This window comes from Longibacter sp. (genome assembly GCF_051155795.1).
In the GTDB taxonomy this organism is placed as follows: domain Bacteria; phylum Bacteroidota; class Rhodothermia; order Rhodothermales; family Salinibacteraceae; genus Longibacter.
In genome coordinates this window covers 1-50,807 of sequence record NZ_DAXETW010000082.1, presented here as the reverse complement: position 1 = coordinate 50,807, position 50,807 = coordinate 1, and the positions used below count along the sequence as shown (strand labels likewise).

Below are 50,807 nucleotides of genomic sequence, written 5' to 3'. Positions count from 1 at the left end.
TGTTCGCCTCGCATATCCATCTCGCCTTTAATGAGGCCCGAGACTGGGTGCCGTCGGGGCGGGCAACGGTTAGCGGCAACCCTACCCGCGCTTCCCTTCTCCGCGCCGATGCGACCGAGGCCCGAGATACGCTGGACATTCCGGCAGATGCTCGCGTCCTGCTCGTATTTGGCGGATCGCTGGGAAGCGAGGCTCTCAACACGGCGCTGGAAGGGAGCCTCAGCGCGCTGCTCGAGGACCCGGACGTCCACGTGATCTGGCAGACCGGGTCGCGCTACTACAGCGCCATCAGCGAGCGCATCGCCGACCACCCGCGCCTTCGACTACTGAAATACATCGAACGGATGGATCTGGCGTACGCCGCCGCCGACCTCGCCCTCTGCCGCTCCGGTGCGATCACGTGCAGTGAGCTGATGGTGACCGGCACGCCGGCCGTCCTCGTCCCCTCGCCGAATGTAGTTGCCGATCATCAGACGAAAAACGCCCGGGCCATGGAGCGCGTCGGAGCCGCACGGGTCCTGCGAGAGCCGGATCTCGAGGCCCACGTCGCCGACGTTGTCCGCGAGCTGCTGGGCGACGCCGGCGTCCGCCGGGACATGGCCGACGCCGCCCGGAGGGAGGCCCGCCCTGAAGCCGCCGACCGCATCGCCGCCGATGTCCTCGCCCTCGCCGACACCCACCGAAGCCTCACCTGAAGATGGAAACCGAACGCAGACGACAACCGGCTCTGGGGCGGATCCGCCGGGTCCACATGGTGGGCATCGGTGGGATCGGAATGAGCTCGATCGCCGAAGTGCTGCTCAATCGTGGCTATCGTGTGTCGGGGTCCGACCTCACCCGGAGCGACGTGACGCGGCACCTGGAAGAGCTCGGTGCCGTCGTCCACGAAGGCCATGCCGCCGAACAGGTGGGGGATGCCGACGTCGTCGTGTACTCCTCGGCCATCGACCCGTCGGACAACGCGGAAACCCTCGAAGCGGAGCAGCGCCGCATCTCCCTGATCCCCCGCGCCGAGATGCTGGGCGAGTTGATGCGGATGAAGTTCGGCGTCGGCGTTGCCGGGACGCACGGAAAAACCACGACGACCTCCATGATCGGGCTCGTCACGAAGGACGGCGGGTTCGACCCGACGGTCATCGTGGGAGGGAAAGTGACAGCGTTCGGGTCCAACGCCGTCACCGGGGAAGGAGACATCATCGTGATTGAAGCCGACGAGTATGACCGGACGTTCCTGAGGCTTACACCGTCGCTCGCGGTAATTACCAACATAGAGGAGGATCACCTTGACATTTACGACGGGCTGGAAGACATCCAGGACGCGTTTACCCAGTATGCGAACAGCGTCCCCTTCTTCGGAGCCGCCATCCTGTGCCTTGATGATCCCAACGTGCAGGCTATCGTCGGGCGCATTGAGCGCCGGGTGCTGACCTACGGGACGACGCGACAGGCGGAGGTGCGCGCGATCAACATCCGGCGTGACGGCCTGAAGACGCACTTCGACGTGCAGTTTCGTGGCGATGCACTCGGGACCGTCACGTTGAACGTGCCCGGAATGCACAACGTCCGCAATGCGCTCGCGGCCGTGGCCGTCGGCGTTGAACTCGACGTTCCATTCGATCACATCCGCGATGGACTGGCATCCTACGACGGTGTCCGGCGTCGCTTCCAGCAGATCGGCGATGTGGCGGGGCGCGTCGTTCTCGACGACTACGCGCACCACCCGACGGAAATTGAGGCCACGCTCGACGCCGCCAGCCAGGGCTTCTCCGACCGGCGCATCGTGGCCGTTTTTCAGCCGCACCTGTACAGCCGCACCCGCGACTTTCAAGACGACTTCGCCCGTGCTTTCTTCAACGCCGACGTGCTCGTCGTGACGGACGTCTACAAGGCACGCGAGGCGCCGATCGAAGGGGTCAGCGGCGAAGAGATTGCCCGGCGGGCCCAGAACTACGGCCACCGCAGCGTCCATTACGTACCCGAGAAAGAGCACCTTCCCGACGAGCTCGCGGAGATCACCGCGGACGGGGACCTGGTGCTGATGATGGGCGCCGGCGACATTTGGCGGTACAGTCGCGAATTCGTAGACCGACTGACCGACCTCGAACCGGCCCTTTCGAACAGCGACGCATCCGCCTGAACGACCGTTCGCCATGAACCTCGACACCGCACGTAAAATTGCCAAGCTCGCTGTTCGCCTCGGGGGCATTGCCCTCGTCGCGGGTGGCGTGTTCGTGCTCGGCCTTCTGGGCTGGCAGTGGCAGGCCAATGTGCCGGTATCCGTCGTTCAGGTGCAGGGCGCTCAGCACGTTCACCCGGACACCCTGCGGCGGCTGGCGCGCGTCGATACCGGCGTCGTCATGGACGACCTCAACCTCGGACTGATCGCCGACCGTGTGCAGCGCCACCCCTGGGTTCGTCGCGTGGACATCCGGGAGCGCCGATCCGCTCGGACGCTCGTACTGGGCGTGACGGAGCGTACCCCGGCGGCTATCGTGATCCAGGAGAACCGCCCCGCCTACTACCTCGACGCCGGCGGATACGCGATGCCGCTCGTCGACAGCACCGCCTTCGATGTCCCGCTCGTACGCGGCGTGTCTGCCGATTACCATCCGATCAAGGGCGTAGCCGGGGAGGGGCTCACCGCCTTCCTACAGTCGCTCGACGGGCACGCCGCGGCGCCCCTCATTACCGAAATTGATGTATTCGCGAACGACCGAATTCGTGTGTATACTCGACCCACGGACATCCATCCATCTGTTACGGCCGATCTCGGGCGTGAACAGTTTGGTCTTCGGCTGAAACGGCTCGTGGCCTTCCACCATCAGGTGCTGCAGGCCGGACCCGATCCGCCCGTGGGATACGTGGATCTCCGCTTCGACAACCAGATCGTGACCCGTGAGGCCGCCGACGGGCGTACCGCCGTCGAAAGCTGACGCAGAGCGCGGTCTGCCGCGCCCCCGCCATCCTCCAGATTTCCACCGCTCGCCCCGAACCGCTCCCTGTTTCGACAGGCCCGGCTTTTCTGACACATGCTCGCGCTCCGCTCGGGCCGGCGGCCTTCGTCGCCTTGTCCGGCCGTCCGCGCAGCACCCCGAATCGACACCCGCACCCGCCATGAACGAAAATATCGTCGTAGGAGTCGACATCGGCACGACAAAGGTATGTGCCGTCGTTGCTGCCGAGGATGAACTCGACCGCGTAAACATCCTGGGCGTCGGCGTTGCCCCGTCCGATGGACTCAACCGCGGCGTCGTCGTCAACATCGACCGCACCGTGAACGCCGTTCGATCAGCCATCGAAGAGGCCGAGCGGGCTGCTGGCGTGGAAGTGCGCAGCGTCATTGTCGGGATCGCCGGCGACCACGTCCAGAGCTTCCAGAGCCGGGGCGTTGTGACCATTCGGTCCGGCGAGATCACGCAGAACGACGTGCAGCGTCTCCTCGAAGACACCATGCACGTGGCGATGCCCGCCGACCGCGAGATTCTGCACGTCATCCCGCAGGAGTTCATCGTGGACGGGCAGGACGGCGTGGCCGACCCCGTCGGCATGAGCGGCGTCCGCCTTGAGGCGAACGTCCACATCATCACGGGCCTCGTGTCGGCGGCGAAGAACATCTACCGCTGCATCGAGAAGTCCGGCTTCGAAGTGGCCGACATCGTGCTCGAGCCGCTTGCGTCTTCGTTCTCGTGCCTGCACGACGACGAGAAGGAGGTGGGCGTGGCGCTGATCGATATCGGCGGCGGGACGACCGACATCGCCGTGTTTGAAGACAACACGATCCGCCATACTGCCGTCATCGCCGTGGCCGGCAACAAGGTCACGGACGACATTCGCAAGGGACTGGGCGTGATGCGCGACCAGGCCGAACAGCTGAAGCGACAGTTCGGCACCGCTCTCGTCGACTTTGCCGATGAAACCGAGCAGATCGAGATTCCCGGGATCGGCGGGCGGCCCGAGAAGACGATCGGGCGCGACACGCTCGCGCAGGTCATTCAGCCACGGCTGGAGGAAATCCTGGAAATTGCGGCCATCGAAATCAAGCGCTCCGGCTACGCGCGTCACCTCGGCGTGGGCTGCGTGCTCACCGGTGGCGGGGCGCTCATTCCCGGAACGGCCGACCTGGCCGCTGAAGTGCTGGGGATGGAGGCCCGGATCGGCCGTCCGATGGGGCTGTCCGGCGGCCTCGTCGAGGAGGTGTCGGACCCGAAGTACTCGACCGGCGTCGGGCTCGTGCTCTACGGCATGCGCCCGGAGGTCATCGGCGGATCCACCCTCAGCGAGGACATCGATCAGCATCGAAATGGAGAACGCGTATCGGGAGAAACGCTCGTCAACCGCATCGCTACACGGATGAAATCATGGTTTGACGAACTGTAACTGCTATGGTACGTTGCGATTCGCCAGGGTATCCCGTTTCTTTAGATGATAACTCGTTGCGTCATAACATTTTAGCGGCTTTGACCCCGCCCGGGTGCTCCGAACGGCGGTGATTCATTCCACGCAACCGTCACGGCGGCTTTCGCCGGAATCTGCAGCATCGTACCCTCACACACTACTTCACGAAACCCACGACCACCCGACGACCCGATCCTGCATGACCTCGGGGCTGCTCACCTCGACCGGATCTACGGGTCGCTCTGACTTTCGAACCACACAGACTGGAGGGAACTTATGGAAAACGAATTTAGCTCGCGGTTTTCGTTTGACGATGCCGCAAACGAGGAAGCCAAAATCTGCGTCGTCGGCGTTGGCGGAGGGGGAGGCAATGCGATCAACAACATGGTCGACCAGGGCATTCACGGCAGTGTCGAGTTTGTCGCCGTGAACACCGATGCCCAGGCGCTGGCCGAGAACCAGGCCCCGCAGAAGATCCAGGCGGGCCGGACCCTGACCAAGGGGCTCGGCGCCGGCGCGCGGCCCAGCGTTGGCGCGGAGGCGATCGAGGAAAACTCCAACGAACTGGAGCAAGCCCTCGACGGCTACGATATGGTCTTCATCACCGCCGGGATGGGCGGCGGCACCGGAACGGGTGGCGCCCCGGTCGTCGCATCCATCGCGCGCAAGATGGGGATCCTGACCGTGGCGATCGTGACGCGCCCCTTCGATTGTGAGGGCGCCCGCCGCCAGAAGACGGCCGAGGAGGGCATCGAGCTGCTCCGGAAGAACGTCGATACGCTCATCGTCATTCCGAACGAGCGCCTGCTCGACATCGCGGATGAAAATACGAGCCTGATCGAGGCCTTCGAGAAAGCCGACGAGGTCCTCTACAACGCCACGCGCGGGATCAGTGACCTGATTACCGTCCACGGCCTGATCAACCTCGACTTCGCTGACGTGAAGACGACCATGAAGAACGGCGGCGAGGCCCTGATGGGCTCCGCGGAGGCGAAGGGCGACAATCGTGCCGAGAAGGCGGCCATACAGGCGATCTCGAGCCCGCTGCTCGACGGCCTGTCGATTGCCGGCGCCCGGAACGTGCTGGTCAACATCACCAGTGGCTCGTCCCTCGGCATTCGCGAGGCGACGACGGCGACCAGCGTCATTCAGCGCGAGGCGGGAGAAAATGTCGAGGTCATCTTTGGCACGGTGATCGACGACGACATGGACGACCTGTTGCGCGTCACCGTCATCGCGACGGGCTTCGACTCTCCGGAGGACGAGGCGGAGGACGACGACTCAGGGATGCGGCGGACGGTACCGCTGGACGGCAACGGCCCGAACTACCGCTACAAGGGGGAGGACAACCTGCGCCACCTTGACACGCCGGCGTATGAGCGTCGGAGTACGCCCCTGCGCGGCCGGAAGAAGAAGGAAAATCAGGAGACGCAGGACGGGGGCGGAGAGCCGGTGGATCGCGAGTCCGACAGCGGCAGTAGCTCGCCTCCTCGGAGCAGGTCCCAGTCCGGTGACGGCAGTTCGTCCCGCTCCAACATCAAGCGCCTGCGTGGGGACGACCTCAACGAGGACCGTCCGAACCGGGACCAGCAGCGTTCCCGTTCGTCGGACGACGACACGCCGGCGTTTCTTCGCAAAATGATGGACTGATCGGACGCTACCGTCGGAGGCCGGATCGCAAACGACGTATTGCACGGCATGACATAGGGGTGTCACCCCATGTGCGTATAATGAGTGGTGTGCATGGCGTCGTGCCGGAGCAGGCGTACGACCTCCGATTCGATACACAAGAGGGCCCTCCAGCCCCACCACGGGCGGCCGTGACGCGGCAGTACGAGCGTCGGTCGACCCTTCCGCGCAGCGCTTGAGCACCGCTGTGCCTGTGGTTCTGCGGGATGTCCGCTTCACGGTAATCGTGGTGCGGGCTCCCACGTCAAAAGCCACGCCTCTCTCTACCTTCGGGTCGAGCGGGGCGTGGCTTTTTGTGTGTCGAATGCGCTTCGCGCCCGGCGCCGTCAGGACGTCGCGGTCCGGGCGGGGGAATACACGGGTTCGGCGGGCGAGAGGGTGAGGGCGGGATGCTCGGTCGACCACGCGTGCCGGATCGTGCGGATCCATGTGCGAGCGATGGCGGGCGAGAGCGTCGGTGCAGCGTGGAGGATGGCGAGGCTGCCCCCGGCTCGCGCCATTCGCTGGAGATCCTGTAGGTCGCTGAGCGACAGAGTGCCCCCGGGCCGAAACGGAAGGTCGACGAATCCCGCGCTCCGACCGGGGAGGGACGCGATGAAGTCCGTCACGGCTGTTGTGCAGATCGGGGTCGAGCGGGTCCAGTTCGGTGAACCCGCATTGTCGGGCTTCCGGAGACCGATGTGAAGGTGGTCCCATCCCATCGTGCCGAGCATGCGTACATCGCGAAGGAGACACGCGGGATCGACCCGGATCAGCGTCTCCACGCGACGACAAACCAGCCGAATGACCGTGTCCGCCTCCCCCGTGGAGTGGGTTCGGGGAAGCGTGATACCTGTCACGCCCGCTTCGATTGCAGATTCGACGTCGAGGGCCGTGCCGGCGTGCAGTCGGCGCAGTTGCACGAAGAGACGGGTGTCAAGGCTGTCGACCCAGTCTGTAAGGCCCGTGGGTTCGCCCTTAGGACCGAGCGAGGCACGCCTGCAGATGACGCCGTCCGCGCCTGCGTCGGCAACGATCTGCGCGACGCGTAGCGACGGAGCATGCGTCAGGATGAGAAGAGACCGGTGACGAGCGTTCATTAAACAGGGCGTCGGGCGAGGAGAGGGCCACCACAGTCCCAATAGACGGTGGGCCGTGGCAGCGTGCGTGCTCCCGTTCGGACCGTGCGAGCACGTCAACGAGACGAAGACGACGTCGCCGCTGAACGCCTGCGTTCGTGCGCCGGTGGCGCATGCGGGGCGCCGGCGTGGATGAACGTCCTCCAGACACGCACCGAGGCCGTTTGCCGAAAGATGTGGGAAGTGGCCCTTCCGAGGGACTTCCCGCCACCGGACCATCGGCTTGACGAGACCGGACTGCTTCCGAGGCGCCGCGTGGATCTTCCGGGCTACATCGACGGAGCGCTCCGGGTCGTCGACCGCGGCCGCCGCCCGCAGTAGCGCAAGGGAAACAGACCCGGTCGGACCCTTCGACATCAACCATTCGTGCTATGCCCATACGTGCACCCGGACGCTGATCCCCAGACTTACCGTGATTCCAAAAGAGCTGTTCAAGAAGATCCGGCGTCTGGAGATTCGCACGAAGGGCGTCGTCGACAATGTCTTCGGCGGCGAGTACCACTCTGCGTTCAAAGGGAGGGGTATCGAGTTCGCTGAGGTCCGTCCCTACCAGGTCGGGGACGACATCCGCAACATCGACTGGAATGTGTCGGCACGGATGGACGACACCTACGTGAAGGTGTACGAGGAGGAGCGCGAGCAGACGGTCATGTTGATGGTCGATATCTCGGGCTCCGAAGATTTCGGGTCGCAGGAAAAACTGAAACGAGACGTCGCTGCGGAGGTGTGCGCCGTGATGGCGTTCAGCGCCGTTCAAAACAATGACAAGGTAGGACTGCTCCTTTTCACGGACGAGGTCGAGAAGTTTGTGCCGCCCAAGAAGGGGCGTCGGCACGTCCTACGGCTGATTCGCGACCTGTACGCAAAGGAGCCGGCGTCTCGCGATACGGACATTGGCGAAGCCCTCCGATACGTCACGCACATCGTCCGTCGCCGGTCGATTCTGATCGTGATCAGCGACTTCCTCGACAAAGGATATGACTCGATGCTGCGAGCCGTTGCCCGCCGTCACGATACGGTCGCGGTCGAACTCGCCGATCCGCGTGAAACGGAACTGCCGGATGTAGGTCTGGTTGACCTGACGGATGCGGAGACCGGGGAGACGGTGACCGTGGACGCCGGAAGCGAGAAGGTCCGACGGGCGTTCCAAGAAGCCGCCGAATCACGGCGTCGTCAGACCGCCGACCTGTTTCGCCGCGCAGGTGTCGGGCACGTCCGCATCGATACCGGTCCCGACTTCATCGAGCCGCTCGTCGCCTTCTTCCGCCGTCGAAACGAGCGCGCGTAGGTCCGCTTCCCGTGGCGCCCCGTTTCGTTTCCCCTCCTATCCCTGATTTCTGTGGGTTTCGTCGCACGCCTCGTTCTCGGATTCGTCCTGCTGGGTGCGGCCATCGGTGCCTCCGACGCAGAGGCCCAGCAGATTCCGGCACGACTGGACGCCTACGTGACGGCAGATAGCGTCGCTGTCGGTCAGCGCTTTACGCTTGTGGTGACGGCGGAGCACGGGTTTGCCGTCAACGTCCGCTTTCCCGAGAACGACGCCGGACCGATGATCTTCGGCGACGTGCAGGTCGTCGCGCCGCGCGAGACCGGGGAACGATATCTCGGGGCGGAGGCACCGGGCACACGCATCGACAGCGCCCGATACACTGTCACGACGTTCGCACTCGACACCGCGCGCGTCCCGACCCTTCCCGTACAGGTCATTACGGCCTCCGGCGACACGATGACCGGTGGAACGCCAGCGGTCGAGGTGCCGGTATATGCGACCGTGGCATCGGATGATACACGGCTGCGCGGTCTTGCCCCATTGGCGACCTTTCCGGAACCTTGGTGGCCCTGGATCCTGCTCGGCGTTGCGCTCGCGTGCCTGGTTGGGGTGCTGCTGTACCTCTGGCGGACACGCCGCGAGGAGGAGGCGCCCCCCGACGGTCCCGAGGAACCGGAGCCCGACACCACAGCCCACGAACAGATCCTGGCTGAACTGCAGGGCCTTGAGCGCGTCGATCTATCGGACCCGGACAAAGCGAAGCCGTTCTACGTCCGGCTCTCGAATAGCCTCCGCCGCTACCTGGGATCGCGTCTCGACATGGCCACGATGGAGCGCACCACCCGCGAGGTGGTGGCAAATCTCGAGCGTCGCACGGACGTTCCGCCCGTTGTCACGAGCCGTGTGCGCGCTGTTCTGGAGCTCGCCGATCTCGTAAAATTCTCCGGCGCCCGGACGAGCGCAGAAGACGGCGACATGGCGCTCCGCGAAACCCGAAACGTCGTGGAGGTCGTGGAATCACGTCACGTGGAGACCGTCTCGTCTTCGCCCGCAGCGGCTCCATCGGCCGGGTCGGAGCGCGAAGAACGGAACGCAACACCGCCCGCCACCGCCGATCACGATCTATCCGACTGACCCCGGCTCGTCTATGCACAGCAACACACTCATCGATCACCTCCGCGGCGCCGACCGCGTGGCCGTACTGACGGGGGCTGGGATCTCCGCCGAGAGCGGCATCCCAACCTTCCGCGACCCGGGCGGCATCTGGGAAAAGTTTGAGCCGCAGGAACTGGCCAATGTGGAGGCGTTTCTGGACAACCCCGAACTCGTGCAGGGTTGGTATCGCCACCGGCGGCAGGTCGTCGAAGACGCGGAGCCCAACGAGGGTCACCGGGCGCTCGTGCGCCTCGAACAACGCGTGGATCTTGTGACGACGATCACCCAGAACGTGGACGACCTGCATAACCGGGCAGGCAGCTCGGAGGTCGTCGAGCTCCACGGCAACATCACCCGAAACTACTGCACCGACTGTGAGCAAGAGATCGACGCTGCCCGCATCGACGCCGCGATCGAAAACGGGCGACCGGCAACGTGTCCGGAATGCGAGGGGCTGGTTCGCCCGGATGTGGTCTGGTTCGGGGAAATGCTTCCCCCCGACGCTATGGATCGTGCGAGCGAGGCGACAACGAACTGTGATGTCTTCCTGAGCGTGGGCACGAGCACCGTCGTGTACCCTGCAGCGCGCCTCCCGATGCTCGCAAAAGAAGCCGGCGCCTACGTCGTCGAGGTCAACCCGGATCGGACCCCGATTTCCGGAAACGTCGACGAGTACCTGGCCGGCCCGGCCGGCGAGGTGCTGCCGGCCATCCTGTCGGCCCTGGATGACGCTGCATAGCCGCGACCTCGTTTAGAAACGAATCATGATCCGGTGGTGAGGCCCGGCGCATCGGTCCTTACCCCATCGGATGGAGAGAACGAAACGGCTCCCCTCATGACCTTCGCACACCCTGACATCCTGTGGTTCTTGCTGCTCGTGCCGCTGGTGGGGGCGTGGCGGTGGTGGAGCGGCCGGACGGCGGCCGGCCTCCAGTACAGCGACATCTTCGCGGCCCGTGCGGCGACGCCATCGTGGCGCGTCCGACTTCGGGCCGTCCCCGATTTGCTAAAGCTTGCGGCTCTGGTTCTCGGTATAATTGCCCTTGCCCGTCCCCAGGAACGCGACGTCGTCCGGACGCAGAGCGCCGAGGGGATCGACATCATGCTCGTGCTCGACACCTCGACGTCGATGCGTGCGGAGGACTTTCGGCCGAATCGGTTCGAGGCAGCCCGCGACGTCGCAGGCGAGTTCATCAAGGGGCGCGCTTCGGACCGCGTCGGGCTCGTCGTCTTTGCGGCCAAGGCGTACACGCAGGCCCCTCTGACGCTGGACTACAATTTTCTTCAGCAGATGCTCGAGGAGGTCCGTGTCGGTGTCATCCAGGACGGCACGGCGATCGGAACGGCCCTGGCAATGGCAGTCAACCGTCTCAAAACAACGGAAGCGGAGAGCAAGGTCGTGATCCTGCTCACCGACGGACAGAATAACCGCGGAGAGATCGACCCGATCACCGCGTCGGAGGTGGCGCAGACCATGGGCGTGCGCGTGTATGCTATCGGCGTGGGTACGAAGGGAACGGCGCCCTTCGTCATCGACCAGCCCTTCGTCGGGCAACAGCGGCAGATGCTCCCGGTGGAGATTGACGAGGACATGCTTCGTACCGTTGCCCGAACGACCGGCGGCCGCTACTTTCGCGCAACGAGTAAGCGGGCGCTCCGCGACATCTACGAGGAGATCGGGCAACTGGAGAAGAGCGAGATCGATGAACGAATCTACACGGACGTAGACGAGCGCTACCCGACCTTCTTGATTCCCGCCCTTGCTCTTCTGCTGGCCGGCTCCCTGCTTCAATCCACTGTCCTCCGGCGGTTTCCATAGACTGCGGCCCACCCGCGTTTCCATGGCCTGCTGCCTGCTGAACCTTCCACGAGAACCGTCTACCCGCCATGTCCTGGCTTCATCCGACGTACCTCTGGTTTCTGACGGGAGGCATCGCTGTGACGTTGCTCGCGGTGTGGGCGGCCTGGCAGCGTCGCCGCACCGCGGAGCGATTCGGGCGCGCCTCGACGGTGCAACAACTCGCCCGCTCGGTTCAGCCGGCGCGGCGCCTTACCCGATCCGTCCTCCTCGTGATGGTCGTCACGCTGGCAGCGGTTGCGCTGGCCGGCCCGCGCCTCGGCACGCGCGTGCAGGAGGTCGAGCGGAAAGGTGTCGATCTGGTCATTGCCCTGGATGTATCGCAATCCATGCTCGCGGAGGACGTGGCGCCCAACCGGCTGGAACGCGCGAAGAACGAGATCAAGTTGCTCGTGGACGAACTTAGCGGCGACCGCGTCGGACTGGTCTTGTTTGCCGGGGACGGTTTCGTGCAATGTCCGCTGACGACGGATTACGACGCGGTCCGCCTGTTTCTCGACGTCGCCGAGCCGTCGCTGATTCCAACGCCCGGGACGAACTTTGAGTCGGCCTTTCGGGCCGCCCGGCAAGCGTTCGATCGAACCCGGCCCGATACGACCGGCAGACAGCCCCGTTCGCGCGCCCTGCTGGTCGTTTCTGACGGAGAAAACCACGAGGGTGACATCGACGACCTGCAGGGGATGGCCGAGGATCGCGGGTGGAAGGTCTTCTCCGCCGGCGTCGGGGAGCGCGATGGGGCGCCGGTACCGGAGATGCAGGATGGACGCAGGATGGGCGTCAAGCGGGGTCCGGACGGCTCGGTCGTGCGGTCCCGGCTCGACGAAACGGCCCTCACCGCGCTGGCGGAGAGCGGCGCCTACTTCCGAATTGCCCGAACGTCGAGCGCGCTTTCGGATCTGACGAGCGCACTTAATCGTTTAGAAAAGAGCTCGTTCGGCGTGGAGCGCTTCGAAGAGTACGATGAGTACTTCCAGTGGCCCCTCGGGCTCGCTCTGATTCTTCTTATGGCCGAGCTTGCTATTCTTGAGCGCCGTAGCACGACGTAGTCGGGTTGTCGCTCGTTCGTCCGTTTTCCAAAGATCCCGCGCCTTCCGTTTATGCCCGTCCTCTGGATTCTCTTGCTGGTGGGACTCCTCGGCGGGGACGCCGAGGACGACGGGCGCCGGGGGAATCTGTTGTACGAACAGGGGGATTACGAAGCGGCTGAATCGGCGTACCGATCGGCCCTGGCGGCGCTGCCGGATTCGACGGGCGCGGTATACGCTGCCCTGCAGAACAATCTCGGCGCCGCGCTCTACCGGCAGAACGAGTTCACCGACGCGCAGGCGGCCTTCACGCGAGCTCACGAAGCGGCGCCGTCGGACGAGGAGCGTGCACGGGCGCTATTCAACGCAGGCAACGCCGCCGCGCGAGACGGTTCGCTGGAGACGGCCATGGACTTCTTCCGACGCACCCTGCTGACGGATCCCTCGTTTCAGGAGGCGCGGGCCAACTATGAGATTATCCACCGTCAACTACAGGAGCGCCGCCCGCAGGGCGGATCGCCGCCGCCCGACGTGGACCCGTCCGCGTTCGCCGAACGGCTGAAGCGGCAAGCCGAAGCCCTCGTGGCCGAGCAGGCGTATGAGCGGGCACTGACGTTGATGGAGAACGGCCTGGAACGTGATTCGACCGTTCGCGCCTACCGCGACTTCATGCAGCGTCTACGAGACGTATCGACAATTGATGATCTCCCGTAGCCTCCCATGATGCAACGGATGTCCACATACAGGCCGATGCTGTCTGCCGTGACGGTGGCATTGCTCGGAGCGTTCCTTCTACTGCCGGGTGCGTCGGCGCAGAGCATCGGTGCGCAGGGTGAGAGCGGACGACAGGCGGGCGATCCCTTCTTTCACGAAGCGGCGCAGTACTACGTCGCAGAACAGAAGCAACCTGCGCTCCAGGCCATTCAGGAGGGGCTGGAGGTAGCCCCCAATCACCCGAAACTGCTCGCGTTGCGCAACAAAATTCGCGAGCAAATGGGCGCGCGCCCGCAACCCGGCGATGAGGGACGAGACGGAGCGGGTCAGGAGGAGGCAGAGTCGTCCGATTCGGGCAAGCCGCAGGCAGGAAAGGGCGCGACCGGACAGCGCCCGCCTCCGTCGTCTCGTGAAGGATCCGGATCCGACGCGCCCGGTGAGGACGGTTCTCCGCAAGATGAGAATCGCGAGCCGGGCGAAGAGAGCGAAGACGGCGCGTCTGAAACGCAGGGAGAGGCGGGATCCCCGTCGCGGGACGGCCCCTCCGGATCCCCCGATGCGGGACAAGGGCGCGGGGACGGAGAGGGCCAAGCGGGGCGGAGCGCCCGGTTGAGTCGCGCACAGGCAGAACGCATTCTGGACGCGCTCGAAAGTCAGGAGAAGCAGTTGCTCCGCGAGGTACAGAAGCGAGAGGCGCGTCCGCGGCGCGTTGAGAAAGACTGGTAGGTTGTTTCGGTTGCGACAGTTAGAGCAACACCCATGAAGACGCCTTTTTCCATCCACCGCTGCGACTCAGGCCGGGGCCGTTTGCCTGCGCGATATGCATGTGCCGTCGCAGCGGCATGGGTGCTGCTGCTAATGGTCGCTGTACCGGTGCACGCGCAGTCGGATGTAGAGGTGGAAGCCTCGACCGACCGTATGGAGGTCGGCACGGAGAGCGTTGTCACGTACAAGATCACCGTCCGCGGCGTCTCGCCGTCGGCCGTGGAAACGCCAGAGCCGCCGCCGACGACCAACTTGGTCCTGAACAATCCTACGCCCGTGACGCGGCGCGACCTGTCGTTTAAGAGCGGCAAAATGGGTCGTGCGATCTCATTCGAATGGCGCTTCCGTCCGATGCGCGTCGGGATCGCAAGACTGCGGGAGACCGATGTCGTGATCGACGGCGAAGCGTATACGACGGGTGAGGTGCGTGTCCGTGTGGTGCCCCAGTCGCAGGCTCCGACGGCATCCGCAGGACCGACCGGTCCGGACCGGCAGAGACCGCAGGATCAAACGCCGGCCCCATTGTCCCTTCGTACGGAAGACCTGTTCATCAACGTCACGGCCAGCACGGATCGTGTCTACCAAAATGAACAGGCCATGATCGAATACCGGCTCTTTTTTCGTCCCGGCATTCAGCTTCGGCATAGCCGTCTGGCCAGCGCGTGGGATGCAAACGGGTTCTGGCGTGAGGAGCTTGATGTCGCGTCTCGGCCCATTCCGGAGAACGACCGCGTGGACGGGGAGATCTACCGCACGATCGTGCTGAAGCGTGTGGCCGTTTTTCCGACGCGGACGGGATCGCTGAACGTGGATCCGCTGCAGATCGAAACCGAGGCATACTCCGCGGATGCATCGCGCCGACGCAACCGGTTTCGGTCGCAGAATCGCTACGAGCCGGTCAAGCTGTCGTCTGAGTCCATCGCTCTGGACGTCCTGGACCTCCCGGATGGCGCGCCACCCTCGTTCAGTGGGGCCGTGGGGAGCTTTTCCCTGGAGGCCCGTGTGGACGCGGACACCGCACGCGTCGGAGGCACCGTTCGCCTCCGCGTAACGGTGAAGGGGAGTGGAAATATCGCGACGCTGCAGCCGCCTGCGCTTGATGTGCCGGCGGCGTTCGACGCCTATGACCCACAGGTCGAAACGGAGATGGATCGAGCCGGGTCGCGGGTCCGCGGTACGAAAACGTTTACCTACATTCTCGTTCCGGGTGAAAACGGTCGATACACGTTGCCGCCGACCACGTTTTCCTACTTCGACCCTGCCTCCGAACGGTACGTCGCCCTCGTCACGGAGCCCATTCCCCTCCAGGTCACCGGGGATGCGGCACCGGCTGCACTCGGCACCACCGGCGCCGGGTTGCCGGTCGGCGACATTGCAGGTCCGATGGCCTCCCCGGACCTTGCGGCCGCGCCCTCCGAGCCGCTCCACCGCCACGTCTGGCCCTACGTGGCGTTTCTCCTTCCCCTTCTCCTCGCCGGCGGCCTGATTGCCGTACGAGGAACCCGGGAGCGATCGGCCCCGCCCGCCCGCGAGACGGCGGATGCCCGGCTTGAGGAGGCCGAATCGCTGATCCGTTCTGAGGAGGCGCCCGAGGCGTACGCCATGTTTGAGCGCGCCGTGCTCGGGTTCATCGGAGATCGAACCGGCGTGTCCGTGGCCGGCTTCTCCCGGGATCGACTGGACGGCTTTCTGGAGGATGCCGGAGCCGACCGCGACCACCGCGACGGTCTGCGGGAACTGCTGGACGCGTGCGATCAGGCGCGCTTCGGTCCCGTCTCCCCGTCCCGGGACGCCATGCAGATCGCGCTCCGGCGAACTCGCACGCTCATCCGATACTTCGACGACCGACTGCCCGACTCTGCGGACCGTTGACGCCTCGCCCGTGACGCATCATCGACCCCGCCCCGCATTCCACCGCCCATGGCCCGCTGCCTGCTCCTTGTACTTGCCACCCTCCTTGCCGTCCCGGCGACCGTCTGGGCTGACCCCGTCCCGGACTCTCTGCAGGAGGTCTGGCGGGATGGAACGGAAGCGTATCGGCAGGGACGGTACGCCCGCGCCGCAGCGGCGTACGAGTCGATCGCGGCGGCCGGCTTCGAGAGCGGGACACTGTATTACAACCTCGGCAACACTCACTACCGCCTGGGCCAGATGGGCCGGGCCATCCGATACTACGAAAAAGCCCGCGGCCTCATGCCGTCGGATGCCCGGGTAGTGCACAACCTGGACATGGCCCGGAGTCGCACCGATGCCTCCGCACAGGGCCGAACGCGCGGCGGCCTGGTACGCGCCGTTCAGGGATGGCCTGTGACAACGCTCTTTCTGGGTGGGCTGGCACTCTGGACGGCCGGATTGCTCTTCTGGGGATGGCGGCGTCGCGTCGAACGCGGTCCGGCGGGAGAGGCACGGGCGTCGGGCACGCTCACGACCGCGGCCCTCGTGATCGCCGTCCTGGGCGGAGCCACGACCGTTCTCGCGCTGGGCGTCGACTACGTGCAGTCCCTCGACCGGCGCGCGGTCGTCCTGGTCGATCGCGTGCCGGTACATGCGGAGCCGGGCGTACCGACCGGAACGCCCCTCGCTCGCACTGACACCACTGCCGTCACCGCGGGATCGGGGGGCGACACGGTACTGGTGGAGGGGACGATCGTCCTGCTACAGTCTGAGCAGGAGGGCTGGAGCCGCATCGAAGACCCGACCGGGCGCGTTGGCTGGGTCCCGTCTCCTGCGCTCGGGGACATTTAACGGTCGCAAACTCCCATGCAAAATTCCCGCTTCTCCCTCGACACTGCCTCCGACGGCCGTTAGATTGAGCGGTCCACGTCCATTGTCCCGCCGCCCCCGAGCTCTATGTCCGTCACCGAACCCCATATCGTCGACCGTACGCGTGCCGCCGGCTGGATCGAAGTCATCTGCGGGTCGATGTTCAGCGGGAAGACGGAAGAGCTGATCCGGCGACTACGGCGCGCACGCATTGCACGTCAGAAAACGGAGGCCTTCAAGCCGGCGATTGAAAACCGCTTCGCGGACGATGAGGTGGTGTCGCACGACGCCACCGCTATTGCCACCACTCCGGTGCACACCGCGTCGCAGATTCTCCTTCTCGCCGAGGACGTCGACGTGGTAGGCATCGACGAGGCACAGTTCTTCGACCCAGAGCTGGTCGAGGTCTGCCAGAAGCTGGCCGCCGAAGGCAAGCGCGTGATCGTGACGGGCCTCGACCAGGACTATCGCGGCCAGCCGTTCGAGCCCATCCCGCAGCTCATGGCCGTGGCCGAGCACGTCACGAAGCTGCACGCGATCTGCGTCGTGTGCGGCGGACCGGCGAACCATTCACAGCGTATCGTCGCTGGTGATGACCGCGTCCTCCTGGGAGCGACGGATGCATACGAGCCGCGATGTCGTAACTGCTTCAAGCCGCATCCCGTGGAGGTCGACCGTGATCACCTCGAGGCACTGGACATGGATGCGCTGGACATCGTCGATGCCGGACGTGCCGACGAGGATGCAGCTGGTCCCGGGGAGACGGTCGCCGAGGAGTCCGAGAGCTGACGCCGCTCCTGCCGGTGGCGGGGGGGCGGCAATCACCGGTTCGCCCCGGCGCCTTAATGTAATCGATCCGTAATCCTACCTCAACACATACCGGCAGTAGCGGTACGGGAAGGTCCAGAAAGTCAATAAACCGGGAGACGGATCGTATTGCCATGATGACGACGCAGCCGCAGAATCCGACGCCCAAGCGTACGCCGGGACCGAAGCGCACCCCTGGACCGGGTCGCCGTCGGAAACCGAAGCGTAAACCCAAGCGGGAGCCGACGCGGCCGAAGCAGCCGCCGAAGGTGCCGAATCCCAGCCGGGAGCCCAGCACCGAACCCTCCCCGTCAACGCCGGGACCGGAGCGCAAGGAGCCGGCCACGCCCGATCCGAAGCGCCGTGAGCCGTCGACGCCGAACCCGAGCCGCGAGCCGGAGCGTTCGCCCGAGAAGCCGAAGAACGACTCGTAGGTTCTGCTCTACCCCTGTTTCACCGAAATCGGGGATTGATGGGAATTAAAGACCGGGGCCGCCCTCGCTGTTGACTCCCCGTGGGGGCGTCCGGTATATTATTCGTATCCATTGTTTGCAAGCGTGCGGCGGCGCCACAGGCGGCGCAATCCGTCCGCTGATGTCCCGTTCTCCATCCGGCAGCCCCGTCGTTCATGGCCGATTCGCAGCGATACCTCGTTACCGCCCGAAAGTACCGTCCGAAGCTGTTCCGGGAGGTCGTCGCGCAGGAGCACGTCACCGACACACTGAAAAACGCGCTGCGGCTCGACCGGCTGGCACATGCGTACCTGTTCAGCGGGCCGCGTGGTGTGGGCAAGACAACCTCCGCCCGCATCCTGGCCAAAGCAATCAACTGCGAAACGCCGCGGTCCGAGCGGGAGGACGAGGCCGAGCCGTGCTGTGAATGCGACTCGTGCCTGTCCTTCGAAGACGGACGCAGCATGAATGTCTTCGAGATGGATGCCGCGTCCAACAACAAGGTGGACGACATCCGCGAGCTTCGCGAAACGGTCCGGATCCCACCCCAGGGGTCGACCAAGAAGGTCTACATCCTGGACGAAGTGCACATGCTGTCGACGGCCGCGTTTAACGCGCTGCTGAAGACGCTAGAGGAACCGCCGCCCCATGCGCTTTTCATTTTCGCGACCACGGAGCCGCACAAGGTGCTCCCGACCATCCTGTCGCGGTGCCAGCGGTTCGACTTTCGCCGCATCCCCGTGCCGAACATGGTGGAGCACCTCCGGACGATCTGCGAGGAGGAGGACATCGACGCGGACGAAGAGTCGCTCATGTTGCTGGCGCGGAAGGGGGACGGCGCGCTCCGGGATGCCCTATCAGCCTTTGACCAGGCCATCTCGCTGTGCGGCACGACGATCGAATACGGCGAGCTGACGCAGGCGCTCGGCGTTGTCGACCAGGACCTTTTCTTCCAACTGACCGATCACGTCGTCGAACGGTCGACGGCCGGTGTGTTGAAGCTCGTTCACCACGTCGTTCGCAACGGCTACGACCTGAACGAATTTCTGTCCGGGGTCGCCGAGCACATCCGAAACCTGCTGGTGGCGCACTCGCTCGGTACCGACGCGCTGGAAGACGTAGCCGAATCGACCCGCGACCGCTACGCCGAGGACAGTCGGGCGTTTTCCGAGTCCGATCTCCTTCGCCTCCTCATGATTACGGGAGAGGCGGAAGAGGACGTCAAGAACACGTCGCAGCCGCGCCTGAAGCTCGAGATGGCGCTGCTGAAGATGGCGTCGCTGACCCGTTCGGCCGACCTTCGGACCGTGCTCGGGAAGATCGACCGGCTGGAGCGGATGGTGGAGGAGGGTGAGATTCCGGACGATCTGCCGCTGGGGAACGGAGGCGACACGGCACCTCCGGCGGCTGATGCCGGGGATGGCGACGCGGAGGACGACATCCCTGCTGCGACATCGACGACGGATGGAATCTCTTCTGGACCGTCCGGCCGTGCTCCGGGGAGCGATGCCGCGACCGGGTCCGGTGGAGCGGAGACGCGGACCGCGGCCCCTCCGGCCACGGATGCGGCCACGCGCGAGAAGCCGGCACGGGATCATGAGGCGGAAACCGTGGATGAAGCCGCGGATGGCGAGAAGCAGGCCGCGGTCGAAGCGGACGAAGGAACCGAGTCGAAGGACGACGACGCGGATGACACGACCGGCGGCGTGGCGACGGCCGGTGATCCAGCGGACGACGCGGGGGATGGCAGCGGGGGAAGCGGCATCCAGCCGCAGGACCTGTTCGGCACGCCGGCGATCCAGGGCAAAAAGAAGTCCTCCGACGACGACGGCAGGCCTGAGAATCAAGCGAGCGCATTGACAGGCGATGCGGCACCGGCAGGCGACACCGGCGTGCCGGAGGCGCGTCCGAGTGGCCATTCCGACGCCAGGGAGGACGGGATCATGCGGGAGCTCAAGGAGGTGTGGCCCGACCTGATCAAGAAGGTGAAAGCGGATCGGATCAGCGTCGGCACGCAGCTCGGTCCCACGAAACCGGTAGGCTTTGACAACGGAATCGCTGAGATCGGCGTACCGGACAACCTGACGCGCGAACGCCTTCGCGACAAACAACGGTATCTGCTGAACGCGCTGCTGGATTCCTGGGAGCTCGACGTTGAGTCGCTCCGCTTCGTCGTCCGGGAGCCGGAGGAGAACGAGGAGCAAGACGGAGCGGCCGAGGAGAAAATGCCGCTGGACCCGCACGAAATGCTCACCCAGCTCCGGGAGCGATACCCGAGCGTGGACACGCTGGTCAACGAGTTCGGCGCCGAGCCGGCATACTGAGCAACGGGTGGTCCTGGTAAAGCTGCGCCCAAGGATCTGTGCGCCGCGCCGCCCGGCGACGACGTCGCGACGCGGACACACAGCATTCTTCCGAACCTGACGGATCGGTCGCGAAACTGGTTCGTTGTATGGGTGCTTTACCGATCTCATCGAATACACAGGCGCAAGGTCCGGTCCCTCGGTCAGCGAGCGCCGTGCTTTTTCACGAAACACCGTGTTTTAGATATGGCCAACGGAGGCATGAACATGCAGAACATGATGGGCAAGATCATGGAGATGCAGCAGAAGATGAATGCTGCGCAGGAAGAGCTTGCCGAGAAAGAGGTGACGGCGGAAGCCGGCGGCGGAATGGTGAAGGTGACCGCCAACGGAGCCCAGAAGATCACCGCCATCGAGATTGACCCGGAAGCCATCGATCCGGACGACATCGAACTGCTGGAGGATCTGGTCATCGCAGGCGTGAACAAAGCGCTCGATGAGGCGGATGAGATGAAGCAGAACGAACTGCAGAAGTCGATGGGGGGCATGCTCCCGCCCGGCATGGATCTGAGCCAGCTCGGCCTCTGATTCCCTGTGCGGAATGCGTAGTGGCACATGCGAAAATCGCATTGCTGCGCGGCTTTTCGCATTTCGATCTTCAACCTACGCACGGCAATTATGCAGTTTACCTCAGAGTCGGTCGAAGCCCTGGTGGAGCAGTTCACCAAGCTACCGACGATCGGGCGGAAAACGGCGCAGCGGCTGGCGAACTTCGTCCTGAAGATGCCGCGCGAGGAGGTGGAGGAAATCGCCCGCGCGCTGATTGCCGTCAAGGATCAGGTGCAGCGGTGCTCCACCTGTTTTGTCGTCGCCGACCACGATCCCTGTCCGATCTGCTCCTCGGAAAAGCGCGACCGATCGACGATCTGTGTCGTCGAAGAGTCGAGCGATCTCCTCGCCATCGAACGCACCGGCGAATATCGGGGCTTGTACCACGTCCTCGGCGGGGTGATCTCCCCGCTTGATGGCGTCGGGCCGGATGACCTCCGGATTCGCGAACTGGCGAGGCGCGTCGATCCGAGCTTTGCCGACAGCGAGGCGGCGAACGCGTCGGCTGCAGATGCCCGGGAGGCGGCAGAGTCCGGCGAGGCCGGACCGCCCGAGGTGGGCGAAGAGCCCCACGCCGGGGACGGTGCCCCCTCGCCCGACGGTGCCGACGAAGAGGCGGAGGTGCAGGAGGTGATCCTGGCGGTAAACCCGAACGTGGAAGGCGACACCACAGCGTACTACATCTCGCAGCTTCTTGAGCCGATGGGTGTGCCGGTCACGCGCATCGCCCGCGGGCTCCCGATCGGAGGGGACCTCGAGTACGCCGATGAGGCGACGCTCTCCCGCGCGCTGGAGGGCCGCGGCTCCGTCTGAGTGACGCGCCACGAATGGATACATAGACACAACACGACGTCACGGAACGTGGCATGCCGTTCGCGCCGGTAGTTATCGGTCAGCGCACGGTCACAGCGCGTTTCCCGTTCGACGATTGATCCCCAAGTCGCATTCCCCCATGAAAATTTCCGTCATCGGCGCAGGTACCATTGGGGCGGCCATCGCCCGCGAGTTGTGTGCCCGCGCGGACGAGGTTGACCAGGTGCAGGTCTGCGACACCCGGTCCCGCGCGCTGCAGGCGCTCCACGACACGGTCGAAAGCCGGGTGCTCCGCTCCTTTCAGGTGGATGCGCGCGACACGAACGTGCTGTCGCAGATCCTTCGCGGGAGTGATTGCGTCATCAGCTGCGTACCGCCGGAGCTAAACCCCGGCATCGCGCGGCTCTGCCTGAATGCCGGGGTGAACTTTTGCGACCTGGGTGGAAATGATTCGATCGTCCAGAAAGAACTCGCCCTGGACGAAGAAGCACGAGAGAAATCGGTGTGGATCGTGCCGAACTGCGGTCTGGCGCCGGGGCTCATCAACGTGATGTGCATGCGGGGCATCGAGCAGTTCGACACCCCGATCGCAGCGTATCTTCGGGTCGGGGATGTGCCGCTGGAGCCCGAGGAGCCGTTCAACTTTCGGATCTCCTGGTCGGCCGAGCGCATCCTGGACGACTATACCAACCCCGCGCAGCACATTCGCAACGGACGCGTCGTCGAAGTCGACGCGCTGACCGGTACCGAGACGATCGGCTTCGGCGAAGAGCCCTTCCGAGACATGGAGGCCTTCTGCACCCAGGGCGGATTGTCCACGCTCACCGACGCGCTGGAGGGGAAAGTCGAAACGCTGGACCACAAGACGATCCGCTGGCCCGGGCACGCCCACCAGATGCGCTTCGTGATCGGGCTCGGACTTGGCGAGGACCGGAAGATCGGCGTTCGAACCCACCTCACCTATCGCGATGTCCTCGTTCGCCGGATGCGCGACCGGCTGGGGGGCGAGTATGAGGACGCCGTGCTCATGCGCATCGTGCTGCACGGCATCAAGGACGGCCGAGAGCAATCCCTGATCTACGAAATGGTCGAGCGTTACAATAAGGACACGAATCAGACGGCCATGATGCGAGCCACGGCGATCCCGACGGTCGTCGTCGCACGACTTGTATCGGAAAACGAGTACGTCACCGGTGGCGGGGCTGCCGTGCCGGAAAACGTGGTCCCGTACGATGTGTACGCTGAAAAGGTGGCTGAGCGTGGCCTGGACATCCGTGAGGAATGGCACGAAGGCTACGTCAGCGTGTCGGGCAAGCGCTCGCTGCAGGAAGCGTGAGCGTATCGCGCCGGGTTACGACGTTCCGGACGACGTGTGGTCGTGGACGATGCGCCAGGGATCCGACGGGTCGTCCCGGTGAAAGATAAGCGTGAACAGGCCGCCGGGCGCGTCCGCCTCGCGGTCCAGCCGCCAGCGGCCGAAGACCATCGCCCACTGGGAACTCATCACCTCCACATCCACACCGTCGAACGTCAACGTGCCCATGGCTGCGCGATCGGGGTAGCCCGCTCGGTAATTCTCAAGGGTGGTCTGCCAGCCGGTCCGTACCGACCCGCCCGATGCAAAGCGGAGGCTATCCGTTTGCGCGTACCCGTCCATGAACGCCTCCAGATCACCGCGATTCCACGCCTCCTGCTGCGCTTCCAGAATCGATCGCAGCGCCTTGACGTCGGCTTCGACATCGGTTGTTGACGGAGTGCGGCATCCCGAGCAGAGTGCCAGAACAGCGAGCAGTGGAACGAGGCAGGCGATCCGGGAACGCCCGCCACGGGGGCGGAGTAGCGCGAACGGCCACATCATAGTCGATGGGGGTCGGTTGAAGGGTAGTGTCAGGCCTCCTAAGCTACTGCCGCCGGTGCCCACGGGCAACCGGACCGTCAGGCGCGCGAAGTGTCATCGCACAGTCTCGGTTTACGCGCCCACGTACCGCCTTGTGTTGAACGTTCGGCATACTGCTTGAAGCCGTCTTACCTGCGCGTTACCTTTCCCTCCATGTCGTGCCCACTGTTTGGGGGCGGCACCGATTTTCACCTCCCGACGTCTTCCGCTTTTCCCCTCCTGCGTATCGATCCCGTCGCTACCCCTCCTTCAGTTCTGCATTTTGTCCATCTGCAGATGAACCTGCGACCCGGCCCGTACCGTGTCTCAGGCGTCGTCTCCACGAGGTAGCACAGATACGTGTCGTTTTTCTTGGCCCCCCGACTTTTTGCATGGCCTTCCCCCGCCACCGGTACGCATCCGGCGTGGCGCGTTATTCAGTGGATGGTTCTGACGATGGGGCTCGCCGGCCTGGTGCACGTGTGGCCGGAGGCTCCGATCGCGGCCGGCGCGGCCGCTCCGGTCAAGGCGTTCTCTATGAACTCCCCGCGCGTCGTGACCGTGGCTCCGACGCTCTCGGATACCGACAGCGTGGCCGTCGACAGCGTCGCATTGCCGCGGGGGGAAGGCGGCCGGCAGGACACCTCCAGGGCCCGCCAGACCCGCCGTCCCGACCCGCTGATGCCGAATCCGGTCGTCCGTGACCTGCCCGATCAGGTGGCAGATACGGCCCGTGCGCTCGACTCCACATCCGTGGCCCGCGTCGACACCGGCATCGTGCAGCGCTACCTGCGCCCCGACCGCAACCGGCAGGGCGTGCGCTTCGATCGGTCGAGCCCCCTCCTCGGCCCGAAGACCTACAGGGCGGGAGAGACTCAACTCGACTCCACGCGGGAGGAGTACGTCGTTCGCCCGACCACCGACACGTCGGCCGTCCTCCGCGTGGACGCAGACACGTACCGCCGCCGGCGATTCGAGAGCAACAAAACCGACTCCTGGCGCCAGATCGCGAAGCAGCGACAAGGGCAGCGCCGGTCCCGGGGTGGGCTGGGCGTAAACATCGTTGTGCCGGGCGGGCGCGAAAGTCCCTTCTCTACGATTTTCGGGAAGCCGCAGGTCGATCTCCGCGTCAACGGGCAGGCAGATATCAACGCCGGGTTTGACTACCGAAAGAGCGACCGGCAGGTCTCCATTACCGGCGACGCCAGCCAGATCGACCCCAGCTTCAAGCAGGACCTGCGCCTCGGTGTGACGGGAACGATCGGCGACAAGATGCAGATCGACATCGACTGGGACACCAACAATCAGTTCGACTACCAGAATCAGGTCAAGCTGAAGTACACCGGCTACGAAGATGACATCATCCAGAGCATCGAGGCCGGAAACGTTTTTCTCGAAACGCCCTCGAACCTGATCCGGGGCGGGACCAGTCAGTTCGGCATCAAAAGCACGTTCCAGCTCGGCAACTTTAGCCTGACCACGATCGCGAGTCAGCAGGAGGGACAGTCGAGCCGGGAGACGATCTCCGGCGGGTCCGAAACCAGCGAGTTCGGCATTCGGCCGACGGAGTACGACGACAACACCCACTTCTTCCTGAGCTACTTCTTCCGCAACAGCTGGAATGAAGTGCTTTCCGATCCGAACAACATCCGCCTTCTGAACGGTTTTCAGGAAATCACCGAGATCGAGGTCTGGCGGCTCGACATCGACCCGAGCACGGATGAGCCCAACACGAGAAAGGCCGTAGCGGCGGTCGACCTCGGGGAGAGTCCCCGCATCATCACGGAGACACGGGACTTCGAGGACGTCATTTTGCCGGGACGTGAACGGGACCAGTACCCGGAGAGTGAGCTCGAAACGCTTCGGGAAAACGAGCAGGGCACCTCGGTGACAGACTACTTCAAGAATCAGGTGCCGCAGCCGCTCAACGACGAGGACTTCCAGACGGGAACGTTTGTTCGGCTTGAAGAGAACCGCGATTACACGTTCGACCCGAACCTCGGCTACCTGTCGCTCAACCAGCGGCTGCAGGAGCAGGAAGCGCTCGCCGTCGCCTTTAAATTCCGCTCCTCCAACGGTCAGGTTGAGCAGATCGGCGACTTCTCGTCCGACGACGGCGGCGCGGAGGGCGGGCAAAACGACCGGCAGCTCGTCCTCAAGCTGCTCCGCCCGTCCAGCATGCCGGCCCCGACTGCGTCTGCGCGCGTCCCCGCCTGGTATCTGCAGATGCGGAACGTCTACCGGCTGGGTGGACGCGGCTTTACGCCGGACAACTTCCAGCTGGACGTTACCTACAGTCCGCCCGGTCAGAACAGCACCCCGACGGTCCGGGAGATTGATAACTCTCCGCTGCTACGGGTGCTGGGCCTGGACCGGCTGAACGTCGACGGCGCACCGACGCCGGACAACCAGTTCGACTTCATCCCGGGCATCACGATCGACCCCGGGGAAGGACTGCTGTTTTTCCCGTACATCGAGCCGTTCGGCCAGCGCCTCGCCGAGGTGGCGGAAGAGAACGGCAGTCAGAGTGAGGCCGCCCCCTTCATTTTCACGGAGCTCTATGAGAACAAGCGGGAGAACGCGGCCCGGAATGACACCGACAAGGATGCGTTCTCCATCGAAGGCGAGTACCGCGGGTCGTCGCAGGAATTCTTCGACCTGCAGGCGTTTACGGGCATCGTCGAGGGATCGGTGGAGGTCACGTCCGGCGGGACAAAGCTGCAGGAAGGCGTCGATTACGTCGTCGACTACCAGGGCGGAACGGTAACGATCACGGATCAGAGCTACCTTGCGGAAGGGCGAGACATCGAGATCTCGTACGAGAAAAACTCCTTCACCAACCTGCAGCAGAAGACGCTGTTGGGCGCGCGGGCCGATTACGCCCTGCGCGATCAGGTTGCCCTCGGCGCGACGGTGATGCGCCTCAGCGAAAAGTCGCCCGTGGACAAGTACCGGATCGGGGAAGAGCCGATTCAGAACACGATCTGGGGCGTGGACGGATCCTTGAATCTGGAGCCGGGATGGCTCACGCGGGCCGTTGACGCGGTGCCGCTCATCCAGACGCGTGGTGAGAGTTCGATCCAGGTGTCGGGAGAATTCGCTCAGCTGCGTCCGGGGCACACTGAGACCGAGGCGTACCAGCGCACCCGCGACCGCCTGTCGGCCGCCGGGCTCGGCTTTCGACCGGACGAACGGGATGGCATCTCGTACATCGATGACTTTGAGGGTTTTGAAAATACCTTTTCCCTTGCGCAGAACCCGCAGGGCTGGACGCTCAGTTCGCCGCCGGAGGAGGGCGTGACGCCGCTGGGGAGCGCGCCGGGCTCAAAAACGGACTCCCTTGTCACCAACCGGCGCGCGCTCTTCGGCTGGTACCAGCTTAACCAAAATACGCTGGAGGACGTGGCCGGGAAGTCGTCCGTGCGCGGGGAGGAGGGTGCTTTCCGCCTTGTGGACGTGCGAAACGTATTCCCCAACCGGGACCTCACGAACGACGTCGACCCGACGATCCGGACGCTCGACCTTTACTTCAATCCGTTCGAGCGCGGGCCGTACAACTACACTACGGAGCTCGGCAGTTTTGTTGGCACGCCCGAGGAGAACTGGGGCGGCTTTACCCAGCGCTTGCCCGACGGCTACAACGACTTCAGCCTGCAGAATGTCGAGTTTGTCGAGTTTATCTTTCGTCCCTTCCCCGAGGGCGGCGACGCCGGCGCCGACGCCAAGCTGTACCTGAACCTCGGCAACATCTCCGAAGACGTGGTGCCGAACGGCCGGCTCAACAGCGAGGACGGGCTCTCCAGTTCGTTCCGCGAAGAAGACCTCGACATCTGGGGGCGGACGCCGAGCGGGCAGACGAACGAAGCCATCGACGTCTTCGGCAACCGCACGGAGGACCTCGGCCTCGACGGCCTCGCGTCCTACGACGAATCCGCCTACGCCGCTGAGCTGCTCGAACGCAACCAGTTCAGCGACTTCGTCCAGGCGCTCGACAACGTCGACCGGACGGGACTCACCGGGGAGCAGCAGGACTACCTTGACGCGGAGATCGCGCGGGCCCGACTCGATCCCTCCGCCGATGACTACCAGTACTTCGATAACGACGTGTTCTTCCAGGATCCGGAGCTGTTTCCGCGGTCCCTCTATCCGGATGGCGCGACGGTGCAGCAGCGATTCAGCCGGTACTTCTCCAACGGCGAATTGAACGGCTTCGAGACGCAGAACCGGCTCGCCCGCAACGTATCGGTCCGTCGCGGCGTGTCGCAGACGCCGGAGGATGAAGACCTCAACTTCAACCAGAGTATCGACGTCGTCAACGAGTACTACGAGTACGAAATTCCGCTGTCCGAGCAGGTGTTGCAGCAGCAGGCCGACGAGACGGCGACGAACGACTTCGTCGTCAGCGAAATCCGGGACGATGAGACGGGACAGGGGACCGGGTGGTACAAGGTCCGTATCCCCGTTCGCCTGGCCGACGATCCGCCGTCGGACCGCGACGACGTGCGCGAGGTCGGAGACATCGACGGGTTCAACCTGATCGAGTCGATTCGCATGTGGACGAGCGGGCACACGAAACCGATCACGATTCGGTTCGCGACGCTCGAACTGGTCGGTAGCCAGTGGCGCGAGGCGGAGGAGGTCCCGACAGAGGATCAGACCGACGCGGAGGATGGAACGCCGGTCGTGGAGGAGGGCGATGCCGAGGTGCGGGTTGCGAGCGTGAACGACGAGGAGGACGCCAACTACGAGAGCCCGCTGGGGGCCATACTCAGCCGCACGCGCTCCGCACGCGGGACGCAGGCGCGGAGCCGGGAGCAGGCGCTCGTGCTCAGCGTGGACGACCTGGGCGGGCAGACCCTCGGCAAGCAGGAGCAGCGCGGCGTCGTTAAGACGGTGCAGGCGCTCAACCTGCTGAAATACCGCCGTGTGCGCATGTACACGCACCTGCACGGAACGATCTCGAGCATGGCGCCGGCGATCCAGTCGGAGGACGGCCCGGACAATGACGTGCTGGACGAAAATCTGCGCCTGTTCGTCCGGTTCGGTACCAACCAGTCCGACAGCTACTACGAGTACGAGCAGAACCTGATTGCGGACAACATCCCCCGTCCGTCCACGAACGCGCAGCAGCTCTGGCGTGAGGAAAACTCCGTCAACCTCGTTCTTAGCGCGCTGAACCGGTTAAAGGTGGCGAGGGACCAGGCCGCCGTTGCCCCGACGGACGTATACGCCCGGCGCGCAGATGAGCTGTCTGACGAGTACGGAAGCCGACCCGAGTCCCTGATTCCGACGCTCAAGATTCGCGGCACGCCGGCGCTGTCCGGGATCACCACGCTGGTGATCGGGATCCGGCACGTGGGCAACACGACCGACGAGATCGAAAACGTCGAACTCTGGACGAACGAGCTTCGCGTAACCGGCTACGATGAACGTCCCGGCTGGGCCGTCACGTCGAATGCGAGCGTACAGCTTGCCGACGTTGCCGAGGTGAGCGGCAGCTTCGAGAACCGGACCGATGGTTTCGGCAGCCTGTCGAGTACCCTCAACGAGCGGCAGCAGTCCGACCGCCGCATCTGGAATCTGCGATCGAGCTTCAACGTCGACAAGTTGCTGCCGGAACGGCAGGGATGGCAGATCCCTGTTACCGTCGAAGCGGGCGAGGAGCGTCAGACGCCGCGATTCGACCCGATCCGAAACGACGTGCGCGTGGAGGAGATCGTGGAGCAGATCAAGTCCGACGCATCGCTTTCGGAGGAGGAGCGCGAGCAGCAGATCGAGGAGGTGCGGACCCGTGCGGAGACCCTGCAGAAGGACCGCTCCATGACGATGAGCATCCAGAAGCAGGGCTCCGAGTCGTGGGCCCTGCGCAATACGCTGGATGCCCTGAGTCTGAGTGGGTCCTACAGCACGCAGACGGCCCGATCGCCGGAGCAGCTGGTGAACGACCAGTGGTCGTGGAACAGCGACGCCACCTACCAGCTCACGTTCGGCCAGCCGCGGACCATCGCGCCGCTCTGGTTTCTGGACGACGTGCCGCTCCTCGGGCGGCTGGGCGACCTCCAGTTCAACTACGTCCCGCAGTCGACCCGTTTCTCCGCGACGGCGAGCCGCACGTTCCAGTCGATCCGAAACCGGGATCAGCGGACGAACATTCCGGACGACGCCGTCCGGGGCCGTGCGCAGAACCCCTTCCGCGATACGCAGACGTTCAACCACTCGCGCACATTCAACCTTCAGTACAATCCGTTCCAGTTTCTGAACCTGACGTTCGGAACGAATACGAGGGAAACGCTCAACCGTGTGGGTGCCGATGAACGGATCAACCTGTACGACCGGGACGGCGTGCTTCTCACCACCACCGATGACCTCGAGCGCTTTCTCGAGGAGTCCCCCATTTACGACGAGGGCAGCATCGGCGACTCCGTATTCGTCGAGAATCGGCTGGACATGAAGTCGGAGGGAGAGATTCTGTCGGACCTCATCAATGGCCGGTCGAGTGGCCGGACGAGCCAGTATGCGCAGAACTTCACGGCCACATTGCGGCCGAGTCTCCTCGAAGGGGACACCTTCGACTGGATCAACCTGCGCGACATTACTTACAGCGCGTCGTTCAACTGGCAGAATGCGCCGGAGGGGAGCCCGGTCGGAGCGACGGCGTCGAACAGCGCGACCCTCAACACGGGCCTCAGCCTCCAGCCCAATCGGGTCTGGGAGCGGTTCGGGTTCTTCCGCGCAATGAAAGAGGCGCAGCAGAAAGCGCGACAGGAGAAAGAGGCCGCCCGTCGTGAGCGAGAGCGCGAGAAGGCGGAACGGCGAGACGGGGAAGCCGGCGGCGAGGAGGATACCGGCGAAGAACAGCAGGCCGCAGAGAGCGAGCCGTCCGACGGGAATGCCGGAGAGAGGCAACCTGCCGGCGAATCCGAGAACGGTGACCCCGATGCTGATGCCCCGGAAGGGGATGAGGAGGCAGAGGACGAGCCACAGCGGTCGTGGAGCGACCTGCCGCTCCCCGATCCGGTTGGTGTGCTTCGCCGCGTTGCGCTCACATTCCTCGACATCCGGGACATCCGGTTTACCTACCAGAACACCCGATCCGTGCAGACGACGGGCGTCGGCAACGAGACGGAGATCCTGCCGCCCGGCTCAACGGAGCGACCCTCGCTGCCGCAAGTGGACTATGGGCTTCTGGATGCTTTCGCCGGGCAGGGGCCGTCGCTCGGGTACCGCTTTGGCTTGAGCCGCGACATCAACATCGGTCAGCGCGTCCTTGGCACCGACCGGCAGGTCGTGGATGCTTTCACCAACCAGAACAACGTCGGCGCGTCCACGACCCTCACGCCGAGTCAGGCGCTGCAGATCGACCTGGACTGGACGCTGAAGTGGAGCAACTCGCCGAAGACGACCTACACCCGGTTCGACCCGGACGGCCTCCCCGGGACCCAGCCGCCGGAAAACCTTCGCACCCGTGAGGACGGTGTGTCCTACACCTTCTTCCGCAACCAGTCCGGGAGCGGAAGTGCGTCCGTGTGGACATTCGGCTCGTACGACAGCTTTTTCGCGTCGCAGAAGGCCTTGCTGGAGGCCAATGTCCAGAGCCCCTCGACGGGCGCTGATGCAGCCGACGTCGCGCTGACGAATACCAGCGCGACCGAAAGTTTTCGGGAGGCCTACCTGATCGGGAGCGGCACCGCGGCCGGCAACGGCTTCGTCCCCTTTCCCCTGCCGGGATGGAACGTCCGGTACTCAGGAATCGCCGACTGGCCGCTGCTCCGCAGCATCGCACAGAGCGCCACGCTCCGACACGGCTACTCGGGGACCTACACCACCGCCTACAATGCGCTGTCGACGGCTGGCGATACGACCGACTTCGGGATCGCCGGATCGACGCTGTCGTTCCAGCAGCCGGAATTTGAGGCTTCCCGGTCGGAAATCGAGGAGACCTTCCGTCCGTTCATCGGACTGGATATCACCTGGCTCGGTGGCTTTCAGACGACGATCGACTGGAACCGACAAAACCGGGCGTCGCTCAGCACGACAAACCTCTCCGTTGAGGAAAGCCAGGCGAACGAGCTATCGCTGACGGCGACGTGGCGGAAGCGCGGACTCAAGCTCCCGCTCCTACCCGTCGGGCGACTCAACAACCAGATCACGTTCAGTCTCACCGTCAAACGCGCCGTGACGGATCAACGGACCTTCTCGCTCCGCCGCGCGCTCTCGGAGGCAGTCGCCCAGGGCTTTGCATACGGACCGGCGGATGCGACCACGGGAGACAACGTGTCCGTTTCCGAACAGACGACGCTTCTCACCGTCGAGCCCCAGCTTCAGTACCAGTTCAGCCAGCGCGTCAACGGGCAATTTCAGCTTACCTACGAACAACTCGACGGCGACAGCCGCCGGCCGTCGTACACGAACATCGCCGGGAGCTTCAACGTCCGTATCAACATCTCGGAGAACTGATTCAGGCCGGCGTCGGGTACCGCATGGCCGGATGGTCACCCGGTCGCGCGCGTCACGAAGCGAACAAAGGCCGGCCCGGGAAATACCTGTGTCCCGTGTCGTCCGCATCGTCTTGCCCGCTCCGTCATGCCCGCCTCGACCGACCCGTCCTATCGCCAGACCGTGCTGGCCTGCCACCTCGGCCGGGTCGCCTATCCTGAAGCGCGGACGCTCCAGAAGGCGCTTCAGACGCGCCTGGTCGAGGCCAAGCGGTCGGATCCCCCCCAGCCGATCCCGCACGTCCTCCTTCTGGTGGAGCACCCGCACGTCTACACGCTCGGTAAGAGCGGGGACGACGCCAATATGCTGCTGACGGAGGACCGTCTCCGTGAGCTGGGCGCGACGTTTCACCGGATCGAGCGCGGCGGCGACGTGACGTACCACGGGCCCGGCCAGCTCGTTGGATACCCGATCCTGGACCTCGATCGCTTTTTTACGGATCTGGGGCGGTACCTCCGTTCGCTGGAGGACGTCATCATCCGAACCTGCGCGGACTACGGGGTGGACGGCGGGCGCGTCGACGGACGCACGGGCACATGGGTGGGACCGGACGCCGGCGGTCCGGAGCGAAAGATCTGCGCGATGGGCGTGCACTGCAGCCGCTGGGTCACCATGCACGGGTTCGCCTTCAACGTGAACGTGGACCTGGACTTCTTCGGCCACATCGTTCCGTGCGGGATCAGCGACAGGGGGGTGACGTCCCTCGCCCGTGAACTGGGCGGCCCCGTTTCCGACGCGGAGGTGTTGTCGAAGGTAATCGAGCACTTCGCCACCGTGTTCGACGCGGACATCGAGCGGCTGGATGGCAGCATTGCCCGAACGGCGCTCGCGGAACTACTCGGGGACCACGCCGACCTCCCGCGACTCCTTCGGGCCGCGGCGTGAGGCTCGTTGCGGCGAACAGTGGTACGGGTTGAGCGCCGGTGGTACGGGTTGAGCGCCGGGAGACGGGCCGTCGGCCACAGTCGTCCAGACGTTGCCTACGCCCCTTCCTCGACCGTTTGCTCCTCCGTGATTTCCTCCAGGTCGATCGGCGGGTAGTCGTGGTACCAGTCGTGGTGCGGCGACCATTTCTTACAGTCCAGGCACTGCGTTTCTCGCCACACCTTGCCGCACTCCGGACACTGGCCCTGTGTGTCGAAGGTGTTCCACGAGTGTCCACAGGAGCATGACCAGCGCGCGCCGGCGGGCGGCTCCCACTCGCATTTCGGGCAGTAGATTTCCATGGGATAATTCAACAGCGAGGAATGGACGTCAGGGCAGCGACTGTGACCGCACGGGTTGACAACCTCGCACGGAAGCGATACCCTTGGATCGAACCGTCATTTCATGAAGGGTGACCCTATGCCAGCGTTCGACCTTGAGAACTTCGTCCATCGACTGATCGCCGAAACGCTGTTCTACGATGCAGAATACGGGCTCGTAGGCAGTCTGAGTCTGATCGACGTGGAGGCCAGCCGGGAGATGTATATCGCGTCGTTCATGCCCGACGACGGCACCCTCCTAATCGAAGAAGCGACCGAGTGGGAGTCGGACATCGACCTCGAAGACGAGACGGACGTCGCGTACCGCCTCGCGGTGGAAAGCACCGAGTACGGCACGTACGAGATCCCTGAGGTCGCGTCCGGTGCGTTGCTCGCCCTTGCCGAAGAGCATGACCTGCTCCCGAGTTTCACGGTCTTGTTCGAAGACGAGGAGCTCTGAGCGCCGTGGCAAGCACCGACGACTTCGGGCGCGTCGTCGCCCGATGACGCCGCGCCGGTTGGAGCTGCGACGCAGCTATCGGCCTGGTCCAACGTCGGGGTACCGTGTCACGTGCTCGACCAGATGCCCCAGGCCAGAAGCAGCCACCCGGCGATGAAGGCGAGTCCCCCGATCGGAGTGATCGCTCCGAGCCACGGCGTGTCCGTCAGAACCAGCACGTAGAGACTCCCGCTGAAGATGACCATGCCGGCCAGGAAGCAGTATCCGGCGTAGGACACGGCAGACGCGGTGAACTGGGTCGACGCCCACGCCACGATGAAGAGGGCGAGCGCGTGGTACATCTGGTATTTGACGCCCGTCTCGAACGTGTCGAGTCGGTCCGCAGACACGCGGTTCTCCAGCCCGTGGGCACCGAAGGCCCCGGCCATCACGGCGAGACCTGCGGCGAGGGCGCCAATCACGAGAAACAGTCGACTCATCGCACGAAGGGGAGATCGAGTGGCGAAATGGAGGACGCCCGGAGGCTTACGCGTCGGAATCCTTGCTCAGCAGCGACTGCAGGAGCTGGATGTCTCCGGCATCTCCATCCTGCGGAACCGTCTCCGCGTCCGCTTCGCCCCAGAGGCGTTCGATGTTGTAGTGTTCGCGTTTTTCCTTACTGAACACGTGGACGACGACGTCGACATAATCAATCAGCACCCATTGCAGCGACTCCAGGCCCTCTTTCTTGTAAGGGCGCTCGTCGCATTCCTCGCGGATCCGGTCCATGACTCCGTTCGCGATCGCGCGAATCTGGAGGTCGGAGCCGCCGGTGCCGATGACAAAGAAATCTGCCATGCCGCTGACGCCACGCAGGTCGAGCACGGTGATATCGGCCGCCTTTTTCTCGGCCATTGCATCGACCGCCTGGGCGGCGAGCACGTGCCCCGGATTGTCGGGGATGCGGCGTCGGGATGGGGAAGGAGCAGAGGAGGGGGACGTCGTCTGGTTGGGAGAAGCCATACGGTCAGGACATTGGTCCGTGAACTCGTGAGAAGGAGGCGAGTGGATGAGAAAACGTTCGCGGTGAGGCGTTAGGGCGCCGGTTGGCGTTCAGCCTGCCCCTTGAAGGGGCGCAGCGTGCGGTAGTCTTTCCCGAGAATAACGGACGCGTCGAGATAGTAGTCCGTCTGGATGTTCTGCTCGACGCGCTCGTCGGGAATGCTGAGTGCTCGTGCCACCTTGCGGGCCGACTCCATGTCGCCGACCCGGTCGACCACGACGGAGTGCTCCTGCGAGAAGGAGGCGTAGTTGCCGACCTCCACGACATCGAACCCGCGGTCGCGGAGGAAGCGCGTCGTTTGAGCGGCGAGGTGGTCCACGCCGGCCCCGTTGCGCACCTCTACCTGGATGACCGGCCCCACGAGCTCGGTGGCCTGCGCCACCCGGCTTGGGTTGGTGCGCGGCGTCGTCGTTCGCGTCACGAGCGCATAGAGCAGCACCGCTACACCGAGCCCCATGACGAGGAGGACGGTGTTAAGCAGGCCGTTTCGAACGCGGTCGGTCCACAGATTCATGAACAGCGAAGAGTGGTCAGGAACGCCCGGGTGCGAAGAAAAAGCGCGGCACGCCGTCGAGGGCATGCCGCGCCGAATCCCGGAGTCGGGGTCAGGTCGACGCGGCTAGTTGGTGCGCCAGAAAAGGTGGCTCGATGAGTGCGGCGCAAATGCCGACCGGTGTCCGTATGGGCGGTACGCGCCGTAGGGGCTGGCGTACGAACCATACGGGCTCTGCTGGAACTGGAACCGGATCTCCGTATTCTCGGACGGGCGGTACGCCACCTCTGCGTTTCTCAGCATGACGCGGGGAGACTGGTCGCCGTACATGTCGCCCGAGAAGGGCTGCATGACGCCGACATCCACGCGCGCGGCCCACGCGGAGTTAAACTGCCACATCATCGAGTTCGTGTACATGCCCATCGACGCGCTACGGTTGCCGAAGGAGGACATCGACATCTCGTACGTGTGCGACATGCGGAAGTGCTCCGCGTCGAACAGCTTGCTGAAGAAGCTGCTCCCCGTGTCGTAAAGCTGGGTTGGGGACGGCCCGGTCAAGGCCGTTTCTCGAAGCTGGGCCTCCGCCGGCTGGGCCAGGCAGAGCACGGCGACAAGGCAAAGGAGCGAAACCGTGACGCGCATAAGCAACCTCGTGTGTGGCGGGATTCAGAACAGTGAAGCTGGACACCTTGGGTTCAGAACCAATACCCGAGTCTGCTCGATTTGTTCACCACGACGTGCGGAACCGAACGCATCCAGTGCCGGGTCGTACCAGCGGCCGCAAAGCACCGCCCACGAATGCGAATCTGGACACAGTACGTGGTACCTCGCCCTCCGCCGTCCGCCAACTCTAATTCACCCTTCGCCCTTCCTCCTTCGCCATTCGCCCTTCGACATTCCCCATGACCATTCTGGGCCTGGAGACTTCCTGTGATGACACCGCTGCGGCGGTTCTGACCGGGGACGACGTTCGCTCCAACGTGATCTCGTCTCAGCACGACATCCATGCGGAATTCGGCGGCGTGGTGCCCGAACTGGCGTCCCGCGACCACCAGCGACTCATCGTGCCGATCGTGAAGCAGGCGCTCGCGGACGCCGAGTGCACGGCAGACGACCTCGATGCAGTCGCCGTAACGTACGGTCCCGGGTTGCCGGGCTCGCTCATGGTCGGCCTTACCTTCGCTAAGGCATTTGCCCGGGGACGCGACCTCCCGCTCGTGGGGGTAAACCATCTGGAGGGACATCTTTACTCGGTGGATCTGAGCACGCCGGCCCCGCCGCGCCCCTTTCTCTGCCTCATCGTGTCCGGCGGGCATACCCAGCTCGTCCGGGTCGACGCGGACTTCCGTCACGAGATTCTGGGGCAAACGCGCGACGACGCGGCCGGCGAAGCATTCGACAAGGTCGCTCAGTTGCTCGACCTCGGCTATCCGGGTGGCCCGGCCATCGATCGGCTGGCCCGGAACGGTGATGCCACCTTTCACGACTTCCCGCGCACCCGTCTGGCCGATAACGACTTTTCCTTCAGTGGGCTCAAGACGTCCGTCCTGTACTACCTCCGCGATCTCGGCGAGGAGAAGGACGCCTTCCTGCGCGACCACCGGGCGGATCTCTGTGCCAGCTTCCAGCATGCGGTCGTGGATGTTCTTGTCGGTGCCGTGCGAGATGCAGCCCGCGACACCGGCGTGAAGGACGTCGCGGTCGTCGGTGGCGTATCGGCAAATTCGGCCCTACGATCGGCCGTCAGGGCCGCGGGGGAGGCCAACGGCTTCGACGTGTACATGCCGGAGATGGCCTACTGCATGGACAACGCGGCCATGATCGCACGGGCGGGAGCGATGCGCCTCCAGGCCGGACATGCCGCCGGGCCCCTGCTCGACATTGAGCCGCGCCTCGGTCTGGCCACTGCCACCGGATAAGGTCCGTTTGCCGTCGGCAGGATCAGGCGCTGGGAGCGAGGTTCCGGCACGCTTTTCGAGCCGACTTCAACGGCGCCGGTATGCACTTCGCGATCCGGTGGATAGGTTACACCGTCCCAGTGCGGGCTCTTTTCTTTTCCTCCTGATCGATCCTACTGCATGACCTGGTTGGAAGCCATCATCCTCGGCCTCATACAGGGCCTGACCGAGTTTCTCCCCGTGTCCTCGTCCGGGCACCTCGTCCTGGGTCAGTATCTGCTGGGCCTTGACGCCTCCGAGGCCAGCGATGTCACGTTCGAGGTGTTCGTTCACTTCGGAACCGTGCTCAGCATCCTCACGGTTTACGGGCGGGACGTGATTGATCTGGTCAAGGAAGCCGCCGGCGCGGTTACGCAGCCTGCGAGCATCGTCGAACGGTACGAGGAACGGGCCACCTTCCGCCTCGGAATCTACATCCTGATTACGATGATCCCGACGGGCGCGGTCTACATCCTGTTCAAGGAAGAGCTGGAACAAGCGTTCGGGGATCCGAAGCTCGTCTGCGGGATGCTGATCGTCACAGGGGTTCTTTTACTGCTTACCCTGCTGCGGCCCAATCCGGACGGCCCCCTGACCCCGGTCAAAGCGTTCGTCGTCGGTATTGCCCAGTCGGCGGCGATGATTCCAGGGATCTCCCGCTCCGGGTCCACCATCTGCACCGCGCTCTACCAAAACGTCAAGCCGGAGCAGGCCGCTAACTTCTCCTTCCTGATGCTCCTCCCCGTCGTGCTGGGCGCGACCCTGCTGAAGAGCATCGAACTGATCGAACTCGGACCGACGGTCGCCTGGGTTCCGCTGATCCTCGGCACGATCGTCGCCTACGCATCGGGCGTCGTGGCGATCAAGCTGATGCTGGACTTCGTCCGCCGCGGTAACCTGCAGTATTTTGCGTACTACTGCTTCCTCGTCGGCGGCATCGGGCTGTGGTACCTGTAGGCGTCACTCACTTTCCACGTAGACACCGTCCACATAGGCCCGGCTCGCGTCCTGGTCGCGGACGTATTTGCGGAAGGTCCCGACGTCCGTTTCGCCGGTCTTGAGGGAGTCCCCGTGCACCTCGTACGAGAACGTGTTCTGCGGCGCCTCAATGGAGAAATACACTTCGTAGCGGGTCAGCAAGAGGTCGCCGGGATTACGGGCCCGGTACTCGATCTCCACGAACACGCTGTCGGGCCCGGACCCATCGCGGTTGATGCGGTCGTTGAACCACGAGGTGACCTCGGCGGTGAGGGAGTCGTCTTCCCCGCCGAAGCTGTCGGATCGCTGCAGCACGATGGCTGCATCGGACACGTCGCCCTCCTGGACCTGGACGGAGACGCTTCGCTCGCGGTAGCCGTCCTTCGTGACGCTGACGCTGTAGCTGCCGGTTTCAACGTTGGTGAACTCGAACATCCCGTCTTCGTCGGTCAGGACGGACTGCGTCGGCGGGCTGGTCGTCACGTTCGCGCCTTCAACCGGCGCATTCGATTCGGCATCAAGCACATCCCCGCGGATCGCCCCCTGTTTCTGCGGGCCGAGCGTCTGGTCGTCGCAGCCGATGAGTGGGACGCAGATCATCAACAGCAGGATGCCGGCAAGACGGGCCGAGGTTTGGGTCGGACCGCGATGTGCGGGTTCCGGCGGGACCGCTGGTGTGGACGTCCCTCTGGAACGAGGGGAGACGGGCGATGCAGCCGTGGCGGTGCAGTTCATCCGGAGACGAGAAACCATTTCGGAAGCAGATTCATGAGGAAAACCGGCGATCGGTGACGCGGTATGGCGACCCGTGCCATGGAACTTCCCGGGATTCGCCTGATTGCCTGATCACCGGTGAAACTGCCTACGCGGTTCACCGTGCGGCGCTGGCGATCCTAACGGCTCTCACCCAGAGAGAGCCTGCACGTCAGTGCCGCGTTTTTTTTGGTCGAGTCGGGCGAGACCGTGTCGATCGGGCCGCTCCCGATTTCGGCGTGTACGCTCGTAGGGGACGTCTCCCGCTTGGTGCCGGGGGCGACCGGAGGTCAGCGAGCTGTCCACGTCCGCCGGGCCGTTGCCAGCGTCGTGTCGCCGTTCGAAACCGTGAGGGTCGCCGCAACGTGCTGCTCGGCGGCGGCATCGACCTGAACAGTCGACAGCGTGTCGGGCGTTTGAGAGCCGGCCGTAAAGGTGCCGGACTGCTCCGTTGCGGTGCTTCCTCCGGGCGAATGGCGCTCAACACGGAGCGTGTAGCCCAGGCGCCGTGTGTCGCGGGACGAGGCTGCGTAGAGGCCCTGAACGACGAGCCTGTTCTGGCTGTGCTCGAAGGAAATCCGCGCATCGCCGCCGGGTCGATTTGGCGAGGGCGAGCGGTCGAGGTCCGCGTTCGGCAGCACGGCACATAGAACCGGTACGGCGACGACCAGGAGGAGCAGGCGCAGGAGAGGCATCATCCGGGTCGAAGAGAAGGTTCGGGAGGGAAGCACCGGTTACTGTCCGCCGGAATGCCGGATCATCATGCGCATCCCGTTGCCGTTCTGCTGGATGCTGAACGGCATGCTGGTGCGGCCGAGTTCAACCAGCAGGTTGTTGTTGCCTCGCTGAGAGACGGCCCTTGAGCCGGGGCGTCCCAGGTCGTCCCCCTGAAAGCCGAGCAGGTAGCGATTCCCGTTTCCGGCCTGAAGCACGTCGAGGCTGTTGTTGCTCCCGTCGAGGACGATGCCGGCAGCGTTCGATCGTCCGCGTTGTGTGACGGCGGTTTCGTTCAGGTTCCCGCGCTGAAGGATGATGGCGAGGTTCGATGTATTCCTCTGATCGACGGTCGCGGCATTACCGGTGCCATCCTGGCGAATGATGGCTTTCTGGCCCTCCTGGAGGAGCGGGGACGACCCGGTCAGTGTAGACAGGTCCGGTCCCACGCTCTGGAGTTTTCCGAGGATGGTCTGTAGCAGCTGGTCCTGCGGGAGATCGGTTGGCGCGGTGAGCCTCGGCGTCGCCTCCGACGGCGAGACCTGGTCGATCACCGCTTCCGAAGCCTGCGCGCTGCCGCCCGGTTGGCTGCCGTCCTGCGCGATGGCGAGGGGCGGGCCGAGCACGACCAGCAGGATCGCCAGCAGCCCGGCGGTGAACGCCGTGTGTCGCCATTGATAGCGTGATTTACGCGTTCGCGTATCGGTCATAGCAGCCTCGGTGGTCTGTCCTTCCTCTGCGAGAAAGCACGTCGTGAGCGGCTGTGAGGGGAGGAGTCGAACCTCCAGCGTCCCGGGTAACAGCCGGACATTCTACCGTTGAATTACCTCACAGGATACACAGGGACCCACCCGGGCGCGCCGCCACAGAGGGAGGCACGCCGGATGCGTGGATGGTCCCCGTTTTGGGAGAATGGCCGGTTACTTCTGCGTGACGCGGCTCGTGTTGCGCGATCCGTTCTGGGAAATCGCGGAGTGATTGTGACCGTTCAGCTGAATGGTGGCGGCGCTGTTCTGGCGCCCGCCGAACTGGTCGACGGTGAGCCGGTTCGCCGTTCCTTCCTGAATCAGGTACTCAACGCTCTGGCCCCCGAGACCGCGCTGGCTGACGACCGCGCTATTTCGCTCTCCGTCCTGTGCGACAGTGTTCGATCCATTATATGCACCGGAGAGCGTGGTGCCGACCTCATTGCGGGGCCCATTTACCTGAAAGACGGCGAGCAGGTTGCTGCTGCCCTTCTGCAGGATACCGCGGATGGACCCGGTGCCCGTGCCGACCGCGTTGCCGTTGGTCGTTTGAAGGATGACGGCCGTGTTGCCGCCACCGGGCGTCGGTGCTTCGGCGGCTCCCGGCATCGGCGTTGTGACCGGACCCTCCGGCGGGCCGGCCTCACTATCCGGTCCGATCTGTGCGTCGATGTCTACGAGGTTGTTGGCAACACCGGAAAGAAGCGCCCTCTGCTGAATGATGGCGGTGTTTCCGTATCCGTGCTGATCGACGTCGTAGACGTCATTCGCTGTCCCGAACTGGTCGATGTCGATCTTCCCATGATGGCTTTTCGGGGTTGCATCACCGAGGAATCCCTGCTGAGGATTGCTTGCCACCGTGTTGCGGTCGCCGACCTGACGGATGGAGGCGTCATTGCCGGATCCGGCCTGTTCGAACTCGCGCACTTTGTTGCCGTCGCCGTCCTGCGTTACGGTGAACGTGTTGGGGCCGTGGGTGCCGTCTGCCTGTTGTGTGACGTCGACGTCGTTATCGGCACCATCCTGCGTCACCTGCGCGTCGTTCTGCTGACCGACGGCGACGCCAACCGTGAGAAAGAGGGAGAGAGTGATCGTGAGGAGTCTTCGCATGGTCAAGGGTTGATCAGCCTGAAGTTCGCTTCGAGGTGTGTCGGGCACAGGTTGTGCTCCGTGTCCCGTTCATCGGCAAAAGGCAGGGGAGCCCGGTGCGGTTGGACCCGGAACATCCGAATCCGAGCCGCCCGGGGCCACTGCCGAAACGGTGGAAACAAGTTGCTTTCTCACGCTTGCGCCCGTGTCGCAACGGGACGCCGGGTTAGTACTGCGTCACCGTCGCTGTATTGTTGGTACCGCGCTGGACGAGGGACGCCTTATTGCTGGCGGTGCCGCCCATTTGCGTGATGGTACCGGTGTTGTCGGTGCCGTTCTGCAGGACGAATTCAACCACGTCCTGGCCGTCCTGCGAGATGGTGAGCGAGTTGTCTTCGCCGGCCTGGACGAGCGCCTGGTTGCCGCCGAACTGCTCACCGCCTCCGATCAGGGCGTTCGGGCCGAAGTTGGTGACGCCGGCACCGCTGAGGGTCTTCTGGCCACCGACGTTGCGGTTGCCCTCCTGCGTCAGGGTCAACTGGTTGTTGGTGCCCTGCTGGTGAATGCCGCGGTTGCCGGGGGCCAGGTCGTTGCCGACCACGTTGTAGTTGCCGTCCTGGGTGATTTCAGCGAGGTTGCCCTCCTGCATGTCGTTGACCGAATACTGCGTCTCGACGTCTGCAAAGTTGCCCTCGCCATCCTGCTGGATGTAGAGGTCGTTCTGGCTGCCGAGCTGGTCAAAGTCCCAGACGGTGTTTTCTACACCATCCTGATCGACGGTCGCCGTACCGTTGTAGCTGGCGCCGTTGGGTCCGCCACCAGGAATGCCGGCTTGAGCGCCCTGCTCGGGGTTATTGCGGATAACGTTTCGGGTGCCGTCCTGGTCGAGATCGGCTTCGTTCCCCGAGCCAAATTGGGCCACATTGTTAATGTCGTTCGCGGTTCCGTCCTGGTAGACGTCAATGTAGTTCTGGCCTTGCGACCCCTGATGCTCCTGGGTCAACTTGGCGTTGTTGTTCGTCCCCTCCTGGGTGACCTCGGTATCGTTCTGTTGACCGAACGCCGTTCCAACCGTGAAGAGGAGTCCAACGGTGAGAGCGAGTGTCGTGCGAAGTAGGTTTCTCATGGGTTCGCTGTTGTCGATTGCGTTCAATGAGAAGACAAATCGAGAAAGCGCACGCGCATCCCGCACATAGGCGGAATCAACGTCGATGGGGAGCTCCGGGCGTGCGTCCGGAACACGGCAGCGGCCATGAGATTGGGCGAGTAGGTGTACCCACCGTCATGGGTACGCTGCAGGGACGCTTCCGGGATGGATCGACTCACTCGCGTGAGTACGACCCGGAGGCGTCGCTATATGGTGTCGGAATCCGTCGAACCGCATTCCGGGCGCGGTGCCTCTCGCAGCGGATCCGTCCGGTGCACCCCGGTCCGGTTTTGCTGCAATTGCGCCGCACGCCATGATGTGCGATGCGATGGCGCAAAGGCTCCACCCGCGTCTGCCGGCACCGACCGATCGGGCCGGCTCCACAATCGAAATCGTCCTCGGGGGGCGATGCAGAGAGCCTCGTCCATCACACCGGGTAACGTGATGTCGAGCCGGCCGAGGCTCAAACCAGCGTCGGATCCAGTTCGGGATTCACTCTGACAATCCGGATCCGGCGATTGGCTACAGCGGCAGATAATAGCTCAGGCCGACGTCGAGGCGCCAGATGCTGTCGGTGAATCGACCCACCGACGCCCCGTCCAAGTCATCTCGAAGCGAAAAGCGAGCGTCGAGCGCCGTGCTAATTCCCAAGCGGGGCGTAGCCATGTACTCGATACCCGCGGAGGCGCCCGCCGTCGGGAAGAAGGTTTCGCCGGGTTCATACGAGTACGGGTACGTCGACTGTGCGCCCGCCGCGACACGGAGGAAGGGCGAAATCGACGCACGCGGCGTGAAGTAGTACGAGGCACGCGCCTCCGTGCCGATCGTCCCGCGGCGAAGTACGTCTTCGACCGAGACACGGCCGAGGGAGCCCTCAACGCCGACCGTCCAGTGCGGGGAAAGCGTGTACCGCATGGCGAGCGACCCGAACGGCTCGGTCTGCGGGCCGCGATAATCCCCCTGGTATCGCATACCACCCGCAGCAACCTCGATGCCCAGGCCTTCTCGATTGTCGTTCTGGAGGAGCCGGTTGAAGGCATCCCGTCGTTCGGCTCGGGCCACCTCCTGCCGGTAGTCGTCGACGGCCGAGGCGCCCTGCTGGGGATCGGCAAAGCTCCAGGCGCCCGTCTGCGTTCCTTCAAGCACGATGTCACGCGTGGCGGTGTCGATGGCCTCCCTGACCGCCACGAGCGTGGGTTCGTTGTAGCTGAAGCCCGCCTCGGTTTCAAGCAACGCGTCGGTGTCGACATACCGGAAAGCGCCTCCATCGAGCTTCTGCGAAACGATCGTCTTTGTTGTGTTGACGGACGCCAGCACGCGGCCGGTCTTTGTTGAGACGGCCCGAAGGTAGATCGTCACCCGGTCCTCTCGGAATTCCCCCGATCCGCCGATTCCGAAGAGACGAAGCCCGCCTCCAGCGGTGATGACGTTCGTGTCGTACCCCACGATGCCGCCCTCGAGCATCACGCCCGCGTACAGCAGGGGCGGCAACGACTGGTTGCTATTGCCGTGTTGCGCACGAATCGACCGGATGATGTCGCGTTCGTTGAGCAGGTTCGACAGTCCCTTTCGCTCGATCGGGACGAACCAGTTCGACTCCTTCAGGCTGCTAATCAGCACGGACGTGGCGCCCTGCGTGACGGCGGTCGAGAAAGTGGATCCGGCCTCTTTCGCTTTGTACTGACCGGTCTGGTCCCGAAAACGGTAAACGGCGGCTACGATCTGGTCCTTCGGAGGGGGCAGGCGTTCCAGCTCATCTCGTGCGTCGCTCGGTGTGCCGGGGCGCGCAGGCTCCGTTTCGAACGGCTGTACGGTGGAGGCGCACCCGGGGGTGAGGAGTGCCAGCAGGAGAACAGCGATGACAGGTCGGCATCGAGCAGAGATCGGCATAAGGGGGTGGGGCGGCGAGAAAGAAGGAGGTGCCGGCGTCCGCGATGGTCGACGGGTCGATGGGCTAGAAGCGGGGGATGTCGATCGTAGAGGATTCACCGGTGTCCTTATTAAAGACCCGGATGCTAATGCCCCGTGTGCCGGGATTGACCTCCACGGTGAAATTCTGGAAGTCGAAGCGACCTTCCTCCGTCAGGTCGACGCCCTCGAATCGGTCTTCGATGATCTGGCGAGAAAGCTGGTCCAGGACCTGCCGCTGAAGTTGTTGCTCGAAGTTGGCAAGCGGATCGTCCCGAAACGTGCCAAACTGCCCCTCATCCCCGTACGGGTTCTGGTTGTTGGCCGAGTTCAGCATCCACTGGTAGTTCACCGGCGAGCCGCCGAATGCGGGATTCGTGGGTTCGTACGTTAGATCCTGGGCGTGACCCGCCTCCGGAACGGCAAAGCACAGGACGACCCCGAGTACGAAGCCGCCTGCGGCTCGAAATGCGGTTTTTGCCGAGTGCGTCATGGTGATGAAGATGCAGGTGTGGGAGAAGTCAATCGACAATGGTATGCGCGGGATGCGTCGCGGCGCGTGCGTGGCTTAGTACGTATTGCGTGGTTCGTAGCGCTGCTTGAGGTACCGCATGGTCCGCCCGAGGGCGCCGCGCGCCGCCCGGCGAATCATCTGCATGTCGGGTTGCAGGGTTGCGCGGAAGACGGTGGTCCCCTCCACCTCGACGAGCAATCGGGTGCCGAGATTGGGGCGGGGTTGCTCCCGGACGCGCACGGTGACGTTCTTCGCGCCCTCGGGCGCGTTCCAGCCGCTGTAAAAGACGCTGTAGAAATCGCGCCCGATCGTGGTTCGGGTTTCGTCAATGACGAGCCCTCCGATGGATACCCCTTCGTCGGTCGCGTCCCGTGTGTTGAAGGCGACCTCGCGCCGCCACCGAACCTGTGCACCGATCGTTCCTCCCCAGCGGTCGGCGGTCGCGATGGCTGCCGTGTCCAGGCCCGTCGTGTCCGGGGAGATGCGTGTCGTGTCTCCAGCCGGCGTGTTCGCCTGACCCCATACGGCCGATACCGAGATGTATGTGCACAGCACGAGAAGGGCGGATATGCGGACCCGCCCGGGTATGCTGCACCGAGTCCGACTTGCTCCGCGGAAGGTGAAGGGGACGTTCATACCGGAGAGGTACAGGTTGTCGGAGACGCTGCCATGGGGAATCATGCGCTTCTCCTGTCACGTGTCCTCGCGGTTCCGACGCGCTGAGGTGGATTCCTTCGGGTTCGGACGGTTGTCGACCCGATCCGCACCGCGTCGGCTCGACGTCAGGTGGTGTCCGGGCTGTCGGTGTCGCTCCGGCACGAACGGACGCACGTCATCATGAGCGCCGGGGGTTGTTTGCGAACGGCGCGACGTCGGTGTGTTGTAAACGACGGCCGCGACGGACGCAAGGATGAACACGACGGAGAGGATACCGAACGCAAGAGCGATCGGATGAAGGGCGATGTCGAGACGAGGCATGTCGGACGATCTGCCGATCCTGGTCTGTCAGAACGAGAGCGTGCCTGGCGGCGCGACCCGATCAACTTCGCAGCCCGATCAGTCGGCTGGATGCATCCTCATGCGCCTACGAATGGCGAATCCAGCATGACGCCAACAGGCATTCATCGTGACAGACTCAGGATCAGTACATGGGCCGTTAAACCCAAACCGTACTGAATCCCGCCCCGAATCTCGTCCCGGTGTTCAGATCGAAACCAACATCGGGATTACTTTTGACACCGTCGTCCCAACTACGGAATTGGACTCAGCCGAAAGACAATCGGGGACTCATCCTGACGATCACTTAACCATTTGGATTTGCACCCGCTCGGTTCATACCCTGCACAATCTCTCCTAAAGAGGGAGCGCGCACTGTTTCCGGCGTTTCCCGTCACTTCTATTGCCGTCGGAGACCCGCCCGATTCGGTCTCAAGTCCGTCGCAGCGACTCCTACCGACGGCTGCTGAGATTCTGAGTCGCGGGCCCCGCTACATTTTCAGCCACGGCAGGTCGCTCCGCCGCGCACGCATGGACGATGATCGAGCCGTGCAGTACTGTGCGTCGGCGGAAAACGGATAGGGACATCTGCCGAAACGGTGCGTCCCCCCTCGCTCCTTCATTGATTGATTCGCCTATGACTAATCGTGTAGTTGTCATTGGCGACGGTGGCGAGCGAACCCGTGCGCTCGAACAAAAAGTATTCGAGACCTCCGGTTGCACCGTTGCCATAGCAGACGATGTTGCATCGATCGGATCCGTGCTTGACCCTCCACCAGATGCGGTCCTTATCGATGTCGGTGAATTTGACGGTTCCCCGGGGGGCGTATTTCGGGAGATTCAGGAGCGGGTCCCGGATGTACCGATCTGTCTGTCGAACGCGCCCGATGACGTCGAGGCCGCCGTTCGGTTCGTCCGATCGGGAGCGTTTGATTACCTACCGAAAGGCGCCTCGTCGGTATTAGATTGCGCATCCGTTCTCTCTCGGGCGGTTCAGGCTCGCCGTCCCCGCCGTCCCCGATCGGTCGCCCGGAAGACGGGCAACGATAAACTGGTCGGTACGTCGGACGCCATGCAGGAGGTGTTCGACCGCATCGGCACGGCCGCCCAGATCGACATGAACGTGGTCGTGCGGGGCGAGAGTGGCACCGGAAAAGAGTTGGTTGCGAGCACGATCCATGCGCAATCGGGTCGTGACGCGGGAACGATGCGGGTGGTGGATTGCACAACAGTTTCGCCGCGGGATCTGGAGCAGATCCTACTCGAGAGCCGTCCCGGCGCCGAACAAGAGACAGATGCCATGAGCGACCAGCTCGGAGATCGAACCGTCGCGCTCGACGACGTCGGGAAGCTGTCCGTCGACGCGCAGGCCACGCTCACGCGGTGTCTAAAGGAAAAAACTCGGCGTCACGGTTCGTCGTCCCCGGCCGAAGATGCGGAGACCAACATCGCCCGCGTGATCGGCCTCACCCGAAACCGGCTCTGCGATGCTGTTCAGAAGGAGGATTTTCGAAAGGATCTGTATTTCCGTCTTGCACAGTTCCCGATCGACCTGCCTCCACTGCGCGAGCGGGAAGGCGACGTGCTTCAACTCGCCCGGTATTTCCTGGATCGCCACATCGAAAAGTGCCCGTCCCTGGAGAAGGCAACGCTTACGCAGGAGGCGGAAGCGACCCTACAGTCGTATTGCTGGCCGGGGAATGTTCGCGAGCTACTGAATGTTATGGAGCGTGCGGCGTACGCGGCGGCGACGTCGTCCGGCCGGACGACGATCGGTGCAGACGACCTGATGCTTGAGCCGAATGATCCGGTGCATATGCCCGTCCTTCCCGCAGCACCAAAGTCGACCGGCAACACGATGGGGGACGGTGCCATGACGCCAGACGACAGGAAACCCCCTGAGGTCAAGGCGTCGACATCCGGGGCAAGCGGGGAAAATACGACGCCCGAAGGTGTCTCTCTGGGGACGGAGCAACAGCAGATTCTACCCATGGAAGAGCTGAAACGTCGCGCGGTTGAGCGAGCGTACCGGTTGTGCGACGGCGACGTCGACCATGCGGCGGTGGAACTCGACATCGGGCGCTCGACCATGTATCGCATGCTGAAGCGATACGACATCCGGGACGACTGAGCACTCCGGTCGGTATGCGGGCCCCCGCGGACGGACGATTGCCGGCGAAGGCTGTGGGCGTGACACGTCGGCGGGATCGGGCTGTGATGCCTCTAACATCGAATCCGCCGGAGGATGAAGGGCGTTCGACCCACGTCGGGTTTCTTCCCACTGGATACCATGGGTGATTTCTCCATGGTCTCCTTCTCTCAGATACGGAACATGATGAGACTATATATGTGGGCTATTTAAACGCCAACTGAGCACGTCATCTATCAGAGGAATCGTTTGACACGTGATATGCCGAGGTGCAAGCTGTAGGTCAGAGCTCTGCTCGCGCCTTTCGCGTTATCAGCGCTTCACATTCTACGGTTGGCGGAAACTCCCCCTTCGTCAGAATACCGCGCCCTATGCGACCAGAAACCGTTACGAAAGCAAAGACCCTTTCACGAAATCCAATTCACTTCTCCCTGATCGTACTTGCGAGCGCCCTACTCGCGTTCACCACGCTCGCTCCTTCCGTCCATGCCCAGACCTACGTTGACGCATCCGTCGGAGCCGGGTCGGGTGACGGAACGCAAGCCAGCCCGTACGGCGACCTGCAGACGGCGCTGGCCAACACCTCGAGCGGCGAGATTCGCGTCGCCGCCGGAACGTACTATCCTGACGAAGGCCAGGGGCAAACAGATAATGATCGGAGTGCTTCGTTCGATCTCAAAAACGGCGTCACGATCGTCGGAGGCTTCGATGCCTCGGACTGGAACGCCGTCCCTACTCCCGACACTACTCCGACCCTCCTGAGTGGCGACATCACCCAGGACGATGACGCAAGCCCGGTTACCGACCCACAGGCGCAGATTAACGGCGAAAACAGCATCCAGGTCGTGACCGCGGAAAATGTGGATGCCACAGCGACGCTTGAAGGCGTGACCATCACGGCCGGAAACGCAAACGTTCCGGGCAATGGCGGCTTTACGGACGACGGCGGGGGCCTCTTCATCTCCGGCGGAACCGGCCCTACCATTCGGGACGTGACCATCACGGGCAACCGATCCATCGATGACGCTGGCGGGTTGAACGTCAATAGCAGCCAGCCGACGCTCACGAATATTCGCATTTTAAACAATTACGCGGACGGCCCCGGCGGCGGACTGTCGATCGATGGTGGCGGAGCAGCCGTCGAGTTGGTCAACGCCGTGATCGCAGACAATATCGCAGCGACGGAAGGGGGCGCCATCTACGTAAACAGTAACACGGATCTCACGCTCATCAATGCGACACTCGTCCGGAACACCAGCACCGGTAGCGGAGGCGGGATCTTTGTCACCGGATCGGGTACCGCCTCCCCGTCCAACTCGATCTTTTCGGAAAACGTCGGTAGCGGGGCCAGCAACCAGATTCACAACGACGGGACCCTGAGTGGTTCCAGCAACCTGCTGGAAGGGGGTACCGCAGCCGTGACCGGAGCGGGAAGCAATACTCTGTCGGGCACGCTCGACGCCGATCCACAGTTTGCTGATCCGGCGAACAATGACTTCCGCCTGCAGGGACCAGGGTCCGGGGGCGGTGCGTCGGCCGCGATCGATGCCGGCGAGAACGCAGCCCTCGACCTCGACGACGACGGAACCACCGACGTGTCGAGCGACCTCAATGGTAACCCACGTGTGCAGGATGCGACCGGCACCGGAACGCCCACGGTTGACCTTGGCGCCTTCGAATCGGACGGCAGCCCGCTCCCGGTCGAATTGGCGAGCTTCACGGCCCGGCCCAACGGTCAATCGGTCGAACTCGCCTGGTCAACGGTATCGGAGACGGAAAATGCCGGCTTTTACGTTCAGCATCAGGCTCCGGAGCGTTCGGGCTGGACCGACCTTGCCTTCGTCGAAGGTGCTCAAACGACCGATCAGGCCCGGTCGTATCGCTACACTGCCGAGAAGCTGGACTACGGCGTCCACCGCTTCCGTCTCCGGCAAGCCGACCTCGACGGCACCCAAACGTTGAGTTCTCCCATCACGACGGAACTTCGCCTCGACGCGTCGCTTGCGATGCAGGTACCCCCGAACCCGATGCAGGACCAGGCACGAATCAACGTCACCGTGCAGACATCTCAAGCCGTTTCCGTCGCACTCTTCGATGTTCTGGGTCGTAAGGTTCGGACCCTCCATAATGGAGAGCTGGCTGCCAATCGAACACAGGTCCTATCGCTGAATGCAAGCGGGCTCTCGAGCGGAGTGTACTTCGTTCGGATGGTCGGGGAAAGGGGTACTGAGACTCGCCAGGTCGTCGTCGCCCGTTAGTCGGTGCATGTCCATCCTTCTCTCGTCACAGCACGTCGTTTCGTGGACCGGGAGATCGGGGCGCCGACACATCCTTTAGACGTTCACGCCCGGTCATCGAGATCATGTCGGCTTTGGCCGTCCGGTCTTGGGGCCGGGCATTGTCTGTGGACCTGCAATTCCCTCGAAGTAGAAGACGCGAACGAACGCCACTGGTCTGAGAATCGGACGCGGCGTAACATCGCGCCTGGATGATTCGTCCTTTTCGGTGCTACCCGGCAGGAGGGGGGAC

At 63.9% G+C, this 50,807-nt stretch carries 44 protein-coding genes and 1 tRNA gene; 28 read left to right on the top strand and 17 right to left on the bottom strand.

Going from position 1 to position 50,807, the window contains the following annotated elements:
* From ACFCU0_RS08960 to ftsZ, 5 genes are all read left to right on the top strand, one after another.
* Positions 1-695: UDP-N-acetylglucosamine--N-acetylmuramyl-(pentapeptide) pyrophosphoryl-undecaprenol N-acetylglucosamine transferase (locus ACFCU0_RS08960; RefSeq protein ID WP_434973325.1), on the top strand; the 695-nt coding region annotated here is incomplete at its 5' end.
* 2 nt (positions 696-697) lie between these two features.
* Entirely contained in the window at positions 698-2,137 is a 1,440-nt protein-coding gene (murC, locus tag ACFCU0_RS08955; RefSeq protein WP_434973324.1) for a UDP-N-acetylmuramate--L-alanine ligase, read from the top strand.
* Between the two features lie 13 nt (positions 2,138-2,150).
* Complete coding sequence (locus ACFCU0_RS08950) at positions 2,151-2,933, top strand: cell division protein FtsQ/DivIB (protein WP_434973323.1); 783 nt, start codon at positions 2,151-2,153, stop codon at positions 2,931-2,933.
* 181 nt (positions 2,934-3,114) lie between these two features.
* Positions 3,115-4,377, top strand: a complete 1,263-nt coding sequence (gene ftsA / locus ACFCU0_RS08945; RefSeq protein WP_098075844.1) for a cell division protein FtsA — start codon at positions 3,115-3,117, stop codon at positions 4,375-4,377.
* A gap of 294 nt (positions 4,378-4,671) precedes the next feature.
* Positions 4,672-6,045: a cell division protein FtsZ gene (ftsZ, locus tag ACFCU0_RS08940; protein WP_434973322.1), complete on the top strand. Its 1,374-nt coding sequence runs from the start codon at positions 4,672-4,674 to the stop codon at positions 6,043-6,045.
* 365 nt (positions 6,046-6,410) lie between these two features.
* Here the strand turns inward: ftsZ and ACFCU0_RS08935 are convergent, their stop codons facing one another.
* Positions 6,411-7,163 carry a hypothetical protein gene (locus ACFCU0_RS08935; protein ID WP_434973321.1) on the bottom strand — a complete coding sequence of 251 codons (753 nt, stop codon included), beginning with the start codon at positions 7,161-7,163 and terminating at the stop codon, positions 6,411-6,413.
* An 84-nt stretch (positions 7,164-7,247) separates the two neighbouring features.
* Here ACFCU0_RS08935 and ACFCU0_RS08930 point away from each other — a divergent pair, with 84 nt between their 5' ends.
* From ACFCU0_RS08930 to ACFCU0_RS08855, 16 genes are all read left to right on the top strand, one after another.
* Positions 7,248-7,523, top strand: a complete 276-nt coding sequence (locus tag ACFCU0_RS08930; RefSeq protein WP_434973320.1) for a hypothetical protein — start codon at positions 7,248-7,250, stop codon at positions 7,521-7,523.
* 91 nt (positions 7,524-7,614) lie between these two features.
* Positions 7,615-8,490 carry a DUF58 domain-containing protein gene (locus tag ACFCU0_RS08925; RefSeq protein ID WP_434973319.1) on the top strand — a complete coding sequence of 292 codons (876 nt, stop codon included), beginning with the start codon at positions 7,615-7,617 and terminating at the stop codon, positions 8,488-8,490.
* A 51-nt stretch (positions 8,491-8,541) separates the two neighbouring features.
* On the top strand, positions 8,542-9,606 hold the full coding sequence (locus tag ACFCU0_RS08920) for a hypothetical protein (protein ID WP_434973318.1): 1,065 nt from the start codon (positions 8,542-8,544) through the stop codon (positions 9,604-9,606).
* Between the two features lie 13 nt (positions 9,607-9,619).
* Positions 9,620-10,366, top strand: coding sequence for an SIR2 family NAD-dependent protein deacylase (locus ACFCU0_RS08915; protein WP_434973317.1), 747 nt, complete (start codon positions 9,620-9,622; stop codon positions 10,364-10,366).
* A 96-nt stretch (positions 10,367-10,462) separates the two neighbouring features.
* The gene (locus ACFCU0_RS08910; protein WP_434973316.1) at positions 10,463-11,446 is read left to right on the top strand and encodes a vWA domain-containing protein; all 984 of its coding nucleotides are present in this window, start codon (positions 10,463-10,465) and stop codon (positions 11,444-11,446) included.
* A gap of 68 nt (positions 11,447-11,514) precedes the next feature.
* Complete coding sequence (locus ACFCU0_RS08905) at positions 11,515-12,531, top strand: VWA domain-containing protein (RefSeq protein ID WP_434973315.1); 1,017 nt, start codon at positions 11,515-11,517, stop codon at positions 12,529-12,531.
* Positions 12,532-12,582: 51 nt separating this feature from the next.
* Positions 12,583-13,224 carry a tetratricopeptide repeat protein gene (locus ACFCU0_RS08900; RefSeq protein WP_434973314.1) on the top strand — a complete coding sequence of 214 codons (642 nt, stop codon included), beginning with the start codon at positions 12,583-12,585 and terminating at the stop codon, positions 13,222-13,224.
* Between the two features lie 6 nt (positions 13,225-13,230).
* Complete coding sequence (locus tag ACFCU0_RS08895) at positions 13,231-13,950, top strand: hypothetical protein (RefSeq protein ID WP_434973313.1); 720 nt, start codon at positions 13,231-13,233, stop codon at positions 13,948-13,950.
* A gap of 33 nt (positions 13,951-13,983) precedes the next feature.
* Complete coding sequence (locus ACFCU0_RS08890) at positions 13,984-15,861, top strand: BatD family protein (protein ID WP_434973312.1); 1,878 nt, start codon at positions 13,984-13,986, stop codon at positions 15,859-15,861.
* A 48-nt stretch (positions 15,862-15,909) separates the two neighbouring features.
* Complete coding sequence (locus tag ACFCU0_RS08885) at positions 15,910-16,734, top strand: tetratricopeptide repeat protein (RefSeq protein ID WP_434973311.1); 825 nt, start codon at positions 15,910-15,912, stop codon at positions 16,732-16,734.
* A gap of 105 nt (positions 16,735-16,839) precedes the next feature.
* Positions 16,840-17,541 (top strand): thymidine kinase, encoded by a 702-nt coding sequence (locus ACFCU0_RS08880; protein WP_434973310.1) that lies wholly within the window; start codon positions 16,840-16,842, stop codon positions 17,539-17,541.
* Between the two features lie 152 nt (positions 17,542-17,693).
* Complete coding sequence (locus tag ACFCU0_RS08875) at positions 17,694-17,993, top strand: hypothetical protein (RefSeq protein ID WP_434973309.1); 300 nt, start codon at positions 17,694-17,696, stop codon at positions 17,991-17,993.
* Between the two features lie 194 nt (positions 17,994-18,187).
* The gene (gene dnaX, locus ACFCU0_RS08870) at positions 18,188-20,335 is read left to right on the top strand and encodes a DNA polymerase III subunit gamma/tau (RefSeq protein WP_434973308.1); all 2,148 of its coding nucleotides are present in this window, start codon (positions 18,188-18,190) and stop codon (positions 20,333-20,335) included.
* Positions 20,336-20,560: 225 nt separating this feature from the next.
* Positions 20,561-20,902, top strand: a complete 342-nt coding sequence (locus tag ACFCU0_RS08865; RefSeq protein WP_434973307.1) for a YbaB/EbfC family nucleoid-associated protein — start codon at positions 20,561-20,563, stop codon at positions 20,900-20,902.
* 90 nt (positions 20,903-20,992) lie between these two features.
* Positions 20,993-21,736 (top strand): recombination mediator RecR, encoded by a 744-nt coding sequence (gene recR, locus ACFCU0_RS08860; protein WP_434973306.1) that lies wholly within the window; start codon positions 20,993-20,995, stop codon positions 21,734-21,736.
* A gap of 139 nt (positions 21,737-21,875) precedes the next feature.
* Entirely contained in the window at positions 21,876-23,072 is a 1,197-nt protein-coding gene (locus tag ACFCU0_RS08855) for a saccharopine dehydrogenase C-terminal domain-containing protein (protein WP_434973305.1), read from the top strand.
* 15 nt (positions 23,073-23,087) lie between these two features.
* Here the strand turns inward: ACFCU0_RS08855 and ACFCU0_RS08850 are convergent, their stop codons facing one another.
* Positions 23,088-23,594 (bottom strand): YybH family protein, encoded by a 507-nt coding sequence (locus tag ACFCU0_RS08850; RefSeq protein ID WP_434973304.1) that lies wholly within the window; start codon positions 23,592-23,594, stop codon positions 23,088-23,090.
* Positions 23,595-23,984: 390 nt separating this feature from the next.
* On the opposite strand from ACFCU0_RS08850, the gene sprA reads away from it, so the two are divergent.
* Entirely contained in the window at positions 23,985-32,069 is an 8,085-nt protein-coding gene (sprA, locus tag ACFCU0_RS08845) for a cell surface protein SprA (RefSeq protein WP_434973303.1), read from the top strand.
* A gap of 126 nt (positions 32,070-32,195) precedes the next feature.
* The gene (gene lipB, locus ACFCU0_RS08840) at positions 32,196-32,993 is read left to right on the top strand and encodes a lipoyl(octanoyl) transferase LipB (protein WP_434973302.1); all 798 of its coding nucleotides are present in this window, start codon (positions 32,196-32,198) and stop codon (positions 32,991-32,993) included.
* A 95-nt stretch (positions 32,994-33,088) separates the two neighbouring features.
* On the opposite strand, the gene ACFCU0_RS08835 is transcribed toward lipB, so the two are convergent.
* Complete coding sequence (locus ACFCU0_RS08835) at positions 33,089-33,334, bottom strand: hypothetical protein (RefSeq protein WP_434973301.1); 246 nt, start codon at positions 33,332-33,334, stop codon at positions 33,089-33,091.
* Between the two features lie 118 nt (positions 33,335-33,452).
* On the opposite strand from ACFCU0_RS08835, the gene ACFCU0_RS08830 reads away from it, so the two are divergent.
* Positions 33,453-33,812, top strand: coding sequence for a hypothetical protein (locus tag ACFCU0_RS08830; protein ID WP_434973300.1), 360 nt, complete (start codon positions 33,453-33,455; stop codon positions 33,810-33,812).
* A 107-nt stretch (positions 33,813-33,919) separates the two neighbouring features.
* On the opposite strand, the gene ACFCU0_RS08825 is transcribed toward ACFCU0_RS08830, so the two are convergent.
* From ACFCU0_RS08825 to ACFCU0_RS08810, 4 genes are all read right to left on the bottom strand, one after another.
* A complete protein-coding gene (locus tag ACFCU0_RS08825) occupies positions 33,920-34,291 on the bottom strand; it encodes a DUF423 domain-containing protein (RefSeq protein WP_434973299.1) in 372 nt (123 codons plus the stop codon).
* Positions 34,292-34,337: 46 nt separating this feature from the next.
* Entirely contained in the window at positions 34,338-34,814 is a 477-nt protein-coding gene (rsfS, locus tag ACFCU0_RS08820) for a ribosome silencing factor (RefSeq protein WP_434973298.1), read from the bottom strand.
* Positions 34,815-34,885: 71 nt separating this feature from the next.
* Positions 34,886-35,368: a LytR C-terminal domain-containing protein gene (locus ACFCU0_RS08815; RefSeq protein WP_434973297.1), complete on the bottom strand. Its 483-nt coding sequence runs from the start codon at positions 35,366-35,368 to the stop codon at positions 34,886-34,888.
* Between the two features lie 105 nt (positions 35,369-35,473).
* The gene (locus tag ACFCU0_RS08810) at positions 35,474-35,989 is read right to left on the bottom strand and encodes a hypothetical protein (protein ID WP_434973296.1); all 516 of its coding nucleotides are present in this window, start codon (positions 35,987-35,989) and stop codon (positions 35,474-35,476) included.
* Between the two features lie 260 nt (positions 35,990-36,249).
* On the opposite strand from ACFCU0_RS08810, the gene tsaD reads away from it, so the two are divergent.
* Entirely contained in the window at positions 36,250-37,266 is a 1,017-nt protein-coding gene (gene tsaD / locus ACFCU0_RS08805; RefSeq protein WP_434973295.1) for a tRNA (adenosine(37)-N6)-threonylcarbamoyltransferase complex transferase subunit TsaD, read from the top strand.
* A gap of 159 nt (positions 37,267-37,425) precedes the next feature.
* Positions 37,426-38,241 (top strand): undecaprenyl-diphosphate phosphatase, encoded by an 816-nt coding sequence (locus tag ACFCU0_RS08800; protein WP_434973294.1) that lies wholly within the window; start codon positions 37,426-37,428, stop codon positions 38,239-38,241.
* 3 nt (positions 38,242-38,244) lie between these two features.
* Here the strand turns inward: ACFCU0_RS08800 and ACFCU0_RS08795 are convergent, their stop codons facing one another.
* The 10 genes from ACFCU0_RS08795 to ACFCU0_RS08750 form a co-directional block, all read right to left on the bottom strand.
* Positions 38,245-39,015 carry a carboxypeptidase regulatory-like domain-containing protein gene (locus ACFCU0_RS08795; RefSeq protein WP_434973293.1) on the bottom strand — a complete coding sequence of 257 codons (771 nt, stop codon included), beginning with the start codon at positions 39,013-39,015 and terminating at the stop codon, positions 38,245-38,247.
* A gap of 290 nt (positions 39,016-39,305) precedes the next feature.
* Positions 39,306-39,713, bottom strand: coding sequence for a curli-like amyloid fiber formation chaperone CsgH (csgH, locus tag ACFCU0_RS08790; RefSeq protein WP_434973292.1), 408 nt, complete (start codon positions 39,711-39,713; stop codon positions 39,306-39,308).
* Between the two features lie 36 nt (positions 39,714-39,749).
* Positions 39,750-40,439 carry a hypothetical protein gene (locus tag ACFCU0_RS08785; RefSeq protein WP_434973291.1) on the bottom strand — a complete coding sequence of 230 codons (690 nt, stop codon included), beginning with the start codon at positions 40,437-40,439 and terminating at the stop codon, positions 39,750-39,752.
* Between the two features lie 51 nt (positions 40,440-40,490).
* A tRNA-Asn gene (locus ACFCU0_RS08780) sits at positions 40,491-40,562 on the bottom strand.
* A gap of 87 nt (positions 40,563-40,649) precedes the next feature.
* A complete protein-coding gene (locus ACFCU0_RS08775) occupies positions 40,650-41,585 on the bottom strand; it encodes a hypothetical protein (RefSeq protein WP_434973290.1) in 936 nt (311 codons plus the stop codon).
* A 205-nt stretch (positions 41,586-41,790) separates the two neighbouring features.
* A complete protein-coding gene (locus ACFCU0_RS08770) occupies positions 41,791-42,690 on the bottom strand; it encodes a hypothetical protein (protein WP_434973289.1) in 900 nt (299 codons plus the stop codon).
* A gap of 543 nt (positions 42,691-43,233) precedes the next feature.
* Positions 43,234-44,601 (bottom strand): CsgG/HfaB family protein, encoded by a 1,368-nt coding sequence (locus ACFCU0_RS08765; RefSeq protein WP_434973288.1) that lies wholly within the window; start codon positions 44,599-44,601, stop codon positions 43,234-43,236.
* A gap of 64 nt (positions 44,602-44,665) precedes the next feature.
* Positions 44,666-45,112 carry a curli production assembly/transport component CsgF gene (locus tag ACFCU0_RS08760; RefSeq protein WP_434973287.1) on the bottom strand — a complete coding sequence of 149 codons (447 nt, stop codon included), beginning with the start codon at positions 45,110-45,112 and terminating at the stop codon, positions 44,666-44,668.
* 75 nt (positions 45,113-45,187) lie between these two features.
* A complete protein-coding gene (locus ACFCU0_RS08755) occupies positions 45,188-45,688 on the bottom strand; it encodes a CsgE family curli-type amyloid fiber assembly protein (RefSeq protein WP_434973286.1) in 501 nt (166 codons plus the stop codon).
* Positions 45,689-45,826: 138 nt separating this feature from the next.
* Positions 45,827-46,111 carry a hypothetical protein gene (locus ACFCU0_RS08750; protein ID WP_434973285.1) on the bottom strand — a complete coding sequence of 95 codons (285 nt, stop codon included), beginning with the start codon at positions 46,109-46,111 and terminating at the stop codon, positions 45,827-45,829.
* Between the two features lie 655 nt (positions 46,112-46,766).
* Here ACFCU0_RS08750 and ACFCU0_RS08745 point away from each other — a divergent pair.
* Entirely contained in the window at positions 46,767-48,260 is a 1,494-nt protein-coding gene (locus ACFCU0_RS08745) for a sigma-54-dependent transcriptional regulator (RefSeq protein WP_434973284.1), read from the top strand.
* A gap of 389 nt (positions 48,261-48,649) precedes the next feature.
* Entirely contained in the window at positions 48,650-50,536 is a 1,887-nt protein-coding gene (locus ACFCU0_RS08740) for a T9SS type A sorting domain-containing protein (protein WP_434973283.1), read from the top strand.
* Positions 50,537-50,807 lie beyond the last annotated feature (271 nt).

Excerpts from the sequence above, each read along its gene's own strand:
- dnaX (WP_434973308.1), top strand. The coding sequence starts at position 18,188 with ATGGCCGATTCGCAGCGATACCTCGTTACCGCCCGAAAGTACCGTCCG.
- ACFCU0_RS08770 (WP_434973289.1), bottom strand. The coding sequence starts at position 42,690 with ATGAGAAACCTACTTCGCACGACACTCGCTCTCACCGTTGGACTCCTC.
- lipB (WP_434973302.1), top strand. The coding sequence starts at position 32,196 with ATGCCCGCCTCGACCGACCCGTCCTATCGCCAGACCGTGCTGGCCTGC.
- ACFCU0_RS08865 (WP_434973307.1), top strand. The coding sequence starts at position 20,561 with ATGGCCAACGGAGGCATGAACATGCAGAACATGATGGGCAAGATCATG.
- ACFCU0_RS08760 (WP_434973287.1), bottom strand. The coding sequence starts at position 45,112 with ATGACGCACTCGGCAAAAACCGCATTTCGAGCCGCAGGCGGCTTCGTA.
- ACFCU0_RS08895 (WP_434973313.1), top strand. The coding sequence starts at position 13,231 with ATGATGCAACGGATGTCCACATACAGGCCGATGCTGTCTGCCGTGACG.
- ACFCU0_RS08750 (WP_434973285.1), bottom strand. The coding sequence starts at position 46,111 with ATGCCTCGTCTCGACATCGCCCTTCATCCGATCGCTCTTGCGTTCGGT.
- ACFCU0_RS08850 (WP_434973304.1), bottom strand. The coding sequence starts at position 23,594 with ATGATGTGGCCGTTCGCGCTACTCCGCCCCCGTGGCGGGCGTTCCCGG.
- murC (WP_434973324.1), top strand. The coding sequence starts at position 698 with ATGGAAACCGAACGCAGACGACAACCGGCTCTGGGGCGGATCCGCCGG.
- ACFCU0_RS08935 (WP_434973321.1), bottom strand. The coding sequence starts at position 7,163 with ATGAACGCTCGTCACCGGTCTCTTCTCATCCTGACGCATGCTCCGTCG.
- ftsA (WP_098075844.1), top strand. The coding sequence starts at position 3,115 with ATGAACGAAAATATCGTCGTAGGAGTCGACATCGGCACGACAAAGGTA.
- ACFCU0_RS08825 (WP_434973299.1), bottom strand. The coding sequence starts at position 34,291 with ATGAGTCGACTGTTTCTCGTGATTGGCGCCCTCGCCGCAGGTCTCGCC.
- ACFCU0_RS08810 (WP_434973296.1), bottom strand. The coding sequence starts at position 35,989 with ATGCGCGTCACGGTTTCGCTCCTTTGCCTTGTCGCCGTGCTCTGCCTG.
- ACFCU0_RS08950 (WP_434973323.1), top strand. The coding sequence starts at position 2,151 with ATGAACCTCGACACCGCACGTAAAATTGCCAAGCTCGCTGTTCGCCTC.
- ACFCU0_RS08815 (WP_434973297.1), bottom strand. The coding sequence starts at position 35,368 with ATGAATCTGTGGACCGACCGCGTTCGAAACGGCCTGCTTAACACCGTC.
- ACFCU0_RS08745 (WP_434973284.1), top strand. The coding sequence starts at position 46,767 with ATGACTAATCGTGTAGTTGTCATTGGCGACGGTGGCGAGCGAACCCGT.
- ACFCU0_RS08795 (WP_434973293.1), bottom strand. The coding sequence starts at position 39,015 with ATGGTTTCTCGTCTCCGGATGAACTGCACCGCCACGGCTGCATCGCCC.
- ACFCU0_RS08830 (WP_434973300.1), top strand. The coding sequence starts at position 33,453 with ATGCCAGCGTTCGACCTTGAGAACTTCGTCCATCGACTGATCGCCGAA.
- ACFCU0_RS08905 (WP_434973315.1), top strand. The coding sequence starts at position 11,515 with ATGTCCTGGCTTCATCCGACGTACCTCTGGTTTCTGACGGGAGGCATC.
- ACFCU0_RS08890 (WP_434973312.1), top strand. The coding sequence starts at position 13,984 with ATGAAGACGCCTTTTTCCATCCACCGCTGCGACTCAGGCCGGGGCCGT.
- csgH (WP_434973292.1), bottom strand. The coding sequence starts at position 39,713 with ATGATGCCTCTCCTGCGCCTGCTCCTCCTGGTCGTCGCCGTACCGGTT.
- ACFCU0_RS08875 (WP_434973309.1), top strand. The coding sequence starts at position 17,694 with ATGATGACGACGCAGCCGCAGAATCCGACGCCCAAGCGTACGCCGGGA.
- tsaD (WP_434973295.1), top strand. The coding sequence starts at position 36,250 with ATGACCATTCTGGGCCTGGAGACTTCCTGTGATGACACCGCTGCGGCG.
- ACFCU0_RS08885 (WP_434973311.1), top strand. The coding sequence starts at position 15,910 with ATGGCCCGCTGCCTGCTCCTTGTACTTGCCACCCTCCTTGCCGTCCCG.
- ACFCU0_RS08785 (WP_434973291.1), bottom strand. The coding sequence starts at position 40,439 with ATGACCGATACGCGAACGCGTAAATCACGCTATCAATGGCGACACACG.
- ACFCU0_RS08880 (WP_434973310.1), top strand. The coding sequence starts at position 16,840 with ATGTCCGTCACCGAACCCCATATCGTCGACCGTACGCGTGCCGCCGGC.
- ftsZ (WP_434973322.1), top strand. The coding sequence starts at position 4,672 with ATGGAAAACGAATTTAGCTCGCGGTTTTCGTTTGACGATGCCGCAAAC.
- ACFCU0_RS08765 (WP_434973288.1), bottom strand. The coding sequence starts at position 44,601 with ATGCCGATCTCTGCTCGATGCCGACCTGTCATCGCTGTTCTCCTGCTG.
- ACFCU0_RS08740 (WP_434973283.1), top strand. The coding sequence starts at position 48,650 with ATGCGACCAGAAACCGTTACGAAAGCAAAGACCCTTTCACGAAATCCA.
- ACFCU0_RS08910 (WP_434973316.1), top strand. The coding sequence starts at position 10,463 with ATGACCTTCGCACACCCTGACATCCTGTGGTTCTTGCTGCTCGTGCCG.
- ACFCU0_RS08915 (WP_434973317.1), top strand. The coding sequence starts at position 9,620 with ATGCACAGCAACACACTCATCGATCACCTCCGCGGCGCCGACCGCGTG.
- ACFCU0_RS08900 (WP_434973314.1), top strand. The coding sequence starts at position 12,583 with ATGCCCGTCCTCTGGATTCTCTTGCTGGTGGGACTCCTCGGCGGGGAC.
- ACFCU0_RS08855 (WP_434973305.1), top strand. The coding sequence starts at position 21,876 with ATGAAAATTTCCGTCATCGGCGCAGGTACCATTGGGGCGGCCATCGCC.
- ACFCU0_RS08835 (WP_434973301.1), bottom strand. The coding sequence starts at position 33,334 with ATGGAAATCTACTGCCCGAAATGCGAGTGGGAGCCGCCCGCCGGCGCG.
- recR (WP_434973306.1), top strand. The coding sequence starts at position 20,993 with ATGCAGTTTACCTCAGAGTCGGTCGAAGCCCTGGTGGAGCAGTTCACC.
- rsfS (WP_434973298.1), bottom strand. The coding sequence starts at position 34,814 with ATGGCTTCTCCCAACCAGACGACGTCCCCCTCCTCTGCTCCTTCCCCA.
- ACFCU0_RS08775 (WP_434973290.1), bottom strand. The coding sequence starts at position 41,585 with ATGCGAAGACTCCTCACGATCACTCTCTCCCTCTTTCTCACGGTTGGC.
- ACFCU0_RS08800 (WP_434973294.1), top strand. The coding sequence starts at position 37,426 with ATGACCTGGTTGGAAGCCATCATCCTCGGCCTCATACAGGGCCTGACC.